The following is a 57,435-nucleotide window of genomic DNA, read 5'->3' on the forward strand; positions in this document are numbered from 1 at the left end:
TCCACGAGCATCGTGCGCCGCCCCGCGCGGGCCGCCGTGACGGCCAGCGCGCACGCCAGCGTCGATGCGCCTGCTCCGCCGCTGCCGCCGATCACCCCCACCGTGAGCGCGGGCCGCCCCACGCCCTCGGCGACATCGGCGATGCGGTCCACCAGCCATCGTTCGCCGTCAGGCAGGACCAGCACGTGATCGGCGCCGATCTCCACCGCGCGCTGCCAGACCCCGGAATCGTCCTGATCCCGCCCGACAAGCACGACCCCGCGCCTGCGCGGGGCTCCCCGCACCCGGCCCACCGCGTCGTCCCCGACCAGGACCAGCGGCGCCGCGTCCCAGCCGCCCCTGCGCTCCGGCACGCCATGCCGCACCTCGGGCCGCGCCCCCGCCGCGGCGCACAGCCGCAGCAGGTCGTCCAGCAGGTCCACATCTTCCGTGACGATCAGCGGTCCGCCCTGCCGTCCATCGGACGACGGCGGCCCGTCACGCGTAATCACTCGAGCCACGATCCCCAGCCCCCTCTCACTGCAAGCCCGTTGAATGCCGCGTTCCACATCAGCGATGAGCCGGGCAAAGCAATCCGGCCATGAACTTCGCGTGCAGAACGAGCGGAATCAGCGTGCAGCGATGCCGGATATCGTGTGGATCTTGGTCAATAACTGTGGACAAGACGAGGGCTGTGAATATCCCCTTCACCCATACCGGTGACATCCCGGGGACTTCCGCAGAGCAGCCCAACGACTACGCACAGTGACGAATCTTGGGCATGGCAAAAGATCGCCGAAACGGCCACCGTAGGGCGCCAGGCGATCAGATGAGGGTCGAAAGAGGCCCGGAAAACCCATCCGGACATGCGACGACCCCCGCCGGGGGGGAGAGCGGGGGTCGTCCCCACGGTCCGACTCGGGGGGGGAGGAGCCAGACCGGGTTAGCACGGTCGCGAACGATCCGTGACTTCCATGGTGTACCCGAGAGCCTTCTCAGGCAAACCCACGCGCCTCACCTTACGCCGAATGGTGGGCGCCTATGCTCGGGCTCGTGGAAAACCACTCCTTGCCCCGCACAGCCGCCTTCTTTGACCTGGACAAGACGGTCATTGCGAAGTCGAGCACTCTCACCTTCAGCAAGTCGTTCTACCAAGGCGGGCTGATCAACCGCAGGGCGGTACTCCGAACTGCATATGCGCAGTTCGTCTTCCTCGCGGGCGGAGCCGATCACGACCAGATGGAGCGGATGCGCGAGTACCTCTCCGCTCTCTGCCGCGGATGGAACGTGCAGCAGGTCAAGGAGATCGTCGCCGAGACACTGCACGACCTGATCGACCCGATCATCTACGACGAGGCCGCGTCCCTCATCGAGGAGCACCACACCGCGGGACGGGACGTCGTCATCGTCTCCACCTCGGGCGCCGAGGTCGTCGAGCCGATCGGCGAGCTCCTGGGCGCGGACCGGGTGGTGGCGACCCGGATGGTGGTCGGCGACGACGGCTGCTTCACCGGCGAGGTGGAGTACTACGCGTACGGCCCCACCAAGGCGGCCGCGATCAAGGAGCTCGCACAGTCCGAGGGGTACGACCTCGACCGGTGCCACGCGTACAGCGACTCGGCGACCGACCTCCCCATGCTGGAGTCCGTGGGGCATCCGCACGCGGTCAACCCCGATCGCGCACTGCGCCGCGAGGCTCTCGCGCGCGGGTGGCCGATTCTCGACTTTCACCGGCCCGTCCGGCTCAAGGAACGGCGCAAGAAGCCGTCCCGGCCCGCCCTGGTCGCGGTGGCGGCGGTGAGTGCCGCGGCGGCCACCGCGGGGCTCGTGTGGTTCGTGAGCCACCGCCGGACAACACGCGCCCGATTCACCCTTATTTGAACCTAAAAGTAAAGAAGTAGTGCCAGGACTTCCGCTTACCCCAGGACAGGAGTACAAAGGAGTCAACGGCCCGCGAGACCAAGGACATCCGAGAGGATTACCTTTAAACGCAACCAGGCCCCACGGACCGAAGCATGAACACCGAGCACCCACGCGACGTCGACCCGTCGATTACGGGCCAGCCGCACCAGGTGACGGGCAATGTTCCCGACCTGATGGGCAAACTTCGAGGACGCTTGGTAACACGGTGAACATGCCAGCGGCGGTACGAGAACTCGTACCGCCGCAACCCTGTTCAGGCCCCTTTCAGGGACGCCTCAGGCCGCTCCGCGCTGCATCGCCTCGCAGACCGCCGTCGACTCCCTGACCCCAAGCTCGACCGCGCGCCCGCAGTGGGCGATCCAGGCGGCCATTCCCTCCGGCGTCCCGGACGCGTAGCCGTCGAGCGCCCCCACGTAGGCCGCCCGCCCCTGTTCCGCGTGCCCCGCCTCGGCCGGACAGACGGACTTCGGGTCGAGCCCGCTGCCCACCAGGACGATGCGCTCGGCCGCCCGCGCGACCAGGCCGTTGTGCGAGCCGAAGGGGCGCAGGCTGAGCAACTCGCCGTGCACTACGGCCGCCGTCACGAGGGCCGGCGCGGAGCCGCCCGCGATGATCAGCTGAGAAAGACCCTCAAGGCGGCCCGCCACCTCGTCGGAGTCCGGCACATCCAGCTCGACCAGCGGCTCGTCGACCGGCTCGCCCGCCAGACGCGGCCGCCCCGCCGACTCGTCGTTCTCCGCGGCGGCAACCAGGTGGAGGCGCGCGAGGACCCGGAGCGGTGACTGCCGCCAAATGGACAGGAGTTGGCCTGCCTCCGCGGTGAGCCGCAGGGCCGCGCCGACCGTGCGGGCCTCGTCGTCGCCACTGAAGTCGCTGCGTCGGCGCACCTCTTCGAGTGCCCAGTCGGCACCGGAGAGTGCCGCCGAGCCGCGGGCGCCGCGCAGCGCCGCCTCGGAGGTGACCTCATTGCTGCGGCGCCGCATGATCCGGTGGCCGTAGACCCGGTCCACGGCCTTGCGCACGGAGTCCACGGAATCGGCGACGCCGGGCAGTGCGCCCAGGGCCGCGAGCGGATCGGCTGTCGTACTCATGAGTACGACCCTACGCACCACCGGCGCTCCCCCCACGAAGGAGTGGTCTTCTTCACGCCGCATCGATACGGCAGGTGATCGTCCGGCTACCCTTGGTGAACATGAAGATCGCTTTCGTAGGGAAGGGCGGCAGCGGCAAGACCACGCTGTCCTCGCTCTTCATCCGACACCTCGCCGCCACCGGAGCACCGGTCATCGCGGTGGACGCCGACATCAACCAGCACCTGGGCCCCGCGCTCGGTCTCGACGAGGCGGACGCCGCCGCCCTGCCCGCCATGGGCGCGCGCATCCCCCTCATCAAGGACTACCTGCGGGGCTCCAATCCACGGATCGCCTCAGCCGACACGATGATCAAGACGACGCCGCCCGGCGAGGGTTCGCGCATCCTGCGGGTGCGCGAGGACAACCCCGTCTACGACGCGTGCGCGCGGCCGGTGGAACTCGACGACGCAGCCGTCCGTTTGATGGTCACAGGGCCGTTCACCGAAGCCGACCTCGGTGTCGCCTGCTACCACTCCAAGACGGGGGCGGTGGAGCTGTTCCTGAATCACCTGGTCGACGGGCGCGACGAGTACGCGGTCGTCGACATGACCGCGGGTTCGGACTCCTTCGCGTCCGGCATGTTCACCCGCTTCGACATGACGTTCCTGGTGGCCGAACCGACCCGGAAGGGGGTCTCCGTCTATCGCCAATACAAGGAATACGCACGGGACTTCGGCGTCGACCTCAGGGTCGTCGGCAACAAGGTGCAGGGCCAGGACGACATCGACTTCCTGCGCGAGCAGGTGGGCGACGACCTCCTGGTGACGGTCGGGCACTCGGACTGGGTGCGCGCCATGGAGAAGGGCCGCCCACCCCGGTTCGAGTTCCTTGAGGACGACAACCGCCGTTCCCTGCAGGCACTTCAGGGTGCCGTGGACACCTCGTACGAGCGCAGGGACTGGGACCGCTACACCCGCCAGATGGTCCACTTCCACCTGAAGAACGCGCAGAGCTGGGGCAACGAACGAACGGGTGCCGACCTGGCGGCCCAGGTCGACCCCGACTTCGTCCTAGGTGAGCGAGCTGTCGCTACGGCTTGACCGCCGGGGCGCCGGGGGCACCCTTCGGGGCCGGTGCGGGCTGGGCGGAGAGGAAGGACGCCCAGCCCTCCTTCGGGGCCTTGCCGACCGGGAGTTTGGTGAGGCGCTCCACGGTCTGCGGGTCCTGGGCGTCGAGCCAGTCGGCGAGTTGACGGAAGGAGACGCAGCGCACGTCGCGCTTGGTGCAGACCGACTCGATCGTCTCCTCGATGGCGCGCATGTAGGTGCCGCCGTTCCAGGACTCGAAGTGGTTGCCGATGATCAGCGGGGCGCGGTTGCCCTTGTAGGCGCGGTCGAAGCCCTGGAGCAGGCCGTCGCGCATCTGGTCACCCCAGTACTCGTGCTTGTCCGGGTCGCCCTGGGACGTCGTGCCCGACTGGTTCACCATGAAGTTGTAGTCCATGGTGAGCGTCTCGAACTTGCGGCCGGGGACCGGGACCAGCTGCATCGACAGGTCCCAGAGGCCTTCCTTCTTCTTGGGCCAGATCTGGTCGTTGACGCCGCTGGTGTCGTAGCGGAAGCCCAGCTCACGGGCCGCCCGCGTGAAGTTCTTCTGGCCTTCGAGGCAGGGCGTGCGGGCGCCGATGAGTTCCTTGTCGTAGTCGAAGGGCAGTGGCTGCGCCTTCTTCATGCCCGTGTTCGTCTTCCAGGCCTTCACGAAGGACTTGGCCTGGTTGATCTCGCTCTTCCAGTCGGCGACCGACCACTGGCCCACACCGCCACTGGTGCCGCAGAAGTGGCCGTTGAAGTGGGTGCCGACCTCATTGCCCTCGAGCCAGGCGCCGCGGAGCTGCTCCACGGTGTCCTTGATTCCCTTGCGGTCGTTGAAGCCGATGTCCGAGCTGCCGGCCAGGTGCTGCGGCGGGTCGTAGAGCTTCCGCTTCGCCTCGGGGAGCATGTACACGCCGCTGAGGAAGTACGTCATCGTGGCGTTGTTCCGCTTGGCCACCTTGCGGAAGTGCGAGAAGAGCTTCTGGCTGTCCTCGCCCGCGCCGTCCCAGGAGAAGACCACGAACTGGGGCGGCTTCTGGCCGGGTCTCAGTCGCGCGGGCTCGGGCAGGTGCGGCTGTCGGCCGGTGAAGGCGGTGGAGCCGTCACCGATCATGCGGACGGCGCTCTTGGGGGCCGGGGCGGGGGAGGCCTTCTTGGCGCCGTGCGCGCCTTGCCCGGCGCCGGTGTCGCCGCTCGAACAACCGGCCATTACGGCGACGCATGCCACGAGGGCGGTGATGCCCGCGGCGATCCGCTGGATCCTCTGGGTGGCGGCCATCTTCCGCCCACCTTCTTCCTTCAGTCGGCTTCGAGTCGGGCTCGGTTCTGCAGGGGGCGCTGCAGAGAGCCCGCGGGCACTTCAGGGGGTCATCACCGGAGGGCATTAAGTGGTAATTGCCCGGAAATGACCGCCAGCGCCGCCAACGTCGCACGGAGGCATGAGTCAGAGGTTCCGACAAGCCGACGAATAGCTTTATTCACCCTTCAGGGTGATCTAGTGCCCCATTTGCCCTGCTTGTCTATCCGCGGCCTTTACTCTCCATTACGATTCGTTTACCGAGAGTTGAGATATCCCGCCGCTGCAACGCCGTGACCCACGGCCGCGACCCGTCCCCCGGATACCTCCGGAGGACCCCCTGTCCCGCGACCGCGCCGCCCCGGAGGAGACGGGAAACCATGTCTGCCTGCGTCCCCACCCATGCCACCGACTCGGCCCACGCATCACGCGACCACGAGCCCCACGCGCCGCCGCCCGGCAAGTTCCGCAAGTTCCGTAAGTTCCGCATCGCGGGCGCCGACGTATCCGCGTCGATCGCCGTCTTCCTGATCGCCCTGCCGCTGTCCCTGGGCATCGCTCTCGCCACCGGAGCACCGCTCCAGGCGGGCCTCGTCGCCGCCGCCGTGGGCGGCCTGGTCGCCGGACGGATCGGTGGATCGCCGCTGCAGGTCAGCGGCCCGGCCGCAGGCCTCACGGTCGTCACCGCCGACCTCATCCACCAGTACGGCTGGCGGACCACCTGCGCCATCACCGTTCTCGCCGGAATCGCCCAACTCGGCCTCGGCTGCCTGCGCGTGGCCCGCTCGGCCCTCGCCGTCAGCCCCGCCGTCGTGCACGGCATGCTGGCCGGCATCGGCGTCGCCATCGCCGTCGCCCAGCTGCACATCGTGCTCGGCGGCACCCCCCAGAGCGCCGTGCTCGACAACCTCCGCGCGCTGCCCGCCCAGTTGGCCGATCTGCATCCGGCCGCGCTGTCGATCAGCGTGCTGACCCTGGCGCTGCTGCTGCTCTGGCCGCGGATTCCCGGCCGTGCGGGCCGGATCGTCCGTGTCGTGCCCGCCCCCCTCGTCTCCGTGGCCGCGGCGACGGCCGTCGCCGTGCTCGCCGGGCTGAGCGTCGCCAAGGTCGATCTGCCGTCGTGGCGCAGCCACGCGCTGGCGGGCCTGCCCGAAGGCCCCGCGCTCGGGCTCGTCGCCGCCGTCCTGACGGTCACGCTGGTCTGCAGCGTGCAGTCACTGCTCGGCGCCGTCGCCGTGGACAAGCTCGTCTCCGGGCGGCGCGAACCGCGCGCCGACGGCGGCCGCTCCGACCTCAACCGCGAACTGCTCGGCCAGGGCGCCGCCAACGCCGTGTCCGGGGCCCTCGGCGGGCTCCCCGTCGCCGGGGTCGCGGTGCGCAGCGTGGCCAATGTGCGGGCCGGTGCCGTCAGCAGGAACTCCACGATGCTGCACGGCGTTTGGGTAGTGGTGGCCGCCCTGCTGATGGTCCCCCTGCTCGAGCTGATCCCGCTCGCCGCGCTCGCCGCCCTGGTCATGGCGGTCGGCATCCAGATGGTGAGCCTGAACCACATCCGGACCATCACCCGCCACCGCGAGATCCTCGTGTACGCCACCACGACGCTCGGCGTCGTCTTCCTCGGCGTCCTCGAAGGCGTGGCCCTCGGTGTCGCCGTCGCCGTGGCCGTCGCGCTGCACCGCCTCGCCCGCACCCGGATCACCCACACCGAGGTGGACGGGGCCCATCACGTGCGCGTACGCGGGCAGTTGACCTTCCTCGCCGTGCCGCGCCTCAGCAGGGCGCTGCATCTCGTCCCCCAACGGGCCGCCACGATCGTCGAGTTGGACGGCTCGTTCATGGACCACGCGGCGTACGAGGCGCTGCAGTGCTGGCAGGACGCGCACATCATGCAGGGCGGCACCGTCGAGGTGACCGGGCGCGCGGGGACGCGCATCGCCGAACCCGCGAGCTCGTCGCACTCCTGCTGCAGGCCCTGGACGGCCTGGCGCAACCACCACTGCGACCGCCCCCAGGAGGCCCCCCAGGGCGAGACACGGCCCAGCGGACATCAACTGGCAAGCGGAATCAGCGCGTTCCAGCGGAACACCGCGCCGCATGTGCGCGGCGAGCTGGCCCGGCTCGCGCGCGAGGGACAGCAGCCCTCGCAGCTCTTCCTGACCTGCGCCGACTCCCGGCTCGTCACGTCGATGATCACGTCGAGCGGCCCCGGCGACCTCTTCGTCGTACGCAATGTCGGCAACCTCGTGCCGATTCCGGGTGCCGCGAGCGGGGACGACTCGGTGGCCGCGGCGATCGAGTACGCGGTGGACGTACTGAAGGTGCGGTCCATCACCGTGTGCGGGCACTCCGGGTGCGGGGCGATGCAGGCGCTGCTCAACACCCCGCCCGGGGGCGCCCAGACGCCCCTGAAGCGGTGGCTGCGGCACGGGACGCCGAGCCTCGAGCGGATGGCGGCACACAAGGAGGAGGGATGGGCGCGGCTGGCGGGGCGGTCACCCGCCGACGCGGTCGAGCAGCTCTGCCTGACCAATGTGGTCCAGCAGTTGGAGCACCTGCGCGGCCACGAGTCCGTGGCGCGGCGCATGGCCGAGGGCGCCCTGGAACTGCACGGCATGTACTTCCATGTCGGCGAGGCTCAGGCGTATCTGCTGACCGAGAGTCCGGACGACGTGTTCGACCAGGTCACACCGTCACCGCACGAAGGATCACCGCGTGAGGAGCCCCCCAGCCGAGTAAAGGTCTAAACCAATTTTCGGCAAGCTCTTGTCACCAGGGGTATACGTCTGATGAGCTGTGGCTTTGGACACAACGGACACCCTGGGAATGGGAGATGTCGTGAGCAACGAAAGCCTGGCCAACCTTCTTAAAGAAGAGCGAAGGTTCGCGCCGCCGGCCGACCTGGCGGCCAACGCCAACGTCACCGCGGAGGCGTATGAACAGGCCAAGGCTGACCGGCTCGGCTTCTGGGCCGAGCAGGCCCGCCGGCTGACCTGGTCCACCGAACCGACCGAGACGCTCGACTGGTCGAACCCGCCGTTCGCGAAGTGGTTCGCCGACGGGAAGCTCAACGTCGCGTACAACTGCGTCGACCGTCACGTCGAGGCGGGCCACGGCGACCGCGTGGCGATTCACTTCGAGGGTGAGCCCGGCGACAGCCGGGCCATCACCTATGCCGAGCTCAAGGACGAGGTCAGCAGGGCCGCCAACGCGCTGACCGAGCTGGGAGTCCGACAGGGCGACCGTGTCGCCGTCTATCTGCCGATGATCCCCGAGGCCGTCGTGTCGATGCTGGCCTGTGCCCGCATCGGCGCCGCGCACTCAGTGGTTTTCGGCGGCTTCTCCGCCGACGCCATCGCCACGCGCGTGAAGGACGCCGACGCGAAGGTCGTCATCACCTCCGACGGCGGCTACCGCAGGGGCAAGCCCGCCGCCCTGAAGCCCGCGGTCGACGACGCCGTGTCCCGCGAGGGAAGCTCCGTGGAGCACGTACTCGTCGTGCGCCGCACCGGCCAGGACGTGGCGTGGACCGAGGGCCGCGACGTGTGGTGGCACGAGCTGACCGGGCGTCAGTCCGCCGAGCACACGCCGGAGGCCTTCGACGCGGAGAACCCGCTCTTCATCCTCTACACGTCGGGTACGACAGGTAAGCCGAAGGGCATCCTGCACACGTCCGGCGGCTATCTCACGCAGGCCGCGTACACGCACCACGCCGTCTTCGACCTCAAGCCGGAGACCGACGTCTACTGGTGCACGGCCGACATCGGCTGGGTCACCGGGCACTCGTACATCACGTACGGCCCGCTGGCGAACGGCGCGACGCAGGTCATGTACGAGGGCACGCCCGACACCCCGCACCAGGGGCGCTTCTGGGAGATCGTCCAGAAGTACGGCGTGACCATCCTCTACACGGCGCCGACGGCCATTCGTACGTTCATGAAGTGGGGCGACGACATCCCCGCGAAGTTCGACCTCTCCAGCCTGCGGGTCCTCGGGTCGGTCGGTGAGCCGATCAACCCCGAGGCCTGGATGTGGTACCGGAAGAACATCGGCGCCGACAAGTGCCCCATCGTGGACACCTGGTGGCAGACCGAGACCGGCGCGATGATGATCTCGCCGCTGCCGGGCGTGACCGAGACCAAGCCGGGAAGCGCCCAGCGCGCGCTCCCCGGGATTGCCGCGACCGTCGTCGACGACGAGGCGCGCGAAGTGCCGGACGGCGGTGGCGGCTACCTCGTCCTGACCGAGCCGTGGCCCTCGATGCTGCGGACCATCTGGGGCGACGACCAGCGCTTCCTCGACACGTACTGGTCGCGCTTCGAGGGCAAGTACTTCGCCGGTGACGGCGCCAAGAAGGACGAGGACGGCGACATCTGGCTCCTCGGGCGCGTGGACGACGTGATGCTCGTGTCGGGGCACAACATCTCCACCACCGAGGTCGAGTCGGCGCTCGTCTCGCACCCCTCGGTCGCCGAGGCCGCGGTCGTGGGCGCGGCGGACGAGACCACCGGGCAGGCCATCGTCGCGTTCGTGATCCTGCGGGGCACGGCGAACGCCGACGACGAGGGGCTCGTGGCGGACCTGCGCAACCACGTGGGCACGACCCTTGGCCCGATCGCCAAGCCGAAGCGGATCCTGCCCGTCGCCGAGCTGCCGAAGACGCGGTCCGGGAAGATCATGCGCCGACTCCTCAGGGACGTCGCCGAGAACCGCGAGCTGGGTGACGTCACCACGCTCACGGACTCCTCCGTGATGGATCTGATCCAGACCAAGCTGCCGGCCGCGGCGAGCGAGGACTAGTCAGACCTGAGTCACAGAGGGGCATCCGGCACCGCGCCGGTTGCCCCTCTTGCGCATTACGGGTGCCCCTTTTGCGCATAAAGTGACGATCGCCGGATAGGTCCGGTTGCACGTTAGGTACGCTAAGGATCGCGTCAACATCGCGACAAGAACAACACGACACGAAGTACCTAGGTGCGCCGGGAAGTCTGGTCGGCAAGTGATTTGTCCTGCCTACCGACCGGAGGTCGACCCCCGTGGCCGCGCCCGCACCCAGCAACAACCGCAAGGTTCTCGGACGGCTCTCGCTGCCCGAGCGGAACTTCGTCGCGAACGCGCTGCGTGCCGAGACCGTCGGTGGTGTCCTCCTCCTCGTCGCCGCCGTCTCCGCCCTGATCTGGGCGAACACCGCCAGTGGGTCGTACGAATCCGTGAGCGGCTTCCACCTGGGGCCCAGCTCCCTCGGCCTCGACCTCTCCATCCAGCACTGGGCGGCCGACGGACTGCTCGCCGTCTTCTTCTTCGTCGCCGGCATCGAACTCAAGCGTGAACTCGTCGCGGGCGATCTGCGCGACCCGAAGGCGGCCGCGCTGCCCGTCGTCGCGGCGCTCTGCGGCATGGCGGCGCCCGCTCTCGTGTACGTCCTGGTCAACACCGTCGGCGGCGGCTCCATGGACGGCTGGGCGGTGCCGACCGCCACGGACATCGCCTTCGCGCTCGCCGTCCTCGCGGTCATCGGCACCTCGCTGCCGTCCGCGCTGCGCGCCTTCCTGCTCACCCTCGCCGTCGTCGACGACCTCTTCGCGATCCTGATCATCGCGGTCTTCTTCACCAGCGACCTGAACTTCGCGGCGCTCGGCGGCGCGGTCCTCGGCCTCGCGGTCTTCTGGCTGCTGCTCCGCAAGGGGGTACGCGGCTGGTACATCTACGTTCCGCTCGCCCTGGCCATCTGGGGCCTGATGTACAACAGCGGCATCCACGCCACGATCGCCGGTGTCGCGATGGGCCTGATGCTGCGCTGCACCCGCCGCGAGGACGAGGAGCACTCGCCGGGCGAGCACATCGAGCACCTGGTGCGGCCCCTCTCCGCGGGCCTCGCTGTGCCGCTGTTCGCGCTGTTCAGCGCCGGTGTCGCGGTGTCGGGCGGCGCGCTCGGGGACGTATTCAGCAAGCCGGAGACGCTCGGAGTCGTGCTCGGTCTCGTGGTCGGCAAGGCGGTCGGCATCTTCGGCGGCACCTGGCTCGCGGCCCGGTTCACCAAGGCCGAGCTCAACGACGAACTCGCCTGGCCGGACGTGTTCGCGGTCGCCTCGCTCGCCGGCATCGGCTTCACCGTCTCGCTCCTGATCGGTGAACTCGCCTTCACCGAGGACCCGCTGCTCACCGGCGAGATCAAGGCAGCCGTCCTGATGGGCTCTCTCATCGCGGCCGTCCTCTCGGGGATCCTGCTCAAGATGCGCAACGCCCGCTACCGCGCGCTGTACGACGACGAGGAGCGCGACGACGACCTCGACGGCATCCCGGACGTGTACGAACAGGACAAGCCGGAGTACCACCTGCGGATGGCCGCGATCTATGAAAAGAAAGCAGCCGAGCACCGCAGGCTTGCCGAAGTGTCGGCCGGGGCACGCGCCGATGACGACGGTCCGGCATGATCTGAGCAGACTTGACTGCACAGACCGAGCTGAGCGGTCGTATCCGGACAGACGTATGTGAGCACGCTTAGGCAGGCTTACGGAGAAGGGGAGAAGCGATGAGCGCACCCGACGGGCCCGTCGGCACCGAACGCAGCATCGGCCAGCTGGTCTCCACGGCTACCAGCGAGATGTCGGCGCTGGTGCACGACGAGATCGCGCTGGCCAAGGCCCAGCTGCGGCAGGACGTCAAGCGGGGCGCGATCGGCGGTGGCGCGTTCGCCGCGGCGGGGGCGGTGCTGATCTTCTCGCTGCCGATGCTGAGCTTCGCCCTGGCCTACGGCATCCACACCTGGAGCAACTGGAACCTTGCGATCTGCTTCGTGCTCTCCTTCGCGGCGAACGTGCTGGTCGCCGGGGTCCTCGCGCTGATCGGCGTCGTCTTCGCGAAGAAGGCCAAGAAGGGCAAGGGTCCGCAGAAGGCCGCCGCTTCGGCCAAGGAGACGGCCGCCGTACTGCAGAACGTCAAGCCGCACCCCCGCGCGGTGAGCCCCCTGGACGCGCTGCCCCCCATGGGGGCCACCGTCGACCGTGGCGGTGAGAAGGCTTCGGCTGTGGCACGCTCGTCTTCATGACGGACCCTGCCCAGCCTGTCCCCCAGTCGGCCCAACCGGCGTCGCTCGTACGCATCGAAGGTCCCTGGACCCACCGGGACGTCGCCGCCAACGGCGCGCGCTTCCACATCGCCGAGATGGGCGACGGTCCGCTCGTGCTGCTCCTGCACGGCTTTCCGCAGTTCTGGTGGACCTGGCGGCACCAGATGGTGGCGCTCGCCGACGCGGGCTTCCGCGCGGTCGCGATGGACCTGCGGGGCGTGGGCGGCAGCGACCGTACGCCGCGCGGTTACGACCCGGCGAACCTCGCGCTCGACATCACGGGCGTCGTGCGGTCGCTCGGGGAGCCGGACGCCGCGCTCGTCGGGCACGACCTGGGCGGGTACCTCGCGTGGACGGCGGCCGTGATGCGGCCCAAGCTGGTGCGCCGCCTCGCCGTCTCCTCGATGCCGCATCCGCGGCGCTGGCGCTCGGCGATGCTGTCGGACCGCAAGCAGACCGCCGCGGGTTCGTACGTGTGGGGCTTCCAGCGGCCGTGGCTGCCGGAGCGTCAACTCATCGCTGACGACGCCGCTCTGGTGGGGCGTCTGGTGCGGGACTGGTCGGGGCCGCGGCTCCCGGACGACGAGTCGGTGGAGACGTATCGCCGTGCCATGACGATCCCGTCGACGGCGCACTGCTCGATCGAGCCGTACCGCTGGATGGTGCGGTCGATGGCCCGTCCCGACGGCATCCAGTTCAACCGGCGCATGAAGCGCCCTGTGCGCGTTCCTACGCTGCATCTGCACGGCTCCCTGGACCCGGTGATGCGGACGCGCAGCGCGGCCGGCTCGGGCGAGTACGTCGAAGCGCCTTACCGGTGGCGGCTGTTCGACGGTCTCGGGCACTTCCCGCACGAGGAAGACCCTGTCGCTTTCTCGACCGAGCTGGTGAACTGGCTGAAGGATCCCGAGCCGGACCGGTAGGCCGCGCGGGGCCTGAACAGGCCCTGAACCGAGGTCATGGGAACGCTTGTTCTTCGAACGGCCAATTGCCTCCCGCATAGGCCAATTGGGGCCCGTGGGCGCGATTACCGACCTTGGGGCACGGGCACACGTCGGGGTATGGGCTGGACGCACGACTACAGTGACGCAGCACGCAACCGCCGCTCGGCCACAGCGCTGAACAGCCGTGAGAGGGGCGGTCCGCACGATCCGGGCCATGAAGGCCCCGCTCAAGGCATCGGCATTCCCCACATCCTGCGCCGCAGGGCCCGCTGGGTCTCGGCGCGGCTGAGGCATACGCGCGACTGATCCGCCCGCTCCCCCGACTGCGCCCGGCTACAGCGCGCAGCCCTCGCTGTCGACCTCTTGGTTGGCGGTGCGGCCTGCCTCGATGTCCTCGCGGACCTCGTCGGCGGTGAGTGCGTAGCCGGTGTCCGGGTCGTCCAGTGACTTCGCGAAGACCACGCCGTAGACCTTGCCGTCCGACGTGAGCAGCGGGCCACCGGAGTTGCCCTGGCGGACGGTCGCGTAGAGCGAGTACACATCGCGGCGCACGGTGCCCCGGTGGTAGATGTCCGGGCCGTTGGCCGTGATGCGCCCGCGTACGCGCGCGGGGCGGACGTCGTACGGACCGTTCTCCGGGAAGCCGGCGACGATCGCGTTGTCACCGCTGGCCGCGTCCTTGGACGTGAACTGCAACGGGGGCGCCTGGAGGGTCGGCACGTCGAGTACGGCGATGTCGCGCTCCCAGTCGTAGAGCACGACCTTCGCGTCGTACGTCCGGCCGTCACCGCCTATCTGGACCGTCGGCTCGTCCACGCCGCCGACCACATGGGCGTTCGTCATCACGCGGCGTTCGGAGAAGACGAAGCCGGTGCCTTCAAGGACCTTGCCGCAGCTGCGGGCCTCGCCCTGCACCTTCACGATGGAGCGCTTGGCCTTCGTGGCGACCGGGCTCTTGGCGAGCTTGGGGTCGGGGGCCTGGACCTCGGTGATGGGCTCGTTCGAGAACGGGCTGAAGACCTGCGGGAAGCCGTTGCGCGCGAGGACCGAGGAGAAGTCCGCGAACCAGGTGTCGGCCTGATTGGGCAGCGTGCGCGAAACGCCGAGCAGGATCTTGGAGTTGCGTACTTCCTTGCCGACCGTCGGCAGCGTCGTACCCGCGAGGGCGGAGCCGATCAGCCAGGCGACGAGAAGCATCGCCACCACGTTGACCAGCGCGCCGCCCGTGGCGTCCAGGGCGCGCGCGGGCTGCCAAGTGATGTACCGGCGGAGCTTGTTGCCCAAGTGGGTGGTGAAGGCCTGGCCGATGGAGGCACAGACGATCACGATGACCACGGCGACGACGGCGGCCGTCGTGCTCACCGCTCCCTCGTCGTCCGTGAGGGCGGCCCAGATGACGGGCAGCAGGTACACCGCGACGAGTCCGCCGCCCAGGAAACCGATCACCGACAGGATGCCGACGATGAATCCCTGGCGGTAGCCGACGACCGCGAACCACACGGCGGCGACCACCAGAAGGATGTCCAGCACGTTCACCGATTCAATCCTCGCCTCGCATCGCGGTCGCCACGTCCCCGCAACCTTGTCATGCGCGCCAGTCGAGCGGCACCTGCTTGGTGCGGTCCCAGGGGCGCTCCCAGCCTGCGAAGTGCAGGATTCTGTCGATCACTCCGGCCGTAAAACCCCAGACCAGAGCGGATTCGACGAGGAAGGCCGGGCCTTGGTGGCCGCTCGGATGAACCGTCGTCGCGCGGTTGCCGGGATCCGTGAGATCGGACACGGGGACCGTGAAGACGCGGGCAGTCTCGGCCGGATCGACGACGCCGACGGGGGTGGGCGAGCGCCACCAGCCGAGCACCGGGGTCACCACGAAGTTGCTCACCGGGATGAAGAGCTTGGGCAGCACGCCGAAGAGCTGGACGCCCCGGGGGTCGAGACCGGTCTCCTCCTCGGCCTCGCGCAGGGCGGCGCGCAGAGGGCCGTCCGTCAGCGGGTCGCCGTCCGCGGGGTCGAGGGAGCCGCCGGGGAAGGACGGCTGTCCCGCGTGTGAGCGCAGGCTCCCGGAACGCTCCATCAGGAGCAGCTCGGGGCCGTGGTCGCCCTCTCCGAAGAGGATCAGCACGGCGGACTGGCGCCCGGCGCCGCTCTCCGGGGGCAGGAAACGGCTGAGCTGGGTCGGCTGGACGGTCTCGGCGGCGCGGGCGACGGGACCCAGCCAGGCGGGGAGGCCTTCGGTACTGAGGCGCACGTGCCCGTTGGGGCTGCTGCCTGTCGGTCTGTCTGCCGGGCTGCCTGACGCTCTACCTGTCGGGCTGCCTGTGCGGCCGGGTCCCTGGAAGCCGTTCCCATCGCTCATGTGCGTATCGCTCGTGTCGGTTGTCTCGCTCGTGTCGCTCGCGTGCGTCATCGGCACCCCCGTCCAACTGTGGACAACGCCTGCGGACCCTCGGTTGGTTCCTCGCTCATGCCGCGCCCAGCGGGGGCGCGGCCTTTCCCGGGTAGTCCGGCGGGGGCTTGAGGCGCTGGCCCGGCAGGCCGCCCATCTCGTACTTCAGGAGCTTCTTCGCCTTCTCCGGGTCGGTCTCGCCCTCTCCGTACGCCGGGCAGAGATCGGCGATCGGGCAGGCGCCGCAGGCGGGCTTGCGGGAGTGACAGATCCGGCGGCCGTGGAAGATCACGCGGTGCGAGAGCATCGTCCACTCGCTCTTCGGGAAGAGGTCGGCGATGACTGCCTCGACCTTCACCGGGTCGGTCTCCTCGGTCCACTTCCAGCGGCGGACGAGCCGCCCGAAGTGGGTGTCCACGGTGATCCCGGGGACTCCGAAGGCGTTCCCGAGCACGACGAACGCGGTCTTACGGCCTACGCCGGGCAGCTTGACCAGGTCTTCTATGCGGCCGGGGACCTGACCGCCGTGGTTGTCCCGCAGGGCGGTGGCGAGCCCCATGATCGACTTCGTCTTCGCCCGGAAGAACCCGGTCGGCCGGATCAACTCCTCGACCTCTTCGGGGTTCGCGGCGGCGAGGTCCTCCGGGGTCGGGTACGCGGCGAAGAGGCGCGGGGTCGTCTGGTTCACGCGCAGGTCGGTGGTCTGCGCCGAGAGGACCGTGGCGACGAGCAGCTCGAAGGGGTTCTCGAAGTCCAACTCGGGGTGGGCGTACGAGTACACCTCCGCGAGCTCACGGTTGATACGGCGGGCCCGCCGGACGAGGGCGGTGCGGGACTCGGGCTTGGCCTTGGCCTTGGCCTTGGCTGGGGTGACCTTCGTGGCCGGGGCTTTCGTGGCTGGGGCGGCCTTCTTGGCCGGGGTCGATTTCGCCGCGCCCGCGGTGGCCTGTTTCTTCCCCGAAGGGTTCTTCACCGGTGGCACGCTTGCCCCTTTTGTCGCATTCTCTGGCTCAGTGGAAGTCTGTTCGCCCACAGCGGAATCGGGGCGGGCGATTACCTTCGCAGCACCCTTGGCCTGTGCTCTCACCGGCTTTTTGGACACCCGGCCAGCCTAGAGCCCGACACTGACATCCGCCCTGGACCCCATGGATCGGCCCCCAATTGGCCCCCTCCCGCACAGCATGCGACGCCAGTGCGGCAGACTTGTGACTGATCACACTGTTTGGACCGTCCGGCAAAATGGGGAGCACGGTCCCCTGATGCAGGTCGACAAGGAGAGAACTCGTGGACGACGTTCTGCGGCGCGCCCCGCTCTTCGCGGCGCTCGATGACGAGCAGGCCGCGGAGCTCCGCGCCTCCATGAGTGAGGTGACGCTCGCGCGCGGGGATGCGCTTTTCCATGAGGGCGACCCCGGAGACCGCCTTTATGTGGTCACCGAGGGCAAGGTGAAGCTTCACCGCACCTCACCCGACGGCCGCGAGAACATGCTCGCGGTGCTCGGCCCCGGCGAGCTCATCGGTGAGCTCTCGCTGTTCGACCCGGGCCCGCGTACGGCAACCGCCTCCGCGCTCACCGAGGTCAAGCTGCTCGGCCTCGGCCACGGCGACCTTCAGCCGTGGCTCAACGCACGGCCCGAGGTGGCCGCGGCGCTGCTGCGTGCCGTCGCCCGGCGCCTGCGCAAGACCAACGACCAGATGTCCGATCTGGTCTTCTCCGACGTGCCCGGGCGTGTGGCCCGCGCCCTTCTCGACCTGTCGCGCCGCTTCGGTGTGCAGTCCGAAGAGGGCATCCACGTCGTGCACGACCTCACGCAGGAAGAGCTGGCCCAGTTGGTCGGCGCCTCCCGCGAGACGGTCAACAAGGCTCTGGCGGACTTCGCCGGGCGCGGCTGGCTCCGGCTCGAGGCGCGCGCGGTGATCTTGCTGGACGTGGAGCGGCTGGCCAAGCGCTCTCGCTGACGCGATTTCGCTGACGCTGTTTCGTACGCGGATGGGGTCCCGCCTCTTTGAGGCTGGGCCCCATCCGCGTTGAGGCTGGGCCCCATCCGCGTTGAGGCTGGGCCCCATCCGCGTTGAGGCTGGGCCCCATCCGCGTTGCGGCTGGACCCCGCCCCCTCCGTGCTTCCGCACAGGCCTTCCCGCCCCCCCACCCGATTGCCCCGCGGTCGGGAGCCGGGCCCCGTGGGTTCTCGTTGCACAGTGGGGGCATGGGTGAGCGTGGGGTCGATTCTCTGGGGTTCATCGAGCGGGAAGGGGCCCTCGGCCTTGTGCAGAGGGAGTTCCGAGGCCTCGTCGCCGCCGTGCGCGACCGCGTCCTTGAAGTCTTCGGGGCGCGCCTCATCAGCGCGTACCTCTACGGCTCCGTCCCGCGCGGCACCGCACGCCCCGGCCGCTCCGACCTCGATCTGCTGCTTGTCCTGCGCGCGGAGCCGGGGGACGACGACCGGGCCGACGCCGACGCGCTCGGCGTCGCGCTCGACAAGGAGTTCCCGCAGATCGACGGGGTCGGCACCCTGCTGGTGAGCCGAGACCGGGTGCTGAGCGAGCTGGAGACGTACGACCTGGGGTGGTTCGTCGCCTGCCTCTGTACGCCGCTGCTCGGCGAGGATCTCGCCGAGTATCTGCCGCGCTACCGGCCCGACAGCCTCCTCGCCCGTGAGACCAACGGAGACCTCGCCCTCTTCCTGCCGCGTTGGCGCACGCGCATCGCCGCGGCGGCCACCGACGACGAGCGCCGCACGCTCAGCCGCGTCATCGCGCGGCACCTCGTGCGTACCGCCTTCACGCTCGTGATGCCCCGGTGGAACGGCTGGACCAGCGATCTCGCCACCATGGCCGAGGTATTCGGGCGGTACTACCCGGACCACCCGGAACGCGCCGCCCAGATCCGGGATGCCGTCCTCGTCTCGTACGAGCCCGTTGCCGATCCGGCGGTCCTCGCCGCGTACACCGAGGACCTCGGGCCGTGGCTGGCCGCCGAGTACACGGCCGTCCACGGCACGAAGGCGCCCCGGCCCGACTAGGGCTGGATCAGCCGGATCAATCCGGATCGCTAGATCAGGCCGTGCTCGCGCAAGTAGTCCAGTTGTGCCCGCACCGACAGTTCCGCCGCCGGCCACAAGGAGCGGTCCACGTCCGCGTAGACGTGGGCGACCACGTCCGACGGCGCCGCGTGGCCGTTCTCGACCGCCGTCTCGACCTGGGCCAGGCGGTTCGCGCGGTGGGCGAGGTAGAACTCGACGGCGCCCTGGGCGTCTTCCAGGACCGGGCCGTGGCCCGGCAGGACCGTGTGCACGCCGTCGTCGACCGTCAGGGACCGCAGACGCCGCAGGGAGTCCAGATAGTCCCCCAGGCGGCCGTCAGGGTGCGCCACGACCGTCGTACCGCGGCCCAGGACCGTATCCCCCGTCAGGACGGCCTGATCGGCCGGGAGATGGAAGCACAGGGAATCCGCGGTGTGGCCCGGCGTCGGGACCACGCGAAGCTCCAGGCCGCCCGTCGTGATCACGTCACCCGCGTCCAGGCCCTCGTCGCCCAGGCGCAACGCGGGGTCCAGGGCCCGCACCTTGGTGCCGGTCAGCTCGGCGAAGCGTGCGGCGCCCTCCGCGTGGTCGGGGTGGCCGTGGGTGAGGAGGGTGAGGGCGACCCGCTGCCCGGCCTTCTCTGCCGTGGCGATGACGTGCTGGAGGTGTACGTCGTCCAGGGGCCCCGGGTCGATGACGACCGCGAGCCCGGAGTCCGGCTCGGACACGATCCACGTGTTGGTCCCGTCCAGCGTCATCGCGGACGCGTTGGGGGCAAGCACGTTGACCGCGCGGGCGGTGGCGGGACCGCTGAGGACCCCGCCCCGGGGCTGGCCGGGAAGGGCGGCGGCTTCGGTCATGCGGGGATGGCTCCCGTCCGGTTCGTGGCCGTGGTGGCAGGCGTAGACGTGGTGGTGGCAGGCGTCGCCGTGGTCATGCGGAACCCCCCGTGGTCATCCGGAACCCCCCGTGGGGATGTGCTTGGTGAACTCGTCGTGGCCCGGCCAGGACAGAACCAACTCGCCGTATTCGAAGCGCGCTTGGGCCAGGACGGGGGTGAGATCGCGCTCCGGGGCCGCCGCCAGGGCGTCCGCGGCCGACCCGTAGGAGCTCAGTTGGCGCAGGGTCGCGATGGTGGGCGGCATCATCAGGAGGTCACCCTTGTCGTACCCCGCCGTGGCCTCCCCCGGAGCGATCCACACCGTGCGGTCGGCCTCCGTGGAGGCGTTGCGGGTGCGCTGCCCCTCCGGGAGGGCCGCCACGAAGAAGAACGTGTCGTAGCGCTTCGGCTCGAACTCCGGAGTGATCCAGCGCGCCCATGCGGCAAGGAGGTCACTACGGAGGACCAGCCCCCGACGGTCAAGGAACTGGGCGAAGGAGAAGTCGCGGGCCACCAGCGCCTCGCGGTCCGCCTCCCAGTCGTCGCCCGTGGTGTCGCCCACGACGCTCGACGGGGTCGGCCCCGCGAGCAGCACGCCCGCTTCCTCGTACGTCTCGCGGACGGCGGCGCACACGATCGCCTGGGCGCCCGGCTCGTCCACGCCGAGGCGCGCCGCCCACGTCGCGAGGGAGGGGCCCGCCCAGCGCACGAGGTGGTCGTCGTCGCGCGGGTCCACGCCGCCGCCCGGATACGCGTACGCGCCTCCGGCGAAAGCCATGGAGGCGCGTCTGCGCAGCATGTGTACGGCGGGGCCCGCCACGGAGTCCCGAAGGAGCATGACCGTGGCCGCCCGGCGCGGAGTCGCCGGCGTCAGTTCGCCGCTGCTCAGCGCACGGATACGGTCGGGCCACTCCGGGGGGTACCACTGCCCATTCGCCATGGGCGGAGGCTATCCCCTAGTGAGCTGATGTTCGAGAGGCAACTATCGGGTGCCAGGAGGCAGCCGATAGGGCCGACAAGGCAGCGATTACGCCTCGCCGAGCCTCACTCGCCGAGTCCCACTCGCCGGGCTCCACCCGGATCTCGACTACGCCTCGGTCAGTTCCACCTGGATCTCGACCTCGACCGGCGCGTCCAGCGGCAGGACCGCGACGCCGACCGCGCTGCGGGCGTGCACGCCCTTGTCGCCGAGCACCTCGCCGAGCAGCTCGCTCGTGCCGTTGATCACCGCGGGCTGGCCCGTGAAGTCCGGGGCCGATGCCACGAAGCCGACGACCTTCACGACGCGCGCGACGCGGTCCAGGTCACCGGCGATGGACTTCACCGCGGCCAGGGCGTTCAGCGCGCACGTACGGGCCAGTTCCTTGGCCTCCTCGGGCGTCACCTCCGCGCCGACCTTGCCGGTCACCGGAAGCTTGCCCTCCACCATCGGGAGCTGGCCCGAGGTGTAGACGTACACACCGGACTGAACCGCCGGCTGGTAGGCGGCGAGCGGCGGCACGACCTCGGGCAGGGTCATGCCCAGCTCGGCCAGCTTCGCCTCGACGTTGCCGCTCATGCCTGCTTCTCCCGCTTCAGGTAGGCCACGAGCTGCTCAGGGTTGTTCGGCCCGGGCACGACCTGGACGAGCTCCCAGCCGTCCTCGCCCCAGGTGTCCAGAATCTGCTTCGTGGCATGGACGAGCAGCGGCACGGTTGCGTATTCCCACTTGGTCATATGGCCGACTGTAGCCGTTGTGAGGTGCTGCTCACGGTGGCCTCCTGCTTAGCCCGGACGTCGACTGGTTAGGCTCGGAAGTGTGAGCAGGCTCCAGGTCGTCAGCGGCAAGGGCGGTACCGGCAAGACCACGGTGGCCGCCGCACTCGCGCTCGCCCTCGCGACGGAGGGCAAGCGCACCCTCCTCGTCGAGGTCGAGGGCAGACAGGGCATCGCGCAGCTCTTCGAGACCGAAGCGCTGCCGTATGAGGAGCGGAAGATCGCCGTCGCTCCCGGGGGCGGGGAGGTGTACGCCCTCGCCATCGACCCCGAACTCGCGCTGCTCGACTACCTCCAGATGTTCTACAAGCTGGGGGGTGCCGGGCGCGCGCTCAAGAAACTCGGCGCCATCGACTTCGCCACCACCGTCGCGCCGGGCCTGCGGGACGTCCTGCTGACCGGCAAGGCCTGCGAAGCCGTACGCCGCAAGGAGAAGAGCGGGCGGTACGCGTACGACTGCGTGGTGATGGACGCGCCGCCCACCGGCCGCATCACGCGCTTCCTGAACGTGAACGACGAGGTGGCAGGGCTCGCCAAGATCGGCCCGATACACAATCAGGCGCAGGCCGTGATGCGCGTCCTCAAGTCTCCGGAGACAGCCGTCCACTTGGTGACGCTCCTCGAAGAGATGCCCGTCCAGGAGACCGCCGACGGGATCGCCGAGCTGCGCGCCGCGAAGCTCCCCGTGGGGCGCGTCATGGTGAACATGGTGCGGCCCACGCTGCTCGACGAGTCCGCCCTTGAGCTCGGGCTCGGCCAGACCCCCCGTACCGCCATCGCCAAGTCCCTGTCCGCCGCCGGACTCGGCGGAGCCCGCCGCGGAGGTGTCGCCGAGCGCCTGGTCGACCCGCTCCTGGAGCAGGCCTCCGAGTACGCCGAGCGGTACGCCCTGGAGGGCTCCCAGCGGGCCGTTCTGGGCGACCTCGGCCTGCCGCTGCACGAACTCCCGCTGCTGGCCGGGGGAATGGACCTGGCGGGGCTCTACGAACTCGCCACGGAACTGCGGAAGCAAGGGATCGCATGACCTCGGACCCGGCACGAGACCCGGACACGGCACGCCCCCTGGACCCGGCCCGCACGCTCGACGTGGACGCCCTGCTCGACGACCCGAAGACCCGCATCGTGGTGTGCTGCGGCTCCGGAGGCGTCGGCAAGACGACCACGGCGGCCGCGCTCGGCCTGCGCGCCGCCGAACGGGGCCGCAAGGTCGTCGTCCTGACCATCGACCCGGCGCGCCGGCTCGCCCAGTCCATGGGCATCGACTCGCTCGACAACGTCCCGCGCCGGGTCAAGGCGGTCGACGGCGACGGCGAACTGCACGCCATGATGCTCGACATGAAGCGCACCTTCGACGAGATCGTCGAGGCGCACGCGGACAAGGAGCGGGCGAGCGCGATCCTCGGCAACCCCTTCTACCAGTCGCTTTCGGCGGGCTTCGCGGGCACGCAGGAGTACATGGCGATGGAGAAGCTGGGGCAGCTGCGCTCCCGCGACGAGTGGGACCTGATCGTCGTCGACACGCCGCCCTCGCGCTCGGCCCTGGACTTCCTCGACGCCCCCAAGCGCCTCGGTTCCTTCCTGGACGGGAAGCTGATCCGGGTGCTCATGGCCCCGGCGAAGGTGGGCGGCCGGGCCGGGATGAAGTTCCTGAACGTCGGGATGTCGATGATGACGGGGGCCCTGGGCAAGCTGCTCGGCGGTCAACTGCTGCGTGACGTCCAGACGTTCGTGGCCGCCATGGACACCATGTTCGGCGGCTTCCGCACCCGCGCGGACGCCACGTACCGACTGCTCCAGGCTCCGGGAACGGCGTTCCTCGTGGTGGCTTCGCCGGAGCGGGACGCGCTGCGTGAGGCGGCGTACTTCGTGGAGCGCCTTGCCGCCGACGACATGCCGCTGGCCGGTCTCGTGCTGAACCGGGTGCACCGCAGCGGCGCCGCTCAGCTCTCGGCCGAGCGGGCACTTGCCGCCGCGGAAAATCTTGATGAGAGCCGCATTGTGGATCAGGAGGACGGGAAGGTTGGACTGCGTAACTCCAGCGAGGCTTCCCACGAGGCTCCCGGCAACTCCCCCGAGGCCCCCGGCAGTTCCGAGACCCCAGCACCTCCTGAAGCACCAGAAGCGCCCGAAGCACCTTCTGAACTCCATGACACGCAACCGCCCGTGGCACAGCTGACCGCAGGCCTGCTGCGACTGCACGCGGAACGCATGCAGCTGCTCTCGCGCGAACAGCGCACGCGCGACCGCTTCACCGCGCTTCACCCCGAGGTGGCCATGGCCGAAGTGACGGCGCTGCCGGGCGATGTGCACGACCTGGCAGGCCTTCGGGCCATCGGGGACCGGCTCGCGGCCGGTACTGATGGTGATCCGGCCGGAGCTGCCTGAACAGCGGACTGACCCACAGCCACGCGGCCGGTGGGGGCTCTCCGTAGAGGGCCGTTCCCCACCGCCACGCGGCGGACGGGCGCTAACCCACTGCCGCGTAGCTCTCGTACGTCTCGTCGTCCTCCAAGTCCACGGGCAGCAGGCCCGCGCCACGCTCGTACTCGGAGCGCGCCGTCTCCAGCAGACGGCGCCACGAGGTGACTGTGGGACGCCTGCGCAGCAGTGCGCGGCGCTCCCGCTCAGTCATGCCACCCCACACGCCGAACTCGACGCGGTTGTCCAGCGCATCGGCCAGGCACTCCGTGCGCACCGGGCAGCCGGTGCACACCGCCTTGGCCCTGTTCTGCGCTGCTCCTTGAACGAACAGTTCATCTGGATCGGTAGTGCGGCAGGCCGCCTGCGCACTCCAGTCGGTTACCCAGCCCATACCGGCGCCGTCCTCTCCCGAATCGAGGCTCCCCCACGGCGGCAGCGGCATATTCACCGCCGCCAGTTGAGGACGTTACGGAGGTTGGGCACAGCGCAACACCCCCTTCGGGCCCAATCTTGAATGGCCCGAACGGACTATGCGTAAGCGGCAGATCACCCGACGGAGTGAGCTGGCGACATGCGTGATGAACCCGGCAAATGCGGGCACTTCAGCTGAGTCACAACGGGCATCGAATGCCGCATGAGGCGAATTCGGACACACTTTCCCTAGCCCTGAGAGAGCTGAGGGAGTCCCCGTTCGGGATTCGGGGCCGACGAAGGGGTTGTTGCCAAACCGCACTGCTGTGACAGTTGAGAGCAGCTTAGGCCAAGGCATTGAGGCGTGTCCGGCGAATCAGAACGTAGGCTGCCCCCATGGGAAAGAAGCGCTCGGGCGGTGGTCTGTCACCAACTCAGCAGGCCGCGAAGTTCCTAGGTGTCAGCGTGCTCGCGGGAGCCGTGCTGGCAGGCATCGCCCTGCCCGCGGCCGGCGCGCTCGGCCTCGCGGCGAAGGGCTCGGTGGAGGGGTTCGACGACATCCCATCCAACATGGAGCAGCCGCCGCTGAGTCAGCGCACCACGATCCTGGACAACAAGGGCGGCTCCATCGCCACGGTCTACTCACGTGACCGCACCGTGGTGCCGCTCAAGAAGATCTCGCCCTACATGCAGAAGGCGATCGTCGCGATCGAGGACTCGCGCTTCTACGAACACGGCGCGATCGACGCGAAGGGCATCCTGCGCGCCCTGAACCAGAACGCACAGAGCGGCGGCGTCTCCCAGGGCGCGTCCACGCTCACCCAGCAGTACGTGAAGAACGTCTTCGTCGAGGAGGCGGGCGACGACCCGACGAAGGTCGCCGAGGCCACCCAGCAGACCCTCGGGCGCAAGATCCGCGAGCTGAAGTACGCGATCCAGGTCGAGGACAAGCTGGGCAAGAAGCGCATCCTCAGCAACTACCTGAACATCACCTACTTCGGACAGCAGGCCTACGGAGTCGAGGCCGCGGCCCAGCGCTACTTCTCCAAGTCCGCCAAGGAGCTGCAGGTCCAGGAGGCCGCGCTGCTCGCCGGCATCGTGCAGTCCCCCAGCAGGTACGACCCGGTCAACGACACCGAGGAAGCCACCAAGCGCCGCAACGTAGTGCTGCAGCGGATGGCGGAGACGCACGACATCACGCAGGCGGAGGCCGCGGCGGCGAAGGAGAAGCCGCTCGGCCTGAAGGTGAGCAAGCCCAAGAACGGCTGCATCACGGCGGTCAGCGGCGCCGGGTTCTTCTGTGACTACGTACGCGAGGTCTTCCTCTCCGACCCCGTCTTCGGCAAGACCAAGGAAGCCCGGGCCAAGGTCTGGAACCAAGGCGGTCTGCAGATCAAGACCACCCTCGACCCGCAGGCGCAGCAGTCCGTGCAGGCCTCGATAAAGGATCACGTCAACCAGAGCGACGACGTGGCCACGGCGGCCACCATCGTCGAGCCGGGCACCGGCAAGATCCTGGGCATGGGCCAGTCGCGGCCCTACGGCTTCAAGAAGGACGAGACCACGATCAACCTGTCCGTGGACGACGCCATGGGCGGCGGCGCGGGCTACCAGCCGGGATCGACGTTCAAGCCGATCGTGGCCGCGGCCGCCCTGGAGGGCGGAATGCCTCCTACGAAGAGCTACGGAGCTCCGTACGAGATGCCGTACCCCAGCAGCGTCGCGGCGTGTGACGGCAAGAAGTGGCTGAACTCGGGCGGCGCGAAGCTGACCAACGAGAACGAGTCCGAGGTCGGCCCGTACGCCATGAAGGAAGCGACCGCGAAGTCGGTCAACACCTACTACGTGGAGATGATCGGCGACATCGGCATCTGCCCGGTGACGAAGATGGCCAAGAAGATGGGCGTCGAGCGGGCCGACGGCAACAAGTTGGACCAGGCGCCGTCGATCGCGCTCGGCACCCAGGAGATGTCGCCGCTGACGATGGCGGGCGCGTACGCCACGTTCGCCGCGCGCGGCGAACACTGCACGCCCGTCGCGATCGAGTCGATCTCCGCACCGGGCGGCAAGACGCTGCCGGTGCCGAAGTCGACGTGCTCGCGCGCGATGTCGGAGAAGACGGCCGACACGATCAACACCCTCCTGAAGGGCGTGGTCGAGGACGGAACCGGCCAGCAGGCCGGCCTCGGCTCCCGCCCGAGCGCGGGCAAGACGGGTACGACCGACTACCGCTACGCCGCCTGGTTCGTGGGCTACACCCCGAACATGTCGGGCGCGGTCTGGGTCGGCGACCCGCAGCACAAGCGGCAGATGGTCGACATCACCATCGGCGGAGTCCCGTACGACAAGGTCTTCGGTGGTGAGGTCCCGGGTCCGATCTGGCGGGACGCGATGAGCGGGGCGCTCGCGGGCAAGCCCGCGCCGGGCTTCAACACCATCCACATCCCGGACGGCGACAAGGACAAGGACAAGCCCCACGAGGACGACAAGCCGGGCGGCGGCAATGGTGGTGGCGGCGACAACGGCGGCGGGGGCGGCGATCCCTGGCCGGACATCTCCCTGCCGCCGGACGTCATCGGCGGCAACGGCAACGGCGGGAACGGCAATGGCAATGGGGGCGGGATCGGCGGCTGGGGCCGGTAGGTTCCCAGCTCCCGCTTGATACGTGGACTTGATACGTGGATGAGGGCGCCCCCTGAAGTCAGGGGGCGCCCTCATTCGCGTACGTACGCGCGCGTGCGCTCAGCCCGCGAGCAGCTTCTTGACCACGGCGGCGACGCGGCCGCCCTCCGCCAGGCCCGCGACCTTCGGGTTCACGATCTTCATGACCTGGCCCATGGCGCGCGGCCCCTCGGCGCCGGCGGCCTTGGCCTCCTCGACGGCCTGGGCGACGATCGCCTGAAGCTCGTCCTCGGAGAGCTGCTTCGGCAGGTACTCGGCGAGGATCTCGCCCTCCGCCTTCTCCTTCTCGGCCTGCTCGGCACGGCCGCCGTTGGCGAAGGCCTCCGCGGCCTCGCGGCGCTTCTTCGCCTCGCGGGCGATCACCTTCTGCACCTCGTCGTCGGAGAGCTCGCGGGCCGTCTTGCCCGAGACCTCCTCCTTCGTGATGGCGGTGAGGGTCAGCCGGAGCGTCGAGGAGCGCAGCTCGTCACGCCCCCTGATCGCGGCGGTGAGGTCTTCCTGAAGCTTCGACTTGAGCGTGGTCATGCGGTGATTGTCGCAGGTGCGTACGGCCCGACGCCCGCTGATTTACGGGGCCTTCGGGTCTGACACGATGGGTGGATGCGCGCGCGATACGCAGTACCTCTGGGAATCACGACGACGGCCGCCGCCGGTCTGGCCTACTCGGTGGGCTTCGAAGCCCGATCCTTCCGACTGCGACGGATCACGGTGCCGGTCCTTCCGCCAGGGATGCGACCGCTCAGAGTCCTCCAGGTGTCGGACATCCACATGGTGTCCGGGCAGCGCAAGAAGCAGCGCTGGCTGCGCTCGCTCGCCGGTCTCCGCCCCGACTTCGTGATCAACACCGGGGACAACCTCTCCGACCCGGAGGGCGTGCCGGAGACGCTGGACGCGCTCGGCCCGCTGATGCAGTTCCCCGGTGCGTACGTCTTCGGCTCGAACGACTACTACGGGCCCAAGCCGCGCAACCCCGTCCGCTATCTGATCGAGAAGTCGCAGGGCAAGCACGGCCTGAACGGCAACGCACCCGCCGTCGGCGTGATCCACAACCCGTGGGAGGACCTGCGCGACGGCTTCGACGCCGCGGGCTGGGTGAACCTGACGAACACGCGGGGCGCGCTGAAGGTCGAGGGCTACGAGATCGGCCTCACGGGCCTGGACGACCCGCACATCAAGCGCGACCGGTACGCGCGCGTGGCGGGCGGTCCCGACGCGGGCGCCGACTTCTCGATGGGCATCGTGCACGCCCCGTACCTGCGCACCCTCGACTCCTTCACGGCCGACGGCTACCCCCTGATCCTCGCGGGCCACACCCACGGCGGCCAGGTCTGCATCCCCTTCTACGGGGCACTGGTCACCAACTGCGACCTGGACACGGAGCGCGTAAAGGGCCTGTCGACGCACGAGGCGGAGGGGCGGACGTCGTACATGCACGTATCGGCGGGCTGCGGCGCGAACCGCTACACCCCTATGCGGTTCGCATGCCCTCCGGAGGCGACGCTGCTTACGCTGACGGCGCGGGGCTGAGGCCCTCCGGGGGGCTCCGTCCCCCCGCGGCGCGATCATGCCCCCGGGCTCACCGGCGCGCTACCCCTATCCGTTCCTGGACGTAGAGGTGCACGGATACGCGGGAGTCCTGGCCAACGCCGTCCTCTTCGGCCTGGACCGCATCCGCCCGGGCCACCGGGACGCGGCGCCGGGTAGCCAGGGCCCGAAAACCGGATTTCGTCTCCGGGCGCCGGTCCGCTAAAGTAATCGATGTCGCCACGGCCTGCGCAGCGGGCCAGTGGAACAACGACATCGGGGTGTAGCGCAGCTTGGCAGCGCGCTTCGTTCGGGACGAAGAGGTCGTGGGTTCAAATCCCGCCACCCCGACAGCTGAAACACCAGGTCAGGCCCGGTTTCCAGAAATGGGAACCGGGCCTGACTCGTTCTCTGGGGCCATCTCGGGAGTGAGCTAGAGCAACCCGGGGTGCCGCTCGACGGGGTGCCGCCGTGTGACGCGTGGTGCCTCGTTACCCTCTCGCGCGACCTCTTGATCGCGTGGTGCTCGCTGCACAGCGCCTTCAGGTTCTCGTATCGGTGTTCGGCGCCGGGTCTGATGAGGTCGACGTCGGTCGACGCCCGTCCGCACACGGTGCTGTGCTCGTTCCATCGACAACATTGCTCGTCGCCTGCGAGGACGTACGCGCGTCGTTGTGGCCAGTCGGCAGACAGCTAGTGCTTTCGCGTGCTGCCTGCCCGTTGCCCGCTCACGTCTCGTCGGAGCTCGTCGAGAAACTCGGCAGCTGCTCGGAAGAATGCGGCGAGGGTGGGGCGCGTGTTCGGACCGTCGGTCTCGATCTCTCCGAGCGCGATCTCGGGTCCATCCCCGACTCGGACGCGGGCGGCCTTGCAGGCGAGCAGTGTCGAGATGAGCGCACCGCGTCAGAAGCTCCCCAACCGCTCCAGCGGCTGCCTTGAACAACAACGTGGGCATGGACAACGGCTCCCCGGCAGAGTGGACCCGCAGGACGTGGCGGGGCGATCCGGCTCCGGGCGGCACAGCATCTGCTGGCCACGCAGAGCTGCGGCAGATGCGCGGCTCGCGATCGCGCCAGACGTCACGTACGGCCCCTGGTTCCTCGTCACACGCCGCGTCGTTTCGGTACCGGTCCCTCCCCTGTGGGGACCGGTACCGAACGACGGACTGCATCGACCCGCGTCATGTCGGCGTAACGGCGCGGATCGAGGAAAGACGGATCCGCAGTCCTCGCGACAACGGTCCGGAGGTGATCGGCGAAAACCAGCCGAGGCTATGCAGCGTCGCCATTCACCTCTGCGAGTCACCCCGAGCTGATGACCTGCCATGACGCTGCGCGGTTGGTTCGCTACCGGTTCGTGATCCTGCCAGCTGAGGTGCCGGAAGAGGAGGTTCCGTCATCGTCCGGACCCCTTAACCGCAGGTCAGCCGTATAAGGTGAGTTTTCCGGTCCGGATGTCCAGATGCGGGGGAAGTAAGGGGTGGAGGCCTTGAGTCCCGACTCTGGGGCACGCACAGCCTTCGCGGAACGTCTCGCGCTGCTGTACAAGGAAGCCGGTAACCCTCCCCTCCAGCGAGTGGCCGAGGCGGTCGTCCGGCACCAGCGGGTCGATGAACGCGGGCGGACCGTGAGGGTCTCCGCCCAGCGGATCAGCGACTGGCGGCGGGCCAAGAACGTGCCTGCCCAGTTTGCTGCCCTCTCAGCGGTGCTCCATGTGCTGATACCCGAAGCACGACGCGAGCGGCCCGCTCCGGTGTCCGCGGGTCTGTACGACATGGCCCAGTGGCAGCTCCTGTGGGAGCGCGCGGTGGCCGACCCGGTCAGCGGTCGCGCTGCCCCGGCATCCGACGCAGAAGATGAGGAACGGCTTCAAGCCGAGGCCCTGACCGCCCTCCACAGTGTGTGTCCCTACCGAGGGCTGGCTTCGTATCGCCAGCAAGACGCCCGGTGGTTCTTCGGACGAGAGCGGAGTACAGACGCCCTCGTCGCTCAGCTCCGCGCCGCGGAGAAGACGGGCGGCCTGGTCATGCTCGTGGGCGCTTCGGGGGCGGGAAAGTCCTCTCTGCTGAACGCAGGCCTGGTGCCCACGCTGCAGAACGGCGCGCTGAGCGACGCGGACAGTCAGGCAGGCCCCGTACTGCAGCTCGTGCCGGGAAGCGACCCTCTCGCTGAGCTGACCCGCCAGATACCTGAGCTCGCGCATGCCGTCTCTGTCGCCGAGGAAGCGGCGGTGACAGGTCCTGGCACTCCGCAATTCGCGAACGCGGTGAGGGAATCCGTCGCGGCCTGGGCGCGACGCCAGACGCCTACCGCTGCCCGTCCTGTCGTCATCGTGGATCAGTTCGAGGAGACATTCACCCTCTCCTCCGACGAGGCGAGCAAGCGCACTTTCATCCAGGTCCTTCAGGCCGCGTGCTCCCCCGGCGACGCCGGTGACCCGGCTCCCGCGCTCGTGGTCCTGGGCATACGCGCCGACTTCTACGAGCAGTGCCTCAGGTATCCCGAACTGGCCGATGCGCTGCAACACCGGCACATGGTGCTCGGGCCGCTGACCACCACGGAGTTGCGCGATGCCGTGACCGGCCCGGCCAAAGCCGTGGGGCTGGAGCTCGAACCGGGTCTAGCGGAACTGATCGTCCGGGAAGTGAGCACGGACGGGCCCCGCGGGACGCACGACGCGGGAGTGCTGCCGCTCCTCTCCCATGCCCTGCTCGCCACTTGGCAGCGGCGGAAGACCGGCAGGCTGACCCTGGCCGGTTACCGCGCGGCGGGGGGAATCCAGGGAGCGGTCGCGGCGAGCGCCGAGCGGGCCTGGTCCGACCTCGACCCAGCCGCACGCACGGCCGCGCGGCTGCTCCTCCTCAGGCTGGTCCGGCTCGGCGAAGACACCCAGGCCACCCGCAGGCGGGGGGCGCGGCGGCAATTGGCCGAGGAGTCGACGGACCCCGGCAAGACCGAGGAATCGCTCGAAGCACTGGTACGCGCTCGATTGGTGACACTCGACGCGGAGACCGTGGAGATCACGCACGAAGCGCTGCTCCACGCCTGGCCCCGTCTGCGCGACTGGATCGACGAGGACAGGAACGACAATCTGCTGCGCCAGCGCCTTGAGGAAGACGGCAGGACCTGGGAGGACGCCGACCGCGATACGTCACTGCTCTACCGGGGTTCCCGTCTTGAGCAAGCCCGTGCCTGGAGGAAGACCGCCGGTGGCACGTTCCTGACCAGAGGCGCGGTGGAGTTCCTGGCTGCTTCGGCCAGACTCCGTAGGCGCACGGTCTTGATCATCCGTGGCGCAGTGGCGGCTCTGGTCGTTCTCGCCATGGTGGCCGTCGTCTCGGCGGTGGTCGCGTGGCAGCAGCGAGACGATGCGGTGTTCGAGCAAGTGGTCGCCGAGGCTGATCGCGTCCAGGACACGGATCCGTCACTGTCCGCCCAACTCGACCTGGTCGCGCACGATCTGCGGCCTGACGACGAAGACACCACGAACCGGTTGCTCTCGATCGTGAACGCGCCGCTGGCCACCCCGCTCCTCGGCCACAAGGGCGCCGTCTACCTCACCTCGTTCAGCCCGAACGGACGGTTCCTGGCCACCGCCAGCTACGACAGGACCGTACGGCTGTGGGACGTCTCGGACCGGTCTCGTCCCAAGCCTCTGGGCAAACCCCTCACCGGCCACAAGAGTTGGGTGAGCAGCGCGGTCTTCAGCCCGGACGGCAACACCCTCGCCACCGCTTCGGACGACGGCACGGTCCGGATGTGGAACGTTCAGGACCCCAGCAATCCGCGCCCGTTGGGTTCACCCCTGACCGGCCATGACGGCGCGATCTATCTGGTCGCCTTCAGTCCGGACGGGCGCACGCTGGCCTCGGCCAGTGACGACCACACCGTTCGTCTGTGGAACGTGGGCGATCCGAGCCGGCCGAAGGCACTCGGCGCTTTGACCGGCCACACCGCTGCCGTGCGCTCCGTGGCCTTCAGCCCCGGCGGTCGAACGCTGGCGGCCGGTGGCGACAACGGCACGATCAGACTGTGGAACATCGCCGACCCGCGTCGCCCGAAGCCGATCGACAAGGTGCTGACCGGCCATACGGGCACGGTGCACTCCGTCGCCTTCAGCCCCGATGACCGCACTCTGGCCAGCGGCAGCAGCGACAACGCCATCCGCCTCTGGAACGTGACCGACCCACGCCATGCGAAATCACTCGGCGAGCCACTCACCGGCCACACCGGCGCCGTATGGTCCGTGGCCTTCAACCCCGGCGGAACCATGCTCGCGGCCGCGAGCGCGGACAGCACGGCGAGCCTGTGGAACATCCGTGATCCAGCGCATCCGTCGCAGGTCGGCGAGCCTCTCGCGGGCAGCAGCGGGGAGATGTACGCCCTCGGCTTCAGCCCCGACGGACGAACTCTCGCCACTGGGAGCGGCGACAACAAGGTCCGTCTGTGGTCGATACCGACGTCAGACATGGTTGGCAGAATCGGAGCGTTCCGCCCTGATGGGAAGGTGCTCGCCACGGCCGCGCACGACGACCAGCTTCGGCTGTGGAACGTGGAGCGTCCCAACCGGCCCGTGACGCTGAGCAAACCGTTCAAACCCCCGGGCGGGGACGTGCGTTCGCCCGTATTCTCCCCCGACGGCCACACACTCGCGGTGCTTACGGGAGACCGCGCAGTCCAGCTGTGGAACGTCACCGACCCGACTCGCCCCGTCCCCCACGGGCCGCCCGTCGCCCTGCGGACACGGTTCGCGGCCGCGCTGACCTTCAGCCCGGATGGGCGCACGCTGGCAACCGCCGACACAGACCGCACCATTCAGTTGTGGGACGTCAGCGATCCGTCTCATCTCCGCAAGCGCGGCGCACCGCTCACGGGCCACAAGGGCTACGTCAATTCCCTCGCCTTCGGGACGGACGGACGAACTCTCGCCAGCGCAAGCGCGGACGGCACGATCCGCCTCTGGAATGTGTCCGACCCGCGTCACGCCACCCGACTCGGCAAGCCTCTCAAGGGGCACCTGGGCCCCATCAACGAGCTCGCCTACAGCCCGGACGGCCGCACACTGGCCAGCGGGAGTGACGACGGCACGGTACGACTCTGGAACGTCGCCGACCCCCGCAAGGCAACCCGGCTGGGCGCCCCTCTTACTGGCCACACCGACGCGGTGATGTCACTGACGTACAGCCAGGATGGCCGCACCCTGGCGAGTGGCGCCAACGACAACACGGTCCGCCTCTGGGACGTCACTCACCCCTCCAACGCCTCCCCAATCGGTCAATCCATGAGCCCCAACGCCAAGACCGGCAGTTTCTTGTCGTTCAGCCCTCGGGGCGAGATGCTCGGCGTTTCGAGCGGAACGGATACGGTCCGGCTTTGGAACCTGAACACCGACGAGGCGATTCGTCGCATTTGCTCAACCACTCAAGGCGTTCTTACGCAGGAAAGATGGCACGAGTATCTGCCACGTCTCTCGTACGCGCCGCCCTGTGACGAGTAGCTTTCACCACCCCTCCCCTACGGATCACGTTGCGTGATCCCGGTCACAACTCGACATTCTGACGGAGCACTTGCCTCCCCTTACGCGAGCAGCCTTGTTACGGTTGGCCACAGCCCGATCGCTGGTGCATCCCCCGTCGCCAGCGGTCGGGCCCTTTCGTGATCTCGCCGCCCGGTGGTTTCCGTGAGATCACTTCCTACAAGGCATCCAGTGAGCGATGCTTTCGGCACGGCGGGCCAAGTAGTCCAAATTGAGGCACGGCCGGCCAACTATTTTCGGCCCAACTCGGTGGTGGGGCCATGCTTCGTGACAGTGAGCCCTTGCATAACGCAGATCAGGCCCGGCTCGCTCGTTAGCGAACCGGGCCTGATTGATGGCCTGAAACTGCCACGCATTTGGGCCGTGGACGCTGGCTACTCGGTCAGCCCCTCCATGACCGTCTTGTGCGTGTGCCGCAGGCCATGCGGCGTCAGCCCCTTCGCGATCGGGAGCCAGCACGCGTCAGCCCGGCCAGAGGCCATGACGTAGCACTCCTCCACTCGTCAACACCTCTTTAGGAGTCGTATGCTGAGGCGCGCGTTGAACGACAGGACGGTGAGCACGGATGGCAAAGGCCTACGAGAAGATCGCGGACGAGCTCCGCGCGCAGATTCGCGCAGGCCAGCTCGAGCCCGGTGACCGATTGCCGTCCGAGGCGGACCTCATCAAGAGCTCCGGGCGCAGCGGTCCGACCGTCCAGCAGGCCCTGCGCGTGCTCCAGGCGGAAGGGCTGATCGAGAAGCAGCACGGCCGCGGCACCTTCGTCCGCCGCCCACGCACGCTGGTGCAGCGCACGAACATGCGGCACCAATGGGAGAAGGACCGTGCTCGCGCACCCGAGCAGAAGCGCCTGGAAACGGGTTCAACCGAGCACGACACCGGCCTTGGGGTGAACGACCTCGTCTTTCATGCGGCGTACCGCGAGATCGAGGCACCCAAGGAGATCGCAGCAGCTATGGGCGTCGATGAAGGAACAGCACTCGTCGAGCGGACCTACCGGACGCGATACAACGCCGAGCGGAACCCGTTCAGCCTCGTCACGTCGCATCTGATCCGCGACGTCGTCAAGGGAAACCCCGACCTCCTGGACGAGACGAAAGAGCCTTGGCCAGGCGGGACATGGAACCAGCTGCTCACGGTGGGCATCGAGATCGACCGCATCGAAGACCGCGTGACGGCCCGGCCCCCGACGGTGGAAGAGGCGGAGGAGCTGGGCCTACCGCCCGGCACGTCGGTGCTCGTCCTTCGCAAGACCTCGTACGACACGGACAACCGCATCGTGGAGATGTCTGACGTCACGCTGCCCGGCGATCGCACGGAAATGCTCTTCACGACTCACTTGGAAAGGTGGTGAGCCGTGAGCCGGCGCATCATCATCGTCACGGCCGTCCATGCACCGTCGGCGCACTTCCTGGCTGACGCGTACAAGTCCATCTGCGAGCAGGAGTTGCCCGCCGGCTGGGAGTGGCACTGGCTGATCCAGGAGGACGGGACGACTGACCAGGTCGCGCCCCACGTCCCCGACGACGACCGCATCACGTTCAAGCAGGGACGCCCGGGAGGCCCCGGGGTTGCTCGAACCATTGCCCTGGCCCACGCGGACGGCGAATACGTCAAGGTCCTGGACGCCGACGACCAGCTTGCGCCTGGTGCGCTGGCCCGCGACCTCGCGGCCCTCGAAGCTGATCGAACCATCGGCTGGGCGACGTCACGCGTACTCGATCTACTCCCGGACGGATCCACCGTCGGCTTCCCCGGCGACCCCGAGCACGGGCCGATCGAGCGTCAGGAAGTGCTCGACTACTGGGCGTCCCACGACTACCGCGCGCAGGTCCACCCGGCAACGCTCTTCGTCCGCCGCGACCTGCTCGTGGCCCTGGGAGGCTGGATGGCGCTGCCGGCATCCGAGGACACGGGCCTCCTGCTCGCCCTGAACTCGACCTCCCGCGGCTGGTTCTCGTCCGATGTCGGCCTGCTCTACCGCAAGTGGGAAGGCCAGGCGACCGGCCAGGCCGCGCACGTCGACACGGCAGAGCGGGATGCGCGCATGGCGGTTGTCGAGGCCAGGGCGCGAGCACTGGACCACTTCCAGTGGCGCTACCCCGTCAGCTCTGATTGATCATCACTGATTGACCGGAACCTCGTAGACGATCTCGCAGGAGGCGGCAGGCACGACGATGTCAGCCGTCTCGACCGGGCGGCCGTCATCGCTGTAGTACGTCCGCTGAATGCGCGTCACGAGCGCACCGCGCTGAATGCCGACTTCCGCCATGCGGCGCACCACGCCAGTGCCGGCGAGCGGCCCCCCTTCCGGGAGCACCACGAGCGAGCCCGAAGTGAGGCTGTACGGCTCCCAGCTCGTAGACACCTGGACGGGCCGCCGATCGGCCAGGAACTCATAGGCAGTACGTACGCAGTACTCCCCTTCGGCGATACCGAGGCGAGCGGCGATGTCCGCGTGCGCCGGGATCATGGCCGGACGACGACGGGCCTCACCTTCCTGCCGAGGCGTTCGGATGAGCGCGGACAGCAGCCTGCATCGGGGCCGGTACCGGCCCATCGAATGGACGCTGTCGGCCATACCCACCATGGTCGTGCGCCACGTCGGCAGGTGCTTGTCGTGCGGTGAACGCTCGGCGGACACGGTCGACCCGGACGACGCCCAGCTGTGGTGCCTCAGGCACGCCGGCATGACGCAGCACAGCAGCTATGAGCTTTCGGCGTTCCAGTACTTCAACGCCACGATCACGGATCCTGCGGTGGGCGGAACTACTCCTCCGCAGACGTAGACCAGGGCGGGGCTGCCGTGGCACACCTCCGGCAGCCCCGTTCGCTGTACTCCCCTGATACCGACCACAGATCGCGTTCAGCCCCGTCAGCTCAGCCTGCACGAGCGGTGATGGAGGTCGTCGCGTACGACCAGGCCGAGCTCGTGTAGGCGGCCGAGCTGGTCGTGCACCGCCGACTTGCTGGACAGTCCGACTCGCCTCGCGGTCTCCGCGAGGGTCGGAGCTTCCCCGGTCTCGGCTATCACCTCGCGCAGGCAGCGCAGGATCTGTTCCTGCCGCTCGGTCAAGGAATCGATCATGATCGGCTTCGCTGGCGCACAAGGCGGAGCAGCTCCTGGCGGGCGCCAGGGGCTCGCGCCTCGGGCCGACTCGCCAACTCCCGCGACAGACGGAGCAGGCGGCGGCGCAGGGCCGTGCGGCCCGGCTGCTCGGCGAGCTGTTCGTAGGTGGCCATCCACGTCCGCTGGGTCTGTACGAGGTCATCGGGGATCGAGTGGCGCATGCCATCCACTGGAGCGTATGTTCGATTTCTTGTGCAAGGCCACCATCTACCGAAGCGCACTTTGTGCACGTTCGCTGATTCCTCTTGGAGTCGTACCCGCTTACGGTTATCCGTGTGGTGGCCTGCTGCTACAGACCACCACACGGAGCGACTGAGCTACCTGGCTGTCACCAGGTGTGCGCCCAGAAATACGGCTCCCGTCGTGAAGAGAATCACGACAAGGCGGGCGGTCCAGTTGTCCTTCTCGATGGCCGTCTGGATCGTCCGCCAAAACTCCTTGCCCATGGTTGAGGTCTCACCTCCCTCGGCATTTGAACCTCCACCTTGACGGCCTCGAATCCCAGGGAGAAGGGCTACGCAGAACAGTTCAACAACCCTTGGGTGAAAGGGTATTGACAAGTGTTGGATTGTGCGCGGGGGTGCTCGAATGAGCAGATGCCGTCACCGCTGGTGGATCGGGAACGTCTCCCGCGTTGCCCCCCCCCCGACGCTCTACCGTCGAACCAGGCAGATGCCCCCGTACGGCGTCACCTCCGAAACAGATCGAGCCCCGGCAAGGAGACTGCAACTCCCGCCGAGGCTCTGACCACTGGAGAGTGACCTCCTATGGCTGAGCTGGCGCCCACCCACACACGGACACCCAAACGCCACGCTGGGTATCCCTCCTCACTGATCTCGGCCGCCCGTCGTCGCCGCCCGGGTAATGATCATGTGTGCCCCCGGCGAACACCATCTCGGCCGCCTCGCAGGCTGATCCGGTCACCTCGCCTGGGGCATGGCCGGCGTTCTCGCCGCGTACGCCGACATCGCCGCAGCCGTCGCGAGCAAGCGCCCCAAGGACGCACCCGGCAAGACGTCCGCCGTCGGCGACGCCTGGCTCTCCCTCGGGACGGCGATGTCCGCGCAGCCCATCAGCCACATGTTCTCCCCTGACCCGGCCCTCGGGTCGCGCCCGCCGTGGGTATGGCCAGACCGTCACGACGGCCGTCCACGCCCGCCGGAGCTACCGAAGTGCTTGACCCCTTGCAGAGACCCCCGCATCGCAAAGGTCAACCGAGTAGCTCTCTCGCTAAGCTCTTCCTCCAGGTCGCCCATGTGTACGTCCAGGAGGCGAAGGCCCGCATCGTCTCGCCTTGCGTTCCTGGCCCGGCCGAAGACTTCCTGTAGTCGAATGACGACATTGGAGAACTCGAAGGCCGCGTCAGAGACCTGCTTGTCACCGATCAAGATCAGGTCGTGGAATGCCTCCCCACACGCGGTGCACTCCGTGAGTACAGACATGCACGTCTCCCTGGCAGTCTCCGCAGCTGACTGGCTCGCGAGTCGTTGGCGTGCCAACCTGACCGCCGAGCCCAGTGCCCGAATACGTCGCCCCGCCTCCGTGTAGACCGAGATGCGCTCCTGCCGCAACCACTGATCGTATTGATCATCCTCCTGTTGTCGCGTCTGCTCCATGGCAGCACGAGCCGCCCGCTCAGCACCCTCCCGCGCACCCCGGATCGCAGCACGGCCACCAGCTACCGCGCCACCCAGCGCGCCCACCAGGCCCATGACCGCCGCCATAACCGCGGCCCACCCTGATCCACAGCACCCCCGCCTACGCGCCTCTTTCGAGTGGATCTCTTCGAGGCTCAGCGTCCGCATTCCCCGGACACGGACGCCGTCTCAGTGTCCGCGATTCCCGAACGCTGAACGCCCGTGAGAGGTCCCTTAGTGTCCGCAGAACCGAGACCCTAGACCTTGATGAGGATTCCTGAAATTGGTTCTGACCGCGCTTCCATGAAGGCTCCCGCCTGCCGCCGGCTCCGAGTCCCTTCCGCGACAGGCCCCGCGCCGCTCAGGCGGTAGCGCGGCGGCTGCCGGGCCTAGACGAGGGTCGCCCCTCTGGCGTAGCCATCACGGAAGCGCGGCCAGAACCATTTTCAAAGAGCGTCATCAACCCTAGGTTCAGGGTCCGCAAATCCCGGACACTGAACGGCCCTCAGCGTCCGCAAATCCCAGACACTGAGAACTCGCCCCACAAACGAACCCCCTGATCACAGGCCCGCTCACCGCTCAGTGTCCGCAGAACCGAGACACTTAACTCGCGTGTATATATGTGTAGCTAGAAGCTCCTCAAGAACACACACCACGCGACGCACGCGCCACCAGCCCCCAACCCGTGGCAAATTGATCACCAAGTCCGGCGTGCCCGGACACTGAAGCCCCGCCAGAGCGCGGGGCTTACGCATGTCCCGGAACCTCCCACGCCCTCTCCACCATCGCCGCCGTACGGATGACCAACGCCCTCAACCGTAAGGCCGACGCAGCACGCCGCGAGGTCCTCGGCGACCTGTAGCCGAAGGTGCCGCCGAGGCCACAACGGGCGCCCCTACGACCGTCCCTCAGTCCACCGAGTCGAGGTCCACGATGCTCCCTGAACTGTCGGACACACAGACGTGGATCTCTTCATAATCCGTAACAGTGGCCGCGTAGCCGACGTGCTGCCGCTCCGGGCAGGCGCCGACGGCGGCATGAGCGGACGCTGGCACTGCCAGACCAAGAGCGATTACAGCTACGGCACCCATCACGCTGACTGCGATCCGCGACATTGAAGGTTCCTTTCACCGGGGAACGCCCGGAGATCCGGCCAGCGAATACATGCGCCAGATTCGAGCCTGCCCATGCATCACTCGCGAATCGCGCCACCCAGACAGCGGCACCCGCTGACGGAGGTGGCGCTCGTGGCCAGCAACCCACGCACGTACGCCGTTAGCGCTGCCTCACAGCCGCCCCCGGCGCGCGACGCCTGGTCCCAGCCCCTCGACCACGCCGTCGACCTGTCCAAGTGCGGAATCCACCCGAGTGAACCCCCGAGCCCTCCAGCAGGTGGAAGTGGTGCCTCCGTCCATCCACGAGGGAATAGGAAAGGCATGGAGGGGCAACCCCAAGAAGAAGTGGAACGCCAGGCCGCTGCCAACCGGCTCTGGCAGCACGGACTCCATGAAGACAACGTGCGCTACCAGCAAGGCAACCTCTTCCTGGTTGCGCAGTCCTTACTGGCCGTGGCGTACAGCACGATCTTGACCTCTGGTAGCGACACCCAGCCCGCTCGGGTGATCGCGGCGTTCGGCATCGCGCTCACAGTCATCTGGGTATACGTCGGGCACCGCCACCGCAGGTATAGCGCTGCACTCCAGCGACGCATCAAAAGTGCGGTTCCTGACTACGCAGAGACGAGCGCCACTTGCCCGCCACGAGGCATCGGCACCACGCCTGTACTCGTCTACGTACTGCCGTCGCTCGCCGCCGTCATGTGGACCGTGCTGCTCCTCATCACCTGAGAAGGTCCTGCTGTACGTAGTCATTGGCCCGCCGACCGCAGGCAAGTCCAGCCGGATCAAGGCACCCACCAGGTCACGTAGTCCGTAGTGCAGCCCAGCACGACCCCTAGCCGAGTGCTGAGGCGGCAGAGAAGGCGTGATGCGGGTCGAGGGCAAATCTGAGGATCTTGCCGCAGCTGCAGCGGACTACGTACGGTCACGGCTATGCCTCCCGCTTCCCTCCGCAGCGCATCGGAGCTTCTGGTCACTCTCGGCCGCGGCTACGTACGCAACGCGCCCGGCTCGCTGCTCAAGGGCCCGCTCGCGGCCCGCTACCTCAACCCGTACCTGCGTGATCATCCGCGTCAGCGCGTGGTCGAGGCGCGGTTCGGCGCCAGCTTCGCCTGCGACTCCCGCGACCTCATCCAGCGGTACATCAGCCTCTACGGCGTGTGGGAGCCCCACATGACACGGTGGCTGCAGAGCCGTCTGGGCACCGGGGACACGTTCGTCGACGTCGGCGCCAACATCGGCTATTTCGCGGTCCTGGGCTCTCGCCTCGTCGGCAGCACGGGGCGGGTAGTGGCCATCGAGGCATCCCCCGCCTTCCACGACCGCGTACTGCAGCACCTCGGGCTCAACGGCTGCGACAACGTCCGCGCGGTCAACGCGGCAGTCTCCGACAGCCACAAGACGCTGACCTTCGTGCTCGCCAGCTCGAACAACATGGGTGCGAACTCAATAGTCCCGTACGACGGTCCGGCCGAGTCGAGCTTCGAGATGGAGGCCCGACCCCTGCCTGAGATCTTGGATGAGGACGAACTCACCAGGGCCCGCGTGATCAAAATCGACGTAGAGGGCGCCGAGGGAGGCGTCATCAGAGGCCTGGCTCCCGCCCTGGGGCAACTCCGCCCTGATGTGGAGATCGCCGTGGAGGTCACCCCGGAGCGCATGGTCCAACTGGGCGATTCCATTGATGAGTTGATGGAGACCATGGCTCAGCACGGCTTTCACACCTACCGGCTGCCCACCGACTACAGGCCCGAGAACTACCCCCGGGCCCTGCGTCGACCAGAGCCCCCGGTGCGATGGCGCGGACCCATCGTCGGCGAGAGCGAGCTGGTTTTCTCCCGTGTCGACGCCGAGACCCTGCGCTGACCCAGTTCGGCCTCAACCCCCGCTGTCCAACGCCTTGCCCGGTGGTGGAGCCGGCTGCTCACGCCCGGCCCACCACGAGTGGATGTACCTACAGGTCCCGGTCAAACGGCAGATCCAGCATGCGGATCGCGTTCCCACGGAGCAGCTTGTACGCCACGTCCTCGGGCAGGTGGCCAACGTGATCCTGAGCCACTTCCTTCGTGTGCGGCCACGTCGAGTCGACGTGCGGATAGTCGGTTTCGAAGGTGGCGTTGTTGACGCCCACGGTCTCGATAGAGGCGATACCGTGCTTGTCCCGGAAGAAGCAGCAGAAGATCTGCCGGTAGTAGTACGTCGACGGAGGCTCCGGGATCAGATCCTTGACTCCACCCCAGGCCCGGTGCTCCTCCCATACGTCGTCGGCGCGCTCCAGGGCGTACGGAATCCACCCCATCTGCCCTTCGCTATAAGCGAGTTTGAGGCGAGGGAACTTCACCAGGACCCCTGAGAAGAGGAAGTCCATCATCGAGGCCATCGCGTTGTTGAAGCTCAGGGAAGCCTGAACGGCCGGAGGCGCGTCCGGCGACGCCGCCGGCATCTGCGACGACGAACCGATGTGCATGTTCACGACCGTGCCGGTCTCCTCGCACGCCGCGAAGAACGGGTCCCAGTAGCCGGAGTGGATCGACGGCAGCCCGAGGTGCGTCGGGATCTCGCTGAAGGTCACAGCTCGCACGCCCCGGGCGGCATTGCGCTTGATCTCAGCGACGGCGAGGTCCACGTCCCACAGCGGGATGAGGCACAGCGGGATCAGCCTTCCGCGGCTGTCACCGCACCACTCCTCCACCATCCAGTCGTTGTAGGCCCGGACGCAGGCGAGCCCGACCTCCTTGTCCTTGGCCTCGGAGAACGTCTGACCGCAGAAGCGCGGGAACGTCGGAAAGCAGAGGGAAGCCTCGACATGGTTGATGTCCATGTCCTCCAGTCGGGCCTTCGGGTCCCAGCAGCCACGGCGCATCTGCTCGCGCGTGATGCCGTCGAGCGTCATCTCATCCCGTGAGAATCCGACGGCGGCGATGATGCGCTTGTACGGGAAGATCTCTCCCTCGTACTCCCACCAGTCGGTGACCTGCCCTTCCGGGTCCGTCGTGAACTTGTACTTGCCGCCGATGTACTCAAGCTCGCCGATACCTGCGGTGAAGGGCTTGGGGCCCCGGTCGCGGTACTTGCTCGGGAGCCACTTGTCGAAGAGGTGCGCGGGTTCGATCACGTGGTCATCCACGCTGATCACGCGGGGGAGCTCCTTGGCCCCGACCTCGTTGTTGTCCACTGCTATGCCCCCTACTACCTGCCGGTTTCCCATACATGCATCTGACGGTCCATCAGATTGAGGTTATGGGCTCGCCCCGGCAACGGCAACAGCTCGCCTGAAACTCGACCCCTTGCGCGATCGGCCCAGATCCGCTGAACTGACGAACCGTCAGGTCAGGTTGAGGGAGGGCACTCGATGCAGACGATGTGGCTCAGCGGAGCCGAGTGGTTCGCCGTACTGCGGATCGGTCTCGGCCTGTGGTGGCTGGAGAGCTGGCGCCACAAGGACAAGAAGACCTGGTTCACCGGAGGCGGCATCGGCTGGGCGGTGGGCATCGCCGAGAAGCACCGCTGGCAGTTCGTGCGGGCTGGCTTCGACCTGACTGTGAGGCCCCGGCCGCAGCTGATGGCATACATCGTCGCCTACGCGGAGCTGGCTCTTGGGCTTGGCCTCATCTTCGGCCTGCTCACGCCGATCGCACTCGTCGGCGGTCTCATACTCAACCTGATCTACTTCGTGCTGATGATCCACGACTGGGCTGAGCAAGGTCAGAACCTGATGATGGCTCTCATCTCCGTGGTCGTACTCTTCGCCGTGGGCTGGCAAGCATGGTCGCTGGATGACGCGTTGGGGCTCTTCCAATAGACGTAGGCATCGAACGGTAGGAGGCCCGGGTGATTACGAATGTGCTCAGCGCCATCAGTGAATCAGCCCGTGAACAGCGACAATCAAACTGCGGCGTGTACTCCGTGGTCGTCCCGCTAACCACCTGCCGGCCCGAGAACCCAGAGAGCACGGTTCAGGACGAGGTATCACGGGCAATCCACCTGATCGAGGACGAGGGCTGGTCTCTGGACCGACTGAGCACCTTTGCCTCCACCACAAGCCACCTCTCAGACGGGAGGGTGCTGCTGGTCTTCCGCAGGGCAAAGCACACTCCTCCTGAGAACGGATTTGTTGACACCTACGAATCGATTCCAGACTCGCGCTGAGGAACCGACTCTCGTATCTCAGAGGCGATTTCCGTGGCGTACTCCAGACAGGACGGGCCAACGGCCATCCTGACCACGCCTTGTGCGTCAGCTTCCTGGCCTGTCGCCCTCGAGTCCGTGACAGTCGGCGCACGAAATGGCCGTGAGGTGTCGTTCCAGCAGCGCGTAGCCCATCTCCGCCCCGCACAGGTCGCACCATCCGTACTCCGCCGCAGCCAACCTATGGAGGGCCTTCTCAAGCGCCTTGACCTCCTCAGCGGCTGCATCTGCCGCGGCGCTCGCGCCGATGGGCCGCAGCAATCTCAGCCTGCGCTCTCTCAGTAGGCCACTGAACCTGGTTTGGTCCTCGGGCCCCATGTACTCGGTCAACAACTGCTCCTTCTACGTATGTTGGCCGCCGTCCTGTCACGAGCCCTCGGGAGGCGCCTGGTGACGGCTCTCCAGGATGCCGTTCAACCACAGTGAAGCGGTGCGAGATGCGCATCAAGGGAAACCTCAGACTCCACTCAAGTACCTAGAGTGTTCACTCACCTTCATGATGTGATCTTGCCCGACGGAGGCCTCTGACCAGGGCCGTTCCTTCTTAGGGGGATATACATGAAGAGTTTGAGGACCAGAGCCGTGACCGTGGCCACGGGTCTAATGATCATGGGTGGCCCGGTACCGGCATTCGCGAGCGGCAACCCCATAGATCCTCCAGCCGTCGCAGACGGCGCGGCTGTAGAGCCTGGGACAGTGACGGGCAAGCCTGCATCGGGCGATGGCGCGATATCTGGTGTCGAGGACGACACCGCGCTCGAAGAGGACCTGCCGATCCCGGGAGAGTCGGATGGGCCTGATCTTGGCGACGCGAGGACTCCGCGAAGCAAGATCTGCCCGCCGCCGGCAACAAGAAGTACCTGACCTTCTGGGCCCCGTACGGCGAGGGATGGACCGTCCGCTAGGTTCCGTCCACGCCGGCCCGGCGAGACCAGCTGGGCAGGCGCGATCTTTCAGGAGAAGCTCATGGGTCGTACCGCGGCCATTTCTGTCGTCTTGCTCCCCTTGGTGCTTGCCACTGCTTGCTCGAACAGCAGCGGCGGCTCCCACGCTGACAACACCCCTTCCAAAGCGTCCGGCTCTACCCCTGCTTCGTCCGCGCCGAGCCCCAATGCGCGAAGTGTGGAGAAGAGCCTGCGACTTCCGGCTCAACCGAAGTACCTCGTACCTGTGCGTAAGGGGAAAGGCGCAGAGGACCTGCCGGACTTCATGCCGGGCAAGAAGGTGTACTCGGTGCATATCAAGTGCTCGGGCACAGACACCATGAAGATCATCAAACGGGAGCGTCCCAAGGACAACCCCAGCCCCATCGACTGCGACAGTCCGGTGACCATCGGCAAGGTCTACGTCGATCCGGTAAAGCAGAAGCTCGCCATCCAGGCAGATGACGGCGCTCGCTGGACCATTGCGATCGTGGATGGGGAACGCCCCCTGTAGGTGTATTCCGATGCCGTGCCATGCTCGGTGCAACGCAAAACGGCCCGCACTCCTGGCGATTTCATGCCGAGGGTGCGGGCCCGCCGCGGTCAGCTTTGCGAGCTGATACGGCCACGCATGGCATGCACGCTGGTGATGGCTGCAGCCATCCAGAAGCACGCCCCAGACACAGCAATCTGAGCCGGTGCGTGAAGGAGCAGATCCAGAACACACACAACGGCAAAGACGATGACGCCGCAGGCTATCGACGTGGCGTCACACCAGGCGGGTGTCGTAGGTCTGCCTACGAAAAACCCTTCAACCTGCCTGATGCGACGACACCGAGCCGTCACTCCCCCATGTTTCAGCGATCGCCTTCCCCCCTCGCTGGCCCCACTCGTAAGATCTTCCAGTCATCTTGAGGAGTTCGGCTGACCTGGGGGAGAAGCGGTGGGAGCGGGGGAACAGCTCGTAACGGTCGCGGCTGTCCTGCTCGGCGCTCTGACTACGCACGTAACCAATTACTTGATGGAACGGAGCCGGAACCGACACCTGTTGCTCACACGGTGGGACGACAAGAAGGTGGAGGCGTACGGCAACTACGTGGACGCGGCGAAGGCACGCATCGCCATGGCCGTTCGGCTCTATGAGCAACGCGAAGGCTTGCAGGATCACCGCCGTTCGGAGCACGATCTTCGTGACGATCTGGCGGAGGCTGGGCGCACTTGGGGCAGTGCTTTCGAGCGGGTCATGCTGATGGGCGGTGACGACGCCGTCGAATCAGGCCACGATCTGAACTCCCTGATTGCACAGATCGATTGGCAAGCAACAGGCAGAGCCGAAGGCACTCTCAGCGAGTGGCGTCAACGGAACCGGGAAGCGTTCCGCGCCATCAACGCCTTCCACGACGCCGCACGCAAAGATCTGGGGATCCAGGGCAGCGTTTCGGGTGAACAGCACCCGGAACGTGATCTGTTGCTGCCGCCTGCTCGGCGAGACTCGTAGGAGAGGGCCGGAGTGGCGCCCAGGGCTTGTAGGCGACCAACGCCCTTGGGAGAGCGCCGCTCGCGCCTTCACCGATTCACCTTTCCTCACTCTGTACGTCGTGACCCAGTCGTGGGAACGGGCCTGTTCGCGAATGACTCTGGTCTGTTGTGCGGCAACGTGCCACCCTGCCCGACACATCCACGGTCCACCGGTGTGGACGACGTCGGATGAGGGCGGGGTAGAACGCTCCGTCGCTCTGTGCAGGCATGGAGGTGCCGGTGAACGAGCACAACCACGGCGAGCGAGAGGCAGCGGCGACCGCCCTGAGGCCGAGCCACGCGGCCCGCGCGGAGAGCGCAGCAGCACGTGCGGCGGCGCTCAGCCGCTACGTCGAGCAGCACGGGTCCGGAAACCACGCCGACGCCGTCTGGAAATCCGCTCACGCGGCGCGTGTCGCAGCGCAGGCGCTTGCCGTCCTCTCGGAGAGCGCGCCCGACACGGCCGCGGATTCCCGCTGCGCACGGAACGCTGCAGCTTCCGCCGCGCAGGCCTCCCAGATGGCGCAGCTCGTTGACGACGCCGCAGAGGCCGCAGAGACCGCAGTGGCCGCGTATCAGGCAGCGCTCAAAGCCTCGCTGACCGCCGGTGCAGCGGCTGGTGCGAAACACAAAGGCACCGACGAACAACTGAACGCGGAGGCTGATGCCGCGGAGAAGGATGCCGTCGTAGCGGCCGAGCATGCCGGATGGATCCGCCCCGGCGAAACCGTGCCGGCCGTGTCCACCGGCGTCCGTAGCCCTGAGGTGATGACGATGCTCCACCTCTGATGCCGTCACTCCGTTGCTGGTCCCCTCCCACTGGGGGGGAGACGGGTCACCCGCACGCGAGGGCCACTCCCTGGGGAGTGAACCGGGAGTGGCTCAAGAAAGGCGCTCCCTCCCTCGCCCGGTCAGACCAACGCAGACCAACGCTCTGGTCCTCTCCCTTGGGGCAGACTCAAAGTTCAGATTGGCATCAGCTCTCGATGGTCTTGTCAGACCGCCTGACTAACCTGGCGGCATGGATGAGCGATGCATACACGACTTAGTTGTCCAACAGTGCGTCGACTGCGCTCCCGTCCCCGAGGGCCTGGTCAGGTTCGTCTACATCACAGCCGGGGGCGAGGTCTTCCACCGCTCTTCGGCCTGCAAGGCCTTGGAGGAAGGGCAGGAGTACGCGCTGAGTGTGGGCATGGACACTCATCCTCGGCGTCGTGTCGCGCTGGCCGAAGCCACGGCGGAGGGACGTGGCGCGTGCGCCTACTGCTTCTGGGACTACATACCCAGATGACGCTGAACAGCGGTGGCCCCAGGGCAGGAGTCTCCGCCCGATAGTGCTGGTCGGGGGCTCTCAACTGCTGTGATCGGTACGGGATTTGAACCCACGGCGATTCGCGCGACGACGGTATCCGGAATCGCTCATCGCCGGGCTGGTCCGCCGACCGTTGTCGTGCTGCTACTCACCCCCAGGTGGAAGACCGATCATGAGGTCATGGCAGACATCGTCGTCCAGTACACCGAGCTACTGCGGACCAGTTCGTATGACCTCTGGGTCCGTTTGCGGGAGCTCCTGAAGATCCAGGGTATTGATCCCAATGGAACGGTCATGGTCGAGCTGTTTCAGGGAGGCCCAGATCACGAGGACGGCCAACTCATCTCCGCCCAGGGCAGGGTCTACAGTTTCACGCTCTTCTATGACCAGGCGGTAGAGGACGGCGCCCTTAGCGCCGAGCTCCGAAACTGGACCGACATCACGGAATCGTGGCGGCTCGGCTTGCTTGCTGCTCGGACGGCAGAAGCCTTTGCCTGGCAGTCTCGCGGCATCGGCTGACGCTGTGTCGAGATGAGCGCGCCGCGCCAGAAGCTCCCCCCGGCTCCGGGCGAGACAGGCCGCCCCAGAGCCACTGCACCCCCTCCCATTTGGGGGGCACGCAGAACTGCGGCAGGTGAGCGGCACGCGATCGCGATCGCTCCCGACAGTCACGTACAGGACCGGATTCTCGCCACGCGCCTCGCCGTTTCGGCGCCGGTCCCTCCCCTGTGCGGACCGGTGCCGAACGACGCGGGCGGAGTCGACCCGCACCGTATCGGCGTGACGCCGCGGATCGAGGAAAGACGGATCCGCAGTCCACGTGACAACGGTCCGGAGGTGATCGGCGGAAACCGGCCGAGGTCGCCGTCAGTCACGTGCGTTGCCTCCGCTGGCGGCGACGACCATCGCGGCAAGTACCAACAGGACGGCGGAGAGGCGTACGACGTCCGTCGGCTTCCAGCCTTCCTGCACTGTCAGTACGACGATGGCGACGATGACGTACGGCCAAGAAGATGTGGGCATGCGCATGGCCCAGCCTTTCGTTGGGTGATTTCCGATCCGGGCAACACGGTGCGCCACGTTCTGATTGTCTCGTCGGGATCCGCAGGCCAACTGTGGTCAAACTGCGGGTTGTTCATGGCCAACGGGAGGCGGACGACGTGCCGAGGGCTGGGCGCAAACAGGGGCCAGTACGCGGTGAGACACCCGAGGCGAACGCCTTCGCCCTCTGGTTGCGCGGCGTCACACAGGGCTGGACATTGGAACGGCTCACTGACGTGTATCCAGCGAGCCGCACCCAGTGGGGCCACTACCGCAACGGCGCCAAGCTGCCCCCCGACTCCCTGCTGCAGAAGACCGTGGAGAGGTGTGTACGCAACACCACCGTGCGCCCACGGCACTTGGTCGAAGGCCGGCGGCTTCTGCAGCTCGCCCGGAAGGCTCAGCGCGGGCACGGGGCCTTGTTGACGCCGCCGCCCGTAACCGACTTGGCAGCGCGCTTGGACGACGCACGGCAAGCCCAATTGGAGGCAGAGCGCGCGCTCTTCCGCATGCAGCAGTTGGTTCACACACTGCTACGGCTTGTCGCCTCGTTGCAGGACAGGTGCCAGCGCCTGGAAGAACTCGAGGAAGGACGGTCCGAGCAGGAACTACGTGACTCTCGGGAGCGGCTCGCCAGTGCCGAGCGGCTGTTGGAACAGGCTCGCCGTGAACGACGCGAGGCGGAGGAGATCCGCCTGGACGCCGAGTCCAACGCCAGCCAGCGAGAGCGCGCGGTCGCCAAGGCCCGCCTGGAACACGAGGACTCCGACAGCGCCACCCCCATCGAGGATCTCCCCGATCTCTGGGAAGTCGATCACTTGCTGGAACGCTCCAGTACAGAGCTCGACGTTCAACGAGCCGATCTGGCCGCATTGCGCGAACGCGTCACCCCGGGCCCCGTACGCCCGTCGCAAGTTCTCACTCCCGACAATGACCTCGCCGACATTGACTCTGGCTCCGTAGTCAATGGAAACAATGGCCTGGCCAGCGACAACGTACCCATGGCCCATCCCATGGCCCCAGGTGCCATCATCAGCTTGGCCGAGTCCTACCGCCGCGATGCCGCACGCGTGGCGAACATCCTGACCCCGCTCAAACCGCCGTCCCCGCCTCCGTTGAGGCGACAGGGACTCTGGCGCAGCCTCGGTCTGCTCGCCATCGGTCTGATCTCCGCGGCCGTGCCAATCCCTGTCGCTGCGGCACTCGGCCACGCCTACCGCCTTGAGGGGCTTACGTTCTTTTCGGCGGCGTATTGCTCCACCCTGCTCGTGGCCATCATCGGAGTGGGTCGGATCATGGCAGGGCTCGGCATGCGGGTCAGCGGCTTCAGCGACCAGAGCGCGTCAACGGTGGCCAACGAAGCTGTTTCCATGCTGGCGCTGACAGCACTGATGTACGGCTTCCTCTTCGCAGTCGCAGCGCTGTCGTCCCGCCGCATGTGGATACTGAGCGATGTCGGCTGGGCGGTTACTGCGTGGCTGTTCACCTGACTGGTTGATGCAGCCCACCAACATCGGTGGTTCGGGAGGGTGGCCAGGTGGTCGCTGCGTGGCTCGGCTTTGTGCTTGGAGCGGCTGTTCTCGGGGTTTCGGTAGGCCGCGATCCGCCCTGAGCCGGATCGCCGGCCGGGGCTGGAGTTCGTGCTGCTTAATGAGGGCAAGAAGGGCAAGAGCCGGCTGCATCTCGGCTTCGTGCCTGATGATCAGGCCGCCGAGGTCGCTCGCCTTGAGGCTCATGGCGCACAGCGTGTTGATATCGGTCAGGGTGACCAGTCGTGGGTTGCTAGGCGTCGGCACGTTTGATGGTTAGGGCGCGCCTCCACCAGGTGTGAGCTGATCGTGGTCAACGGCTTTCGGTCGTCGCGCGTTGCTGCCGAATATCGGTCTAATCGAGTGGACTCGCGGGGACGCGTGCCGTAGGAGGGCCTCCCGCCAGGCTCCGGATGGTGCCGTTGGTGCTGTTGGTGCCGTTGCACCGCAGCCCCGATCCGGAAGAAGTGCCCCGACATGCGAAGTACTCCCTCCCGACGTCTGTGCGCGGCTGCGCTGCTGGTGGCCTCCGTACTGGCTCCGATGGCGGCGGTTCCTGCCACCGCCGGCACTACCGGCCCTGCCGGCACCGCGGTCCACCTCGCGGGCGACGGTCGCCACGGCCAGGACGAGTGTCCGCCGGACGGCCTCGGCCGCCGCATGAACGCCCGGCTGGACAAGGCCATCGAGGGCGTCCGCCGGGAGGCCGGCATCCCCGGTGTCGCCGTCGGGCTGTGGATGCCGGGCAAGGGGTGTTACGTCCGCGCGACCGGGGTTGCCGACACCGCCACCCGCGAGCCGATGACCACCGATCTGTATACGCGGATCGGCAGCGAGACCAAGACCTTCACGGTCACCGCGCTCCTCAAGCTCGTCGACGACGGGCGGATCCGGCTGGACGACCCGATCTCCCACTACGTCGACGGCGTGCCGAACGGTCACCGGATCACGCTGCGCCACCTCGCCGAGATGCGCAGCGGGCTGTTCCCGTACACCGCCGACCCGGACTTCGTGCACGATCTACTGAGCAACCCGAGCCGCTCGTTCGCCCCGCGGGAGGTGCTCGCGTACGGCTACAAGCACAAGAACACCTTCGCGCCGGGCAAGCAGTTCCAGTACTCCAACAGCAACCTGATCCTTCTCGGTCTGGTGATCGAGAAGGTCAGCGGCCAGCCCGCCGCCGACTTCATCCGCGAGCGGGTGCTCCACCCGGCCCACCTCCACCACACGACGTTCCCCAGCGGCCCCGAGTTCCCCGAGCCGCACCCGCGCGGCTACACGAACCAGACGCTGAGCGGCAAAGTCGAGGACTCCACCGACTGGAACCCCAGTTGGGGCTGGACGGCCGGGGCGATGATCTCGAACATGCACGACCTGCGCCGCTGGGCCAAGATCGTCGCCACCGGAGAGCTGCTCAGCCCTCAGACCCAGAAGGAGCGGCTCCGGACGCTGCCGACCGGCTACCCCGGTACGAGCTACGGCCTCGGCATCTTCAAGAGCGACGGCTGGATCGGGCACAACGGCTCCATCCCGGGCTACGAGAGCGTGACCGTCTACCTTCCCTCGCAGAAGGCGACCTTGGTGGTGCAGCTCAACACCGACATCACACATGACGGCGTGGAGCCGTCCTCGCTGGTCGGCCGGGCGATCACCGAGATCGTCACCCCCGACAACATCTACGACCGCCCGGTCCCCCCGCGCTAGTTCGAGTGGCCCTGATGTCAGGGCTCTGAACGCGGTCGGAACTGGCCCGGTCCGATGGATGTCCGACGCCCCGTTCCGCTCACCCTTTCGTGGTGTCACCATGCGGAGTCCAGGGGAGTCGAGGGGTGTCGAGGGGTTCCCTCGACGGGGGCGGGCGGAGGAACAAATGGCAGAGGTGTTCTTGCGGCGGCTGACCCGGTGGCAGGCGGAGCAGCAGCGGGAGGCGGTCGCCGACGTCTACGTAGAGGCGTACGAAGGGGACGCCGGAGCCGAGTACCGGGACCGGCAGGGGTTCCTGCGCGTTTTCGAGAACGCCGTGCAGCGGCCCGACTTCGACATGGTCGTCGCCGACGCGGCGGGCCTGGTCGGCTGCCTCTACGGCTACCGCGCCCCGCGTACCGGCGACTGGTGGGAGGGGTTCCGCGGAGTCCTGCCCCCGGAGGTCGAGGAACGCACGGCGTCGGGCCGGGTCTTCCTCCTGACCGAGCTGATGGTGGTACCCGCCTATCGGCGCCAGGGCGTCTCGGACCGCCTGCGCACGCTGCTGCTCATGCGGCACGCAACGGATCTCGTCGTCGCGGTCATCAAGCGGGACGACGATCTGGGGCGTGAGGTGCTGCGCTCGTGGGGCTGGACGAAGCTCGGGGAGTTCGATCCGGGCGGCCCGGGCTCGTCGGCGGCGCCGCACCGCCGGGGCGAGACCGAGGCGCCGACGCCGGACGGGCTCGTGTGGGAGGGGTGGATGCGGCCGCCGACGAGTCGTTGAGCGGGCGGCGAACGACGCGAGCCAGCGGGGGCTCGGGCTCGGTTGCCTGGCGGCGGGCGCGGCTCTCCGCCGCGGCGCTCTCCCCCTCCGCAGCCGGATCGGCATCCGGAGCTCAGGCCACCGCCCTGCTCGCCTTCAAGGAGTACATGAGGGGGATGCGCGGGCGGTCCACGGGGAACTGGTAGGCGCCGTCGCGGAGTTCGAGGCTGCCGAAGCGTTCGAAGAGCGTGGTGTCGTGCTCGTGGAGGAAGTCGACGCGCAGGCCCGCCGATGCCAGGGCCGTGATGACCTCGCCCACCGGGTGCTGCCATTCCACCTTGCGGTTGTGGACCGTGGGGGTGGTCGTGTCCGCGTAGCCGCCGGGGGTCTCCTCGATCCAGGCGTCGCGGGCGAAGTAGTCGTACTCGATCCGTGAGCCCGTCTCGTCGTCCAGGATGTCCGCGAGCGGGTGGAACTCCGCGAGGTAGAGGAAGCCGCCGGGTGCGACGAGCGCGGCCACGGTCTCGGCCCAGCGCTGGATGTCGGGGAGCCAGCACAGGGCTCCCACGCCGGTATAGACGATGTCGTACGAGGTGTCGGGGACCGCGTCCGCCGCGTCGTACACGTCGGCGGCGACGAAGGACGCCTGGTCGGCGGTGAGGCCGAGCTCGGCGGCGAGGTCGCGGGCCGCGTCGACGGCGGGCTCGGAGAAGTCGAGGCCGACCACGCGGGATGCGCCGTGCCGGCACCAGGAGAGGGTGTCGAGGCCGATGTGGCACTGGAGGTGGAGCAGCGAGCGCCCGGTGACGTCACCGACCTCCGCGAGCTCGAAGTCGCGCAGCGGGTCCTTGCCGGAGCGGAAGGCTTCGAGGTCGTAGTAGTCACTGGCGAGGTGGAGGGGGACGCGCTCGTCCCAGCGTTTTCGGTTGGCCTCGCGCCAGTCGGAGGGGGTCGGTGAGTACATTCCAGAAAGTTATCCACAGGCTGGGGACCCTCGCCAGCGGATTGTCGGCGTGTGCGTGCACTATGGGGTCCATGAGCGACTTGGGTGCGAGTGCAGGGAATACGTCGGGTGCGACTGCGGGCGGGGGCACGGAGATGCCCGACTGGGAGAAGCGGTTCCGTGCGCCGCGGGTGTCGCTGCCCGACTGGGCGGAGGACGCCCCCGACCGTTCCTTGTTCGTGTCGAACGCGACGGGGACGTACGAGCTGTACGCATGGGACCGCGCCACCGGCGAGCAGCGCCAGGTGACGGACCGGCCGAACGGCACGACGGACGGGGTGCTCACGCCGGACGGCGAGTGGATCTGGTGGTTCAACGACACGGACGGCGACGAATTCGGCGTGTGGATGCGCCAGCCGTTCGCGGCAGGCGGCGCCGATGAGCCCGCGGTGCCGGGACTCGAAGCGTCGTATCCGGCGGGCCTCGCCCTCGCGCGTGACGGGCGGATGTCCGTCGTCGGCCGCTCGACGGACGAGGAGGGCTCGACGATCCATGTCGTACGCGCCCCGGGAGCCGACCCGGTCGAGATCTACCGTCACCGCGAGTCCGCGGGCGTCGGCGACCTCTCCCACGACGGCTCCCTGATCGCCGTCGAGCACACGGAGCACGGCGACGCGATGCACTCGACCCTCCGGGTGATCAGGCCGGACGGCTCCACGGTCGCCGAGCTCGACGACACCGAGGGCGGCACCGTCGAGCTGGGCCTGGAGGTCCTCGGCTTCGCGCCGGTCGACGGGGACACGCGGCTGCTCGTCGGGCATCAGCGGCGCGGCCGCTGGGAGCCGATGGTGTGGGACGTCGCGTCGGGCGAGGAGACGGACCTGGCACTCGAGCTGCCGGGGGACGTGAGCGCCGAGTGGTATCCGGACGGCTCCGCCCTGCTCATCGCGCACAGCTTCGAGGCCCGCAGCGAGCTGTTCCAGTACGCGTTCGCCTCGCGCGAGCTCGTCGAGGTCGAGACGCCCGCGGGGTCGGTGTCGGGGGCGACGGCGCGCCCGGACGGCAGCGTGGAGTACCTGTGGTCGTCGGCCGCCGAGCCGCCGGTGGTGCGCTCGACGACGGGTGACGTCGTGCTTGACCCGCCCGGCATGAAGGCCCCGGCCTCCGTGCCGGTGGAGGACGTGTGGGTGGAGGGCCCGGGCGGCCGGGTCCACGCCCTCGTACAGAAGCCGGCCGACGCGACCGGCCCCCTCCCCACGGTCTTCGAGATCCACGGCGGCCCGACGTGGCACGACAGCGACGCGTTCGCGGCGGGCCCGGCGGCCTGGGTGGACCACGGGTACGCGGTGGTGCGCGTCAACTACCGCGGCTCGACCGGGTACGGCCGGGAGTGGACGGACGCCCTCAAGCACCGGGTCGGCCTGATCGAGCTGGAGGACATCGCGGCGGTGCGGGAGTGGGCGGTGACGTCCGGTCTCGCGGACCCGGACCGCATCGTCCTGGCCGGCGGCTCCTGGGGCGGGTATCTCACGCTGCTCGGCGTCGGCACCCAGCCCGACGCGTGGGCGGTGGGCCTGGCCGCGGTGCCGGTCGCGGACTATGTGACGGCGTACCACGACGAGATGGAGGCCCTGAAGGCCATGGACCGCACGCTCCTCGGCGGTACGCCCGAGGAGGTCCCGGAGCGCTTCGAGGCGTCGTCACCGCTGACGTACGTGGACGCGGTGAAGGCACCGGTCTACATCTCGGCGGGCGTGAACGACCCGCGCTGCCCGATCCGCCAGGTCGAGAACTACGTGGACCGGCTCAAGGCACGGGACGCGGTGCACGAGGTGTACCGGTACGACGCGGGGCACGGCTCGCTCGTCGTGGACGAGCGGATCAAGCAGGTGCGGTTGGAACTGGACTTCGCCGAGCGGCACCTTCGCTAGCCGGGGGGGGCTTGGCTGCGGGGAGGCGGTGCTTCGGGGAGGCAGCGGCTTCGGGGAGGCGGTGGCTTCGCCAACCCCGCGGCCCGTCTCCCACGGGCGCCCCCGTACCGTGGGGGTGTGTACCGGTTCCTGCTGACGCCCCGCTGGTGGGGGATCAACGTCTTCGTACTGCTGGCCATCCCCGTCTGCATCTTCATGGGGTCATGGCAGCTGGGGCGGTTCGAGGACCGCGTCGAGGCGCATGACGCCGCGCAGGAGCAGGCGGACCGGCAGGCGTCGCCTTCCCGGTCGGAGGCGAAGCCCCGGCCGCTGGACTCGCTCCTCCCCGTGGACCAGGAGACGTCCGGGGAACAGGTGTCGGCGACAGGACGGTACGGCAAGCAACTACTGGTGCCGGACCGGGAGTTGGACGACAAGTCGGGCTACTACGTCCTGACGCTCCTGCGCACCGACAGCGGCAAGGACCTGCCCGTCGTGCGGGGCTGGCTCCCCGGGAACGCGAGTGCGGCGAAGGCCCCCGCGGCGCCTTCCGGTGAGGTCACCGTGACGGGCGCGCTCCAGGCCTCCGAGAGCCCTGGCTCGAACGGGGTCAGTGCGGCCGGAGGGCTGCCGGACGGGCAGCTGGGTGCCATCAGCGCGGCCTCGCTGGTGAACGTGGTCCAGGGCAATGTGTACGACGCCTGGGTCACCCTGGAGAAGGGCGACTCCGGGATGAAGGCGGTGCCCGCTGCCGCGCCGGACAACTCCGGGCTCGACCTCAAGGCCTTCCAGAACCTCGGCTACACCGGCGAGTGGTTCGTCTTCGCGGGGTTCGTCGTCTTCATGTGGTTCAGGCTGTTCCGGCGGGAGCGGGAGTTCGCGCGGGACGCCGAGCTGGGACTTTTGCCTGAGGGTTAGGCGAGGTGTCGTAGGTGTCACCGAACGCCGACCGGGCTGGATCCTTCGCAGGATCCAGCCCGGTCGGCGTTCGAATACTCGGGTCGTCCTACGACGCAGACAACATGCCCGTCCGGTAGACCGTCCCCGCACACGCGTTGGTGATCGTCGCGCCCGCCGCGGGGGAGCCCGCGGGTGCCGTCAGGGACACCGTCACTCCGCCGTCAACGACGCCGCCGTCCTCGCGGACCATCTGCGGCTCCGTACCGCCCGGTGCACCGCCGTCCGTGCCGCCGTCCTCCGTGGGAGTCGGGTCGGGCGAAGGCTCGCCGCTGTCCGTCGGGCACGCCTCCGAAGGCACCCAGGCGAACTTCACCTCGTACGCGGACCCTGGCTGGAGGATCAGCGAGCTGACCGCCTGTGCCGGGTCCGGCAGGGCGGTCGCCGCGTCGCCCGCCACGTGGTCGATGACCCCGATCTTCGCGGGATCGGCAGCCCCCGTGGTCGACGTGCTCACGGTGCCCGGGGCGCTGACCGTGCAGCTGCTCGTGGAGACGTTGGCGATCCGGAAGCTGCCGTACACCTTGCCGTCGGCCTCCGCCGTCCCCGCGCTACCGCTGGCGTCGCCGAGCTGGTCCACCGTGCAGGCAGGCGAGTCGGCGGATTCTGTGCCCGCCGGGTCGGGGCCACCGGTCGCGCCGCCGCTGGACTCGCCCTTCCCCTTGCCGTCCTTCTTGTCCTTCTTGTCTTTCTTGTCCTTGGACTTGGAGGGGCCGGAGTCGCTGCCCTTGCCCTTCTCCCCGCCGTCAGGACCCTTGCCCTGACTCGAACCGCCCTGCGTCTGCTCGCT

51 protein-coding genes, 1 tRNA gene and 2 pseudogenes (1 of these 54 only partly in view) are annotated in these 57,435 nt (G+C 68.2%); 34 read left to right on the forward strand and 20 right to left on the reverse strand.

The annotated features are described in order from the left end of the window. On the reverse strand, positions 1-500 hold a 500-nt coding region (locus ABD378_RS41885; protein ID WP_486389310.1), incomplete at its 3' end, for a CpaE-like family protein. A gap of 520 nt (positions 501-1,020) precedes the next feature. Between ABD378_RS41885 and ABD378_RS41890 the strand changes: the two genes are divergently transcribed. Further along, the gene (locus tag ABD378_RS41890; protein WP_344530363.1) at positions 1,021-1,860 is read left to right on the forward strand and encodes an HAD family hydrolase; all 840 of its coding nucleotides are present in this window, start codon (positions 1,021-1,023) and stop codon (positions 1,858-1,860) included. Between the two features lie 317 nt (positions 1,861-2,177). Here the strand turns inward: ABD378_RS41890 and ABD378_RS41895 are convergent, their stop codons facing one another. Then, positions 2,178-2,993, reverse strand: a complete 816-nt coding sequence (locus ABD378_RS41895; protein WP_344530365.1) for a Fic family protein — start codon at positions 2,991-2,993, stop codon at positions 2,178-2,180. A 101-nt stretch (positions 2,994-3,094) separates the two neighbouring features. Between ABD378_RS41895 and ABD378_RS41900 the strand changes: the two genes are divergently transcribed. Then, positions 3,095-4,075 (forward strand): ATP-binding protein, encoded by a 981-nt coding sequence (locus tag ABD378_RS41900; protein WP_344530367.1) that lies wholly within the window; start codon positions 3,095-3,097, stop codon positions 4,073-4,075. Here ABD378_RS41900 and ABD378_RS41905 read toward each other — a convergent pair. Next, on the reverse strand, positions 4,065-5,345 hold the full coding sequence (locus ABD378_RS41905) for a polysaccharide deacetylase family protein (protein WP_344530369.1): 1,281 nt from the start codon (positions 5,343-5,345) through the stop codon (positions 4,065-4,067). The two genes, ABD378_RS41900 and ABD378_RS41905, sit on opposite strands and share 11 nt — an antisense overlap. A gap of 398 nt (positions 5,346-5,743) precedes the next feature. Here ABD378_RS41905 and ABD378_RS41910 point away from each other — a divergent pair, with 398 nt between their 5' ends. From ABD378_RS41910 to ABD378_RS41935, 6 genes are all read left to right on the forward strand, one after another. After that, positions 5,744-8,107, forward strand: coding sequence for a bifunctional SulP family inorganic anion transporter/carbonic anhydrase (locus tag ABD378_RS41910; RefSeq protein WP_344530371.1), 2,364 nt, complete (start codon positions 5,744-5,746; stop codon positions 8,105-8,107). 79 nt (positions 8,108-8,186) lie between these two features. Beyond that, the gene (acs, locus tag ABD378_RS41915; RefSeq protein ID WP_344530373.1) at positions 8,187-10,160 is read left to right on the forward strand and encodes an acetate--CoA ligase; all 1,974 of its coding nucleotides are present in this window, start codon (positions 8,187-8,189) and stop codon (positions 10,158-10,160) included. 236 nt (positions 10,161-10,396) lie between these two features. Beyond that, on the forward strand, positions 10,397-11,794 hold the full coding sequence (gene nhaA / locus ABD378_RS41920) for a Na+/H+ antiporter NhaA (RefSeq protein WP_344530375.1): 1,398 nt from the start codon (positions 10,397-10,399) through the stop codon (positions 11,792-11,794). Positions 11,795-11,892: 98 nt separating this feature from the next. Continuing rightward, positions 11,893-12,408, forward strand: coding sequence for a phage holin family protein (locus ABD378_RS41925; protein ID WP_344530377.1), 516 nt, complete (start codon positions 11,893-11,895; stop codon positions 12,406-12,408). Beyond that, a complete protein-coding gene (locus ABD378_RS41930; RefSeq protein ID WP_344530379.1) occupies positions 12,405-13,352 on the forward strand; it encodes an alpha/beta fold hydrolase in 948 nt (315 codons plus the stop codon). Before ABD378_RS41925 ends, ABD378_RS41930 begins: the two co-directional genes overlap by 4 nt. A 138-nt stretch (positions 13,353-13,490) precedes the next feature. After that, positions 13,491-13,679, forward strand: a complete 189-nt coding sequence (locus ABD378_RS41935; RefSeq protein ID WP_237330242.1) for a hypothetical protein — start codon at positions 13,491-13,493, stop codon at positions 13,677-13,679. 27 nt (positions 13,680-13,706) lie between these two features. On the opposite strand, the gene ABD378_RS41940 is transcribed toward ABD378_RS41935, so the two are convergent. From ABD378_RS41940 to nth, 3 genes are all read right to left on the reverse strand, one after another. Then, the gene (locus tag ABD378_RS41940) at positions 13,707-14,909 is read right to left on the reverse strand and encodes a MarP family serine protease (protein WP_344530382.1); all 1,203 of its coding nucleotides are present in this window, start codon (positions 14,907-14,909) and stop codon (positions 13,707-13,709) included. 49 nt (positions 14,910-14,958) lie between these two features. Beyond that, positions 14,959-15,729: an NUDIX hydrolase gene (locus ABD378_RS41945; protein WP_344530384.1), complete on the reverse strand. Its 771-nt coding sequence runs from the start codon at positions 15,727-15,729 to the stop codon at positions 14,959-14,961. Between the two features lie 106 nt (positions 15,730-15,835). Further along, complete coding sequence (nth, locus tag ABD378_RS41950; RefSeq protein ID WP_386544389.1) at positions 15,836-16,861, reverse strand: endonuclease III; 1,026 nt, start codon at positions 16,859-16,861, stop codon at positions 15,836-15,838. A gap of 182 nt (positions 16,862-17,043) precedes the next feature. Here nth and ABD378_RS41955 point away from each other — a divergent pair, with 182 nt between their 5' ends. Then, positions 17,044-17,718: a Crp/Fnr family transcriptional regulator gene (locus tag ABD378_RS41955; protein ID WP_016642758.1), complete on the forward strand. Its 675-nt coding sequence runs from the start codon at positions 17,044-17,046 to the stop codon at positions 17,716-17,718. Between the two features lie 248 nt (positions 17,719-17,966). Further along, positions 17,967-18,782 (forward strand): nucleotidyltransferase domain-containing protein, encoded by an 816-nt coding sequence (locus ABD378_RS41960; protein WP_344530389.1) that lies wholly within the window; start codon positions 17,967-17,969, stop codon positions 18,780-18,782. A 29-nt stretch (positions 18,783-18,811) separates the two neighbouring features. On the opposite strand, the gene ABD378_RS41965 is transcribed toward ABD378_RS41960, so the two are convergent. The 4 genes from ABD378_RS41965 to sp36 form a co-directional block, all read right to left on the reverse strand. Further along, the gene (locus tag ABD378_RS41965; protein ID WP_344530391.1) at positions 18,812-19,642 is read right to left on the reverse strand and encodes an MBL fold metallo-hydrolase; all 831 of its coding nucleotides are present in this window, start codon (positions 19,640-19,642) and stop codon (positions 18,812-18,814) included. 93 nt (positions 19,643-19,735) lie between these two features. Beyond that, positions 19,736-20,602, reverse strand: coding sequence for an NUDIX hydrolase (locus tag ABD378_RS41970; protein WP_344530393.1), 867 nt, complete (start codon positions 20,600-20,602; stop codon positions 19,736-19,738). A 147-nt stretch (positions 20,603-20,749) separates the two neighbouring features. Beyond that, positions 20,750-21,220, reverse strand: a complete 471-nt coding sequence (locus tag ABD378_RS41975; RefSeq protein WP_344530395.1) for a RidA family protein — start codon at positions 21,218-21,220, stop codon at positions 20,750-20,752. Continuing rightward, the gene (gene sp36 / locus ABD378_RS41980; RefSeq protein WP_003975360.1) at positions 21,217-21,378 is read right to left on the reverse strand and encodes a Sp36 family protein; all 162 of its coding nucleotides are present in this window, start codon (positions 21,376-21,378) and stop codon (positions 21,217-21,219) included. Before sp36 ends, ABD378_RS41975 begins: the two co-directional genes overlap by 4 nt. An 82-nt stretch (positions 21,379-21,460) precedes the next feature. On the opposite strand from sp36, the gene bagA reads away from it, so the two are divergent. Both bagA and bagB read left to right on the forward strand, forming a co-directional pair. Beyond that, the gene (gene bagA / locus ABD378_RS41985) at positions 21,461-22,441 is read left to right on the forward strand and encodes an ATPase BagA (protein ID WP_344530397.1); all 981 of its coding nucleotides are present in this window, start codon (positions 21,461-21,463) and stop codon (positions 22,439-22,441) included. After that, positions 22,438-23,802 carry an ATPase BagB gene (bagB, locus tag ABD378_RS41990; protein WP_344530399.1) on the forward strand — a complete coding sequence of 455 codons (1,365 nt, stop codon included), beginning with the start codon at positions 22,438-22,440 and terminating at the stop codon, positions 23,800-23,802. Before bagA ends, bagB begins: the two co-directional genes overlap by 4 nt. Positions 23,803-23,884: 82 nt before the next feature. Here the strand turns inward: bagB and ABD378_RS41995 are convergent, their stop codons facing one another. Further along, positions 23,885-24,229, reverse strand: a complete 345-nt coding sequence (locus ABD378_RS41995; protein ID WP_167828965.1) for a WhiB family transcriptional regulator — start codon at positions 24,227-24,229, stop codon at positions 23,885-23,887. 416 nt (positions 24,230-24,645) lie between these two features. Between ABD378_RS41995 and ABD378_RS42000 the strand changes: the two genes are divergently transcribed. Then, entirely contained in the window at positions 24,646-26,892 is a 2,247-nt protein-coding gene (locus ABD378_RS42000; RefSeq protein WP_344530401.1) for a transglycosylase domain-containing protein, read from the forward strand. Positions 26,893-26,991: 99 nt separating this feature from the next. Here ABD378_RS42000 and ABD378_RS42005 read toward each other — a convergent pair whose 3' ends face one another. Further along, positions 26,992-27,456, reverse strand: a complete 465-nt coding sequence (locus ABD378_RS42005; RefSeq protein ID WP_344530403.1) for a GatB/YqeY domain-containing protein — start codon at positions 27,454-27,456, stop codon at positions 26,992-26,994. A gap of 75 nt (positions 27,457-27,531) precedes the next feature. Between ABD378_RS42005 and ABD378_RS42010 the strand changes: the two genes are divergently transcribed. The 6 genes from ABD378_RS42010 (at position 27,532) to ABD378_RS42035 (ending at position 36,109) form a co-directional block, all read left to right on the forward strand. Next, positions 27,532-28,458, forward strand: coding sequence for a metallophosphoesterase (locus ABD378_RS42010; protein WP_344530405.1), 927 nt, complete (start codon positions 27,532-27,534; stop codon positions 28,456-28,458). A gap of 37 nt (positions 28,459-28,495) precedes the next feature. Beyond that, positions 28,496-28,681 carry a hypothetical protein gene (locus tag ABD378_RS42015; RefSeq protein ID WP_344530407.1) on the forward strand — a complete coding sequence of 62 codons (186 nt, stop codon included), beginning with the start codon at positions 28,496-28,498 and terminating at the stop codon, positions 28,679-28,681. 51 nt (positions 28,682-28,732) lie between these two features. Continuing rightward, positions 28,733-28,806, forward strand: a tRNA-Pro gene (locus ABD378_RS42020). Positions 28,807-29,934: 1,128 nt separating this feature from the next. Beyond that, positions 29,935-33,951, forward strand: a complete 4,017-nt coding sequence (locus ABD378_RS42025; RefSeq protein WP_344530409.1) for an nSTAND1 domain-containing NTPase — start codon at positions 29,935-29,937, stop codon at positions 33,949-33,951. 604 nt (positions 33,952-34,555) lie between these two features. After that, a complete protein-coding gene (locus tag ABD378_RS42030; protein ID WP_344530411.1) occupies positions 34,556-35,344 on the forward strand; it encodes a GntR family transcriptional regulator in 789 nt (262 codons plus the stop codon). 3 nt (positions 35,345-35,347) lie between these two features. After that, positions 35,348-36,109 carry a glycosyltransferase family 2 protein gene (locus ABD378_RS42035; RefSeq protein WP_344530413.1) on the forward strand — a complete coding sequence of 254 codons (762 nt, stop codon included), beginning with the start codon at positions 35,348-35,350 and terminating at the stop codon, positions 36,107-36,109. Between the two features lie 3 nt (positions 36,110-36,112). Here the strand turns inward: ABD378_RS42035 and ABD378_RS42040 are convergent. Next, positions 36,113-36,475, reverse strand: a pseudogene (locus tag ABD378_RS42040) (UTRA domain-containing protein); the annotation flags it as partial. Positions 36,476-36,578: 103 nt separating this feature from the next. Here ABD378_RS42040 and ABD378_RS44345 point away from each other — a divergent pair. Continuing rightward, positions 36,579-36,674: pseudogene (locus ABD378_RS44345) on the forward strand (DUF7848 domain-containing protein); the annotation flags it as partial. A gap of 191 nt (positions 36,675-36,865) precedes the next feature. Here ABD378_RS44345 and ABD378_RS42045 read toward each other — a convergent pair. From ABD378_RS42045 to ABD378_RS42055, 3 genes are all read right to left on the reverse strand, one after another. Then, on the reverse strand, positions 36,866-37,078 hold the full coding sequence (locus ABD378_RS42045) for a LexA family protein (protein WP_344530415.1): 213 nt from the start codon (positions 37,076-37,078) through the stop codon (positions 36,866-36,868). Then, entirely contained in the window at positions 37,075-37,281 is a 207-nt protein-coding gene (locus tag ABD378_RS42050; RefSeq protein ID WP_344530417.1) for a hypothetical protein, read from the reverse strand. The genes ABD378_RS42045 and ABD378_RS42050 overlap by 4 nt, the downstream gene beginning before the upstream one ends. A gap of 156 nt (positions 37,282-37,437) precedes the next feature. After that, positions 37,438-37,566: a hypothetical protein gene (locus ABD378_RS42055; RefSeq protein ID WP_344530419.1), complete on the reverse strand. Its 129-nt coding sequence runs from the start codon at positions 37,564-37,566 to the stop codon at positions 37,438-37,440. Positions 37,567-40,193: 2,627 nt separating this feature from the next. Here ABD378_RS42055 and ABD378_RS42060 point away from each other — a divergent pair. Both ABD378_RS42060 and ABD378_RS42065 read left to right on the forward strand, forming a co-directional pair. Further along, a complete protein-coding gene (locus tag ABD378_RS42060; RefSeq protein WP_344530421.1) occupies positions 40,194-40,604 on the forward strand; it encodes a hypothetical protein in 411 nt (136 codons plus the stop codon). A 204-nt stretch (positions 40,605-40,808) separates the two neighbouring features. Then, positions 40,809-41,741, forward strand: a complete 933-nt coding sequence (locus ABD378_RS42065; protein ID WP_344530423.1) for an FkbM family methyltransferase — start codon at positions 40,809-40,811, stop codon at positions 41,739-41,741. Positions 41,742-41,829: 88 nt separating this feature from the next. On the opposite strand, the gene ABD378_RS42070 is transcribed toward ABD378_RS42065, so the two are convergent. Continuing rightward, positions 41,830-43,083: an amidohydrolase family protein gene (locus ABD378_RS42070; RefSeq protein ID WP_344530425.1), complete on the reverse strand. Its 1,254-nt coding sequence runs from the start codon at positions 43,081-43,083 to the stop codon at positions 41,830-41,832. A 144-nt stretch (positions 43,084-43,227) separates the two neighbouring features. Between ABD378_RS42070 and ABD378_RS42075 the strand changes: the two genes are divergently transcribed. From ABD378_RS42075 to ABD378_RS42100, 6 genes are all read left to right on the forward strand, one after another. Beyond that, positions 43,228-43,677, forward strand: coding sequence for a DoxX family membrane protein (locus ABD378_RS42075; protein WP_344530427.1), 450 nt, complete (start codon positions 43,228-43,230; stop codon positions 43,675-43,677). A 29-nt stretch (positions 43,678-43,706) separates the two neighbouring features. Beyond that, positions 43,707-44,024, forward strand: coding sequence for a hypothetical protein (locus tag ABD378_RS42080; RefSeq protein ID WP_344530429.1), 318 nt, complete (start codon positions 43,707-43,709; stop codon positions 44,022-44,024). 1,005 nt (positions 44,025-45,029) lie between these two features. Then, a complete protein-coding gene (locus ABD378_RS42085; protein WP_344530431.1) occupies positions 45,030-45,500 on the forward strand; it encodes a hypothetical protein in 471 nt (156 codons plus the stop codon). Between the two features lie 582 nt (positions 45,501-46,082). Further along, the gene (locus ABD378_RS42090; protein WP_344530432.1) at positions 46,083-46,484 is read left to right on the forward strand and encodes a hypothetical protein; all 402 of its coding nucleotides are present in this window, start codon (positions 46,083-46,085) and stop codon (positions 46,482-46,484) included. A 260-nt stretch (positions 46,485-46,744) separates the two neighbouring features. Then, the gene (locus ABD378_RS42095) at positions 46,745-47,293 is read left to right on the forward strand and encodes a hypothetical protein (protein ID WP_344530434.1); all 549 of its coding nucleotides are present in this window, start codon (positions 46,745-46,747) and stop codon (positions 47,291-47,293) included. A 703-nt stretch (positions 47,294-47,996) separates the two neighbouring features. Beyond that, positions 47,997-48,335, forward strand: a complete 339-nt coding sequence (locus ABD378_RS42100; RefSeq protein WP_344530436.1) for a hypothetical protein — start codon at positions 47,997-47,999, stop codon at positions 48,333-48,335. A 348-nt stretch (positions 48,336-48,683) separates the two neighbouring features. Here ABD378_RS42100 and ABD378_RS42105 read toward each other — a convergent pair whose 3' ends face one another. Next, positions 48,684-48,839, reverse strand: a complete 156-nt coding sequence (locus ABD378_RS42105; RefSeq protein WP_344530438.1) for a hypothetical protein — start codon at positions 48,837-48,839, stop codon at positions 48,684-48,686. A gap of 92 nt (positions 48,840-48,931) precedes the next feature. On the opposite strand from ABD378_RS42105, the gene ABD378_RS42110 reads away from it, so the two are divergent. From ABD378_RS42110 to ABD378_RS42125, 4 genes are all read left to right on the forward strand, one after another. Beyond that, the gene (locus tag ABD378_RS42110; protein WP_344530440.1) at positions 48,932-50,347 is read left to right on the forward strand and encodes a hypothetical protein; all 1,416 of its coding nucleotides are present in this window, start codon (positions 48,932-48,934) and stop codon (positions 50,345-50,347) included. 111 nt (positions 50,348-50,458) lie between these two features. Beyond that, positions 50,459-50,659 (forward strand): VOC family protein, encoded by a 201-nt coding sequence (locus ABD378_RS42115; RefSeq protein WP_344530497.1) that lies wholly within the window; start codon positions 50,459-50,461, stop codon positions 50,657-50,659. Positions 50,660-50,863: 204 nt separating this feature from the next. Beyond that, positions 50,864-52,090 (forward strand): serine hydrolase domain-containing protein, encoded by a 1,227-nt coding sequence (locus tag ABD378_RS42120; RefSeq protein ID WP_344530442.1) that lies wholly within the window; start codon positions 50,864-50,866, stop codon positions 52,088-52,090. A gap of 166 nt (positions 52,091-52,256) precedes the next feature. Further along, positions 52,257-52,856: a hypothetical protein gene (locus ABD378_RS42125; protein ID WP_344530444.1), complete on the forward strand. Its 600-nt coding sequence runs from the start codon at positions 52,257-52,259 to the stop codon at positions 52,854-52,856. A 112-nt stretch (positions 52,857-52,968) separates the two neighbouring features. Here the strand turns inward: ABD378_RS42125 and ABD378_RS42130 are convergent, their stop codons facing one another. Next, positions 52,969-53,799: a class I SAM-dependent methyltransferase gene (locus tag ABD378_RS42130; protein ID WP_344530446.1), complete on the reverse strand. Its 831-nt coding sequence runs from the start codon at positions 53,797-53,799 to the stop codon at positions 52,969-52,971. 134 nt (positions 53,800-53,933) lie between these two features. On the opposite strand from ABD378_RS42130, the gene ABD378_RS42135 reads away from it, so the two are divergent. Then, positions 53,934-55,709: a S9 family peptidase gene (locus ABD378_RS42135; protein ID WP_344530499.1), complete on the forward strand. Its 1,776-nt coding sequence runs from the start codon at positions 53,934-53,936 to the stop codon at positions 55,707-55,709. A gap of 117 nt (positions 55,710-55,826) precedes the next feature. Continuing rightward, a complete protein-coding gene (locus tag ABD378_RS42140) occupies positions 55,827-56,606 on the forward strand; it encodes an SURF1 family protein (protein ID WP_344530448.1) in 780 nt (259 codons plus the stop codon). An 88-nt stretch (positions 56,607-56,694) separates the two neighbouring features. Here the strand turns inward: ABD378_RS42140 and ABD378_RS42145 are convergent, their stop codons facing one another. Further along, positions 56,695-57,435 carry the 3' portion of a hypothetical protein gene (locus ABD378_RS42145; RefSeq protein WP_344530450.1) on the reverse strand. Its footprint extends 507 nt past the window's final position, so 741 of the gene's 1,248 nt are visible here — the last part of the coding sequence; its start codon lies off the right edge, out of view; the stop codon is at positions 56,695-56,697.

The sequence above is a fragment of the Streptomyces rectiviolaceus genome, assembly GCF_039533825.1.
Lineage (GTDB): Bacteria > Actinomycetota > Actinomycetes > Streptomycetales > Streptomycetaceae > Streptomyces > Streptomyces rectiviolaceus.

Bases quoted from the DNA above. Each gene is read 5' to 3' on its own strand.
- ABD378_RS41890 (WP_344530363.1), top strand. From the start codon at position 1,021: ATGCTCGGGCTCGTGGAAAACCACTCCTTGCCCCGCACAGCCGCCTTC.
- ABD378_RS41895 (WP_344530365.1), bottom strand. From the start codon at position 2,993: ATGAGTACGACAGCCGATCCGCTCGCGGCCCTGGGCGCACTGCCCGGC.
- ABD378_RS41900 (WP_344530367.1), top strand. From the start codon at position 3,095: ATGAAGATCGCTTTCGTAGGGAAGGGCGGCAGCGGCAAGACCACGCTG.
- ABD378_RS41905 (WP_344530369.1), bottom strand. From the start codon at position 5,345: ATGGCCGCCACCCAGAGGATCCAGCGGATCGCCGCGGGCATCACCGCC.
- ABD378_RS41910 (WP_344530371.1), top strand. From the start codon at position 5,744: ATGTCTGCCTGCGTCCCCACCCATGCCACCGACTCGGCCCACGCATCA.
- acs (WP_344530373.1), top strand. From the start codon at position 8,187: ATGGGAGATGTCGTGAGCAACGAAAGCCTGGCCAACCTTCTTAAAGAA.
- ABD378_RS41925 (WP_344530377.1), top strand. From the start codon at position 11,893: ATGAGCGCACCCGACGGGCCCGTCGGCACCGAACGCAGCATCGGCCAG.
- ABD378_RS41930 (WP_344530379.1), top strand. From the start codon at position 12,405: ATGACGGACCCTGCCCAGCCTGTCCCCCAGTCGGCCCAACCGGCGTCG.
- ABD378_RS41935 (WP_237330242.1), top strand. From the start codon at position 13,491: ATGGGCTGGACGCACGACTACAGTGACGCAGCACGCAACCGCCGCTCG.
- ABD378_RS41945 (WP_344530384.1), bottom strand. From the start codon at position 15,729: ATGAGCGATGGGAACGGCTTCCAGGGACCCGGCCGCACAGGCAGCCCG.
- ABD378_RS41960 (WP_344530389.1), top strand. From the start codon at position 17,967: ATGGGTGAGCGTGGGGTCGATTCTCTGGGGTTCATCGAGCGGGAAGGG.
- ABD378_RS41965 (WP_344530391.1), bottom strand. From the start codon at position 19,642: ATGACCGAAGCCGCCGCCCTTCCCGGCCAGCCCCGGGGCGGGGTCCTC.
- ABD378_RS41970 (WP_344530393.1), bottom strand. From the start codon at position 20,602: ATGGCGAATGGGCAGTGGTACCCCCCGGAGTGGCCCGACCGTATCCGT.
- ABD378_RS41975 (WP_344530395.1), bottom strand. From the start codon at position 21,220: ATGAGCGGCAACGTCGAGGCGAAGCTGGCCGAGCTGGGCATGACCCTG.
- sp36 (WP_003975360.1), bottom strand. From the start codon at position 21,378: ATGACCAAGTGGGAATACGCAACCGTGCCGCTGCTCGTCCATGCCACG.
- bagB (WP_344530399.1), top strand. From the start codon at position 22,438: ATGACCTCGGACCCGGCACGAGACCCGGACACGGCACGCCCCCTGGAC.
- ABD378_RS41995 (WP_167828965.1), bottom strand. From the start codon at position 24,229: ATGGGCTGGGTAACCGACTGGAGTGCGCAGGCGGCCTGCCGCACTACC.
- ABD378_RS42000 (WP_344530401.1), top strand. From the start codon at position 24,646: ATGGGAAAGAAGCGCTCGGGCGGTGGTCTGTCACCAACTCAGCAGGCC.
- ABD378_RS42005 (WP_344530403.1), bottom strand. From the start codon at position 27,456: ATGACCACGCTCAAGTCGAAGCTTCAGGAAGACCTCACCGCCGCGATC.
- ABD378_RS42010 (WP_344530405.1), top strand. From the start codon at position 27,532: ATGCGCGCGCGATACGCAGTACCTCTGGGAATCACGACGACGGCCGCC.
- ABD378_RS42015 (WP_344530407.1), top strand. From the start codon at position 28,496: ATGCCCCCGGGCTCACCGGCGCGCTACCCCTATCCGTTCCTGGACGTA.
- ABD378_RS42030 (WP_344530411.1), top strand. From the start codon at position 34,556: ATGGCAAAGGCCTACGAGAAGATCGCGGACGAGCTCCGCGCGCAGATT.
- ABD378_RS42045 (WP_344530415.1), bottom strand. From the start codon at position 37,078: ATGATCGATTCCTTGACCGAGCGGCAGGAACAGATCCTGCGCTGCCTG.
- ABD378_RS42050 (WP_344530417.1), bottom strand. From the start codon at position 37,281: ATGCGCCACTCGATCCCCGATGACCTCGTACAGACCCAGCGGACGTGG.
- ABD378_RS42055 (WP_344530419.1), bottom strand. From the start codon at position 37,566: ATGGGCAAGGAGTTTTGGCGGACGATCCAGACGGCCATCGAGAAGGAC.
- ABD378_RS42060 (WP_344530421.1), top strand. From the start codon at position 40,194: ATGGAGGGGCAACCCCAAGAAGAAGTGGAACGCCAGGCCGCTGCCAAC.
- ABD378_RS42065 (WP_344530423.1), top strand. From the start codon at position 40,809: ATGCCTCCCGCTTCCCTCCGCAGCGCATCGGAGCTTCTGGTCACTCTC.
- ABD378_RS42070 (WP_344530425.1), bottom strand. From the start codon at position 43,083: ATGGGAAACCGGCAGGTAGTAGGGGGCATAGCAGTGGACAACAACGAG.
- ABD378_RS42075 (WP_344530427.1), top strand. From the start codon at position 43,228: ATGCAGACGATGTGGCTCAGCGGAGCCGAGTGGTTCGCCGTACTGCGG.
- ABD378_RS42085 (WP_344530431.1), top strand. From the start codon at position 45,030: ATGGGTCGTACCGCGGCCATTTCTGTCGTCTTGCTCCCCTTGGTGCTT.
- ABD378_RS42100 (WP_344530436.1), top strand. From the start codon at position 47,997: ATGGCAGACATCGTCGTCCAGTACACCGAGCTACTGCGGACCAGTTCG.
- ABD378_RS42105 (WP_344530438.1), bottom strand. From the start codon at position 48,839: ATGCCCACATCTTCTTGGCCGTACGTCATCGTCGCCATCGTCGTACTG.
- ABD378_RS42120 (WP_344530442.1), top strand. From the start codon at position 50,864: ATGCGAAGTACTCCCTCCCGACGTCTGTGCGCGGCTGCGCTGCTGGTG.
- ABD378_RS42125 (WP_344530444.1), top strand. From the start codon at position 52,257: ATGGCAGAGGTGTTCTTGCGGCGGCTGACCCGGTGGCAGGCGGAGCAG.
- ABD378_RS42130 (WP_344530446.1), bottom strand. From the start codon at position 53,799: ATGTACTCACCGACCCCCTCCGACTGGCGCGAGGCCAACCGAAAACGC.
- ABD378_RS42135 (WP_344530499.1), top strand. From the start codon at position 53,934: ATGCCCGACTGGGAGAAGCGGTTCCGTGCGCCGCGGGTGTCGCTGCCC.